Below are 54,746 nucleotides of genomic sequence, written 5' to 3'. Positions count from 1 at the left end.
CCGCAAGATTTGCCCGAGCTGATGCAAAGCTGGCGCGACGAGTTGGCCGCGCTGGATGCCGCCGCTGACCTGGAAACCTTGGAAGGCCACGCCAATGAGGCCCACCAAGCCTGGCTGACCGTGGCCAAGACCGTGTCCCAACAACGGGCCAAAGCCGCGCCCGCATTGGCCCAAGCCGTGACCTTGGCCATGCAGGACCTGGGCATGTCGGGTGGCCGTTTCGAAGTGGCCTTGCCCCAGCAGGGCGAGCCCCAGGCGTTTGGCCTGGAATCGGTCGAATTCCTGGTGGCCGGCCATGCCGGCAGCACGCCACGCCCTTTGGGCAAGGTGGCCTCGGGCGGCGAGCTGTCGCGCCTGGCCCTGGCCATCGCGGTGACCACCTCGCAGCGCGCCGACGATGCCTCGCAGTCGGGCACCCTGATCTTCGACGAAATCGACTCGGGCGTCGGTGGCGCGGTGGCCGATACCGTGGGCCAGCTCATGCAACGCCTGGGCGCCAGCCAACAAGTGCTGGCCGTGACCCACCTGGCCCAGGTCGCGGCCTGCGCTCACCAACACCTGGTCGTGTCCAAGGCCCTGAGCCAAGGCACCACCACCAGCGACATCCGCGAAGTGAGCGGTGAAGACCGCGTGCGCGAAGTCGCCCGCATGCTGGGCGGCACCGTCACCGACACCAGCCGGGCCCACGCCCAAGTCATGGTGGACACCGCCCACGCGGCAACCGATCAAACCAGCATTACCAAGCGCCGCCGCAAGGAGGCCGCATGAGCCTGGACGTCGTCTTCCTGACCGGCATCTCAGGCTCGGGCAAGTCCGTGGCCATCAATGCTTTGGAAGACGCCGGCTACTTTTGCGTGGACAACCTGCCGCCTGAATTGCTGCGCGGTTTGATCACCCTGGAGCTGGCTAGAGCCGAGCCGCAACGCCGCCGCGTGGCCGTGGCGGTGGATGTGCGCAGCGCTCAATCCCTGCCCAGCCTGATGCCCATCCTGGCCGAACTGAAGGCCGAGGGCGTGCGCGTGAAGTCGGTGTTTCTGGATGCCAGCACCGATGCCCTGGTGCGGCGTTTCTCAGAAACACGCCGCCCTCACCCGCTGCTGCAGACCAAGCAACCCACCCGATCCTTCGTCGGCCTGCCCCCCATGCCCGATCAAATGGACGAGCAGCTGGCCTATCAGGACCAGGCCTTGATCGACACCATCAACCTGGAGCGCGAACTGCTGGAGCCGCTGCGCGAAGTGTCGGCCGTGATCGACACCTCACTGCTGCGGCCCGCGCAATTGCGCTCGTGGATCCGCAACGTGGTGCAAGCCGAGCCGTCGCGCCTGACCCTGGTGTTCGAGTCCTTCGCCTACAAGCAGGGCGTGCCCATGGACGCCGACTTCGTGTTCGATGTGCGCATGCTGCCCAACCCCTATTACCTGAAAGAACTGCGCCCCTTGACGGGCCGCGACCAGCCGGTGATCGATTACCTGCGCCAGCAGCCCGAAGCGGCCGAGATGATCGGGCAAATCGAGACTTTCCTGCTGCGCTGGCTGCCCACCCTGGAAGGTGATCAACGCAGCTACGTGACCGTGGCCATCGGCTGCACGGGCGGGCAACACCGCTCGGTGTATTGCGTCGAGCAACTGGTGGCACGCTTCGTGAAGCGGGGCGTGGCACTGGCACGCCACCGCGAGCAGGACGCTCGCTAGCCACAACGCGTCCTGCGGGGCTGGCGTCAGCCGCCCATGACTTCGCGCAGAGACTTCCGCAAGCTTTCGCCCAACTCCGGCTTGCCCGCGAAGGGATCCGTCGGATTGCGCGCCTGCACCACGTCCTCGAGCCGCGTCTGCACCATGCCAAGCGCTTGCGGGTGGCTGTAGACGTAGAACTGGTTCTGCTCGACCGCGTTGAACACCAGTTGCGCCACGTCATTGGCCGACACGCGGCCTGACGTGACCGCCTTGGTGCTCATGGCCTGCGCGATGATCTGGCTGGGCGTGGGCTTGCCTTCGGTGCGCAGTTCGGCCGGGCGATTGCGGTGCGACTGGTGGATGCCGGTGGGCACGAAGTACGGGCACAGCACCGACGCATGCACTTGCTCGGTGACCAAGGCCAGGTCCTGGAACAAAGTCTCGGTCAGGCTGACCACCGCGTGCTTGCTGACGTTGTAGGCGCCCATGTTGGGCGAATTCAGCAAGCCGGCCATCGAGGCCACGTTCACGATGTGACCTTGCCATTGGGGATCCTTGCGAGCCGCCTCCAGCATCAGGGGGGTGAACACGCGCACGCCATGGATCACGCCCCACAGGTTCACACCCAGCACCCATTCCCAGTCGCTGGTGGTGTGCTCCCAGATCAGGCCACCGTGGGCCACACCGGCGTTGTTGATCACCAGGTTCGGCACGCCAAATTGCTCCAGGCAAAAGACGGCCAAAGCCTCGATGTCGGCTGCCTGCGAAACATCGCTGCGCAACGCCGCCACCTTGGCCCCCAGTCCCGTCAACTCGGCCTTGGCCGCGTCCAGCGCATCTTGCTGCACATCCGCGATGACCAGGTTCAGACCCTTGGCCGCGCCCAAGCGCGCCAACTCCAGACCAAAGCCGCTGCCAGCTCCCGTGATGACGGCCGTCTGCCCAGCCTTTAAATTCATGATCGACATGGTGTTGTCCTTCAAAGTGTTCAGACCAGCTTGACCAGCTGTTTGCCAAAGTTCTTGCCCTTGAGCAAGCCCAGGAAGGCCTCGGGCGCGCTGGCAATGCCTTGCGCGATCGACTCGCGGAATTTCATCTTGCCAGTGGCGACCATGGTGCCCAGCTCCTTCATGGCGTCGGGCCACACCTCAGGGTGCTCGCTCACGATGAAGCCTTCGATCTTCAGGCGCGACACGAGGATCATGGCGGGGTTGGCCAAGGGCATGGGCTGGCCATCGTAGCCAGCGATCATGCCGCACATGGCAATGCGGCCAAAGGCATTCATGCGGGCCATCACGGCATCCAAAATGGCACCGCCCACGTTCTCGAAGTAGCCATCGATGCCATCGGGCGTCGCCTCCTTCAAGGCCTTGTACAGGCTGCGCGAATCAGGTTGTGCCTTGTAGTCGATACAGGCATCGAAGCCCAACTCATCGACCACATACTTGCACTTGTCGGAGCCCCCCGCAAAGCCCACCACACGGCAACCGCGCGCCTTGGCCAATTGCCCCACCACGCTGCCCACCGCGCCGCTGGCCGCGCTGACCACCACGGTCTCGCCCGCCTTGGGGTCGATGATCTTGACGAGGCCGTACCAGCCCGTGACCCCCGGCATGCCGACCGAACCCAGGTAAGCCGACAGCGGGATGTGCGTGGTGTCGACCTTGTGGATGGCGCCGCGCACATTGGCATCAACGACCGCGTATTCCTGCCAGCCGCCCATGCCCGCCACCTGGTCGCCCACGGCAAACTTGGGGTGCTTGCTGGCCACCACTTCGCCCACAGTGCCGCCGATCATCACGGTGTTCAGCGGTTGGGGTTCGGCGTAGCTCTTGCTGTCGTTCATTCGGCCGCGCATGTAGGGATCGAGCGACAGGTAGTGGTGCTTGATCACCACCTGGCCATCGCTCAATTCGGCCTGCGAAGGCACAGGCGTTTCGACCAGCTGGAAGTTGTCGGTGGTGGCCTCGCCTTGGGGGCGAGAAGCCAACTGGATCTGGTGGTTCATGGTGCTCATGGTCTGGTTCCTCAGGTTTTGTCGGTGGGAGTCATCAGCGATCGAGATCAGCCGCCAATCAAGGCGCTGACCCCGCCATCAACCGGCAAGATCTGCCCGGTGATGTGCTTGCCAGCGTCACTGGCAAAGAGCAGCGTGACGCCTTTCAGGTCTTCGTCATCGCCAATGCGCAGCAAGGGCGCGCCCTTGGCGATGTTGTCCTCGCCTGCCATGCTCAACAGGCCTGCCGTCATCTTGCTGGGGAAGAAGCCCGGCGCGATGGCATTGACCCGGATGCCCAGGTGCCCCCATTCGCAGGCCAGCGCGCGCGTGAAGTTCACCACCGCGCCCTTGCTGGTGTTGTAGGCGATGGTCTGCATGAAAGGCGGGTTGCCGCCCAGGCCGGCAATGGACGCCACATTGATGATGCGGCCCTGCTTGCGCGGGATCATGCTGGCCTTGGCCACCGCTTGCGACAGCAAAAAATAGCCGCGCACGTTCAGGTTCATGACCTTGTCCCAGGCTTCCAGCGGGTGCTCCTGCGCGGGCGCCCCCCAGCTGGCACCCGCGTTGTTGACCAGGATGTCGATGTGACCCAAGCGGGCCAGCGCCTCGTCGGCGAGCCGTTGGATGTCTTGCGGCTTGCCAGCATCCGCCGCGATGAAGCTGGCATCGATGCCCGCCGCTTGAAGTGAGGCCACCGCCTCTTCCAGGTCGGCCGCCTTGCGCGAGCTGATCAAGACCTTGGCGCCTGCTTCGCCCAGGGCATGGGCCATCTGCAGGCCCAGGCCACGCGAGCCTCCGGTGATGAGTGCCGTGCGGCCGGTCAGGTCAAAGAGTTGTTGAACTTTGCGGGGAGTGGTCATCTTGAATCCTTGCGTTGGCGTTGAAGCGGCGTTCAGCAAAAGTAATCGAGCACGTGGCGCGAGGCCGCCATCTCGCGGATCTGCGCCACCACGCCCTGGTGGTGCGGGTGCGGCTGGTAGGCAGCCAGCGCGGCCGCGTCTTCAAAGGTCGAGATCAACACCACATCGGCATTGGCCTCCAGGCCTTCGGTCTTGATGCCGACGTCGAACTCGTGCATGCCGGGCACCAGGCCCTTGCAGCTGTCGAGCAAGGCCTGGACCTTGGGGGCGTCTTCCGGGCCTTTGAGCGTGAAGATCACGATGTGACGAATCATGTTGTTCTTCCTTGAATCAATGGGGATGTTTTCAGAACCAGTCGGCCTGGACCTGCGCGCAGGTCATGTCGCGGCGCGCGACCACGCCCAGCCAGGCGTCGATCTTGGGCAGTTCGAAGTTGAAGAAGTAATCGCAAGCGGCCAACTTGCCGTGCAGGAAGCCTTCACCCAGCGGGCTGTGACCAGACGACAGCGCAGCCTTGGCCGCGATGGCCAACTCCAGCCAGATCCACGCCAGCACCGTGTGGCCAAAGCCTTGCAGGTAAGGCGTGGCATTGGCCAGGGCCTCTTCAGGCAGGCCCGTGGACCAGGCGGCCTTGGTGGTGGCCCCCACCTTCTGCAGCGCCTGCGCCAGCGCATTGCTGTGCACCGCCAAGCCGTCGATCTGCCCCGCCTTCTGGATGGTCTGGCTGATGCGCTCGGCCAGCACGCTCAAGGCCTTGCCGCCATTCATCACCACCTTGCGGCCCAGCAGGTCCAGGCCCTGGATGCCGTGCGTGCCTTCGTGGATCATGTTCAAGCGGTTGTCACGCCAATACTGCTCAACCGGGAAGTCGCGCGTGTAGCCATAGCCGCCCAGGATCTGGATGGCCAGGCTGTTGGCCTCTTGCGCCCATTCGCTGGGCCAGCTCTTGGCGATCGGGGTCAGCAGCTCCAGCAGCAGGCCGGCGTGCTCTGCCTCGGCCGCGGTGCCGGTGTATTCCTCATCCACCAGGCGCGCGCACAACAGGCCCAGGGCCAGGCCGCCTTCGGCAATCGCCTTTTGCTGCAGCAGCATGCGCTTGACGTCGGTGTGCTCGATGATCGAGATCTGCGGCGCGCTGTGGTCCTTGCCACCCGCGCCCATGCGCCGGCCTTGAGGGCGCTGCAAAGCATATGCAAGCGAGGCCTCGTAGCCTGCGTAGCCCAGCATCGTCGCGCCCAAGCCCACGCTGATGCGGGCCTCGTTCATCAAGGTGAACATGCACTTCAGGCCTTCGCCGTGCTTGCCGATCAGGTAGCCCACGGCACCCGCCTGCCCGTTCACCAGGAACTTGCCTTCGCCAAAGTTCAGCAAGGTGTTGACCGTGCCGCGGTAACCCAGCTTGTGGTTCAGGCCCGCCAGCGCCACGTCGTTGCGTTGATCGGTGATGGCACCATCCTGCTTCACCAGTTTGCGCGGAACGATGAACAGGGAGATGCCTTTCACGCCGGGGATGGTCTTGCCATCTTCACCCGGGATCTTGGCCAGCACCAAGTGCACGATGTTCTCGCCCATCTCGTGCTCGCCGCCCGAGATCCACATCTTGTTGCCGGTCAGGCGGTGGCGTGGGCCCAAGGCATCCTGCGCCCAATCGATGCCGCTGCCATCGCCGCGCACATCGGGCACGGCCTTGGTGGCGATGTCCGACAGGCTTGATCCTGCCTGCGGCTCGCTCAGGCACATGGTGCCAAAGGTGCGGCCTTCAAAACCGCCTTTGGCAAACACGTCGATCTGCAAAGGGGTGCCATGCGCCAGGATGGTGTTGGCGTTGCCGCGCGTCAGCATCGGGTAGGCCGCAAGCGACACGCTGGCCTTGTAGAAGAAGCTCATCGAGGCCATCTCGACCACGGTGGGCAACTGCATGCCGCCCAGCTCGGGGTCCTTGCTGGCGCCCATCAAGCCCGCGTCGTTGAAGGCCTGCAAGGCCACCGGTGTTTCCTTGGGCAGGTGCACCTTCACACCATCGAACTCGGGCTCCTGCACATCGGTCAGACGGTTGTGCGGCGCAAACTGTTCGCTGGCGATCTTCTCGCTCAGGTCCAGCACCGCGTCGTAAGTCTCGCGGTTGTGGTCGGTGTGGCGTTCGCGCTGGTTCAGGTCTTCGGCGTGAAGCCAGTCGTGCAGCAGGAAGTCAAGGGTGGCGCGGTGGGTCATGGTCGTCTCTTGAATACTTGAGTTCGTGCGGCCGGTCAGCGGCCTGTGAACACCGCATCGCGGCGCTCGATGAAAGAACGGATGCCTTCGGCCGCGTCCTCGCTTTGCATCACGGGCAGCAGGTCTTTGAACAGGTGCTTCGCGGCCTCGGCCTCGCCTTCGTTCCAGGCCATGCGGGTCGACTTCAGCACGTTCTGCACGCCCAGCGGCGCGGCCTTGGCGATTTGCTCGGCGATCTCGCGCGCCTTGGCCAATTGCTGCCCGGCGGGCACCACTTCCTGCACCAGGCCCAGGCGGTGCGACTCGGGCGCGTACCAGTAGTCGCCCGTCAGCAGGTAGCGCTGCGCATTGGCCCAGCCCATCTGCTGCGGCAGGCGCAAGGTGGCACCACCACACGGGAAGATGCCGCGCTTGACTTCGAGCATGGCAAAGCGCGTGTCTTCGGCCGCCACGCGCACCTCGGTGTTGAGCATGATCTCGACCCCCCAGGTGAAGCAGTTGCCCTGCACCGCCATCACGACCGGCTTGCTGTGGCGGGGGCCTAGCAGCCCAAACGGATCGATCTCGCCTTCGCCAATCTCGAAGCCCTTGCCGTTGCCGAAGATGGGCGCGAACTTGTCCAACTCGACGCCCGAGGAGAAGTGCTTGCCTTCGCCGTAGAGCAGCGCCACGCGCAGGGCCGGGTTTCGGCTCAGCTCGCCATAGGCCTTGGCGATGTCGCTGTACATCTCGGGCGACAAGGCGTTGTGCTTCTCCGGCCGGTTGACGCGGATCTCAAGGATGTGCCCGTTCTGCGTGGTTTCAATGAAAGACATGTTGGCCTCAAATGAAAATGGATGGGCGGCCGAAAAAAAGGCCCACAGACTGGATCAGTGCTGTGGACCTTCTTGTTCAGTCAACCGTGGTGGTCGATTGGCCGATCAGGCCTGGCCGTTGAAGTCCTTGCCCTCGGCGGCCAGCTTGGCCAGCAGAGGTGCGGGCTCCCAGAAGGCCGCGTCATCGTGCGGGTTCTTCTGGAACTCTTTCATCTTCTCGATGACCTTGGGCAGGCCGATCATGTCCGCGTACAGCATCGCGCCACCACGGTAGATGGGGAAGCCATAACCGGTCAGGTAGACCATGTCCAGGTCGGAAGCGCGGTTGGCAATGCCCTCTTCCAGGATCTTGGCGCCTTCGTTGGTCAGCGACAGCACCAGGCGGCTCACGATCTCTTCATCGCTGATCTCGCGCGGGGTGATGTGGTTGTCTTGGCGGAACTTGTCGAGGATGGCCAGCACTTCCGTCGATGGCACGGGTTCGCGCTTGCCGACTTCGTAGTCGTACCAGCCCTTGCCCGCTTTTTGGCCAAAACGACCCACCTCGCAGATCAGGTCGGCCACCTTGCTGTAACGCATGTTGGGCTTCTCCAGATACCGGCGTTTGCGGATCGCCCAGCCAATGTCGTTGCCAGCCAGGTCACCCACGCGGAAGGGGCCCATGGCCATGCCGAATTTCTCGGCGGCCTTGTCAACTTGCTCGGGCGTGGCGCCCTCTTCGATCAGGAAGCCGGCCTGGCGGGTGTACTGCTCGAACATGCGGTTGCCGATGAAGCCATCGCACACGCCCGACACCACCGCCACTTTCTTGATCTTCTTGGCCACGGCCATCACGGTGGCCATCACATCCTTGGCGGTGTGCTTGCTGCGCACCACTTCCAGCAGGCGCATCACGTTGGCGGGGCTGAAGAAGTGCAAGCCCACCACATCGCTCGGGCGCTTGGTCACTTCGGCGATCTTGTCCACGTCCAACGTCGAGGTGTTGGAGGCCAGGATCGCGCCCGGCTTCATCACCTCGTCCAGCTTGGCGAAGACCTGCGACTTCACGCCCAGGTCTTCGAACACGGCCTCAATGACCATGTCGGCCTGCGCGATGTCGTTGTAGCTCAGCGTGGTGCTGAGCAGGCTCATGCGTTGCTCGTACTTGGCCTGGGCCAGCTTGCCCTTGGACACTTGCGCTTCGTAGTTCTTGCGGATGATGCCCAGACCACGGTCGATGGCCTCTTGCTTCATCTCCAGCATGACCACGGGCACGCCCGCGTTCAGGAAACACATGGCGATGCCACCACCCATGGTGCCCGCGCCAATGATGGCAACCTGCTTGATGTCGCGCAGAGGCGTGTCAGCGGGCACATCGGGGATCTTGCTGGCGGCACGTTCGCCGAAGAAGGCGTGGCGCAGAGCGCGGGCCTGTTCGCTGGTCAGCAGGCGCTCGAACACATCGCGCTCGAACTTGATGCCGGCATCCAGGTCAGTCAGGCTGACCGAGGCTTCCACGCAGTCCACGCAGCGTTGCGGCGCTTCCAAGTTGCGGCGAGTCTTGGCCAGGGCCGCGCGGGTCTTGGTGAAGAGTTCGGGATCGGCCGGGGCGGCCACCTTGTGATCGCGCACCGAAGGCAGCGGACGCGCCGCGGCAACCTGCTTGGCAAAAATCTTGGCACCTGCGAGCAAGTCGCCATCGACCAGTTGGCTGAACAGCTTCTGGCCAGGCGCCACGATCAGCTTCTCGCTGGGCACCGACACCCCGGTGGTGATCATCTCCAGCGCGGTTTCCACACCCAGCACGCGCGGCAAACGTTGCGTGCCACCGGCACCGGGCACCAGGCCGATGTTCACTTCAGGCAAGGCCACTTGCGTGCCGGGCGCGGCCACGCGATAGTGGCAGCCCAGGGCCAACTCCAAACCCCCACCCATCACCACGCCATGGATCGCGGCCACGACGGGCTTGGCCGAATTTTCGACCGTGGCGATGGTGACATGCAGGTCGGGGGCGGCCGACGCCTTGGGCGATCCAAACTCGCGGATGTCGGCGCCACCGCAGAACACTTTGCCCGAGCCCGTGATGACCACGGCCAGCACAGACGCATCGGCCTGCGCCTGGTTGATGCCATCGACGATGCCAGCGCGCGTGCTCTGGCCCAGGCCGTTGACGGGGGGATTTTCCAGGGTGATGACGGCGATGCCGTCGGCGACTTGGTAGGAGGTGCTCATGCCAATCTCACTCGTGTGGGGAATCTGAAAAGAACCATTGTAAGAATAGCTGCATTAACCCCTGCAGCAACACTGCAATGTTTGCGAAAACGCAAGGGTAAACGCTGAATCTCAGACTTCCAACCACTCACGGCGAACATTGGAATCGGCTTTCAGCTCTTCAGGTGTGCCCTGAAAAACGACCTCGCCATGGCCCATCACATAGCAGCGCTGGGAAATGTCCAGCGCGATGGTGAGCTTTTGCTCCACCAGCAGCACGGCCAGGCCGCGCCGCTTGAGTTCTTTCAAATACTCCCCCACCAATTCGACGATCTTGGGCGCCAGGCCTTCGGTCGGCTCATCGATCATGATCAGGTCGGGGTCACCCATCAAGGTGCGGCACAAGGTCAGCATTTGCTGCTCACCGCCCGACAACACGCCCGCCTCGGTGTGTTGTCGCTCTTTCAGGCGCGGGAACATTTGGTACATGTCGTCCAGCGACCAGCGTCCATTCTTCTTGCCGCCTCGCCCAGGCTGCTGGCCCAGCAAGAGGTTCTGCTCCACCGTCAGTTTGGGGAACACATCGCGGCTTTCGGGCACATAGCCCAGGCCACGGCGGGCGATGTCGTAGGTTTTGTGGCCCAGGATGTCGGTGTTGTTCCAGGTCACCTTGCCCTGGCCATGCACCAAGCCCATCACGGCCTTGATAGTGGTCGAGCGGCCCGAGCCATTTCGGCCCAGCAAGGCCACGATCTCGCCTGGGTTCACCTCCAGGTCAACGCCATGGAGGATGTGGCTCTTGCCGTAGAAAGCGTGCAGTTTCTGGATGGACAGCATGGTCAGACTCCGGCCTCAAGGGTTTGCTGGTCGGCCAGGGCCGACCCCAGGTAGGCTTCGCGCACACGCTCGTTGCCGCGGACATTTTCAGGGGTGTCAAAAGCGATCACCTCCCCGTACACCAGCACCGCGATGCGGTCGGCCAGGCCGAACACCACGCCCATGTCGTGCTCCACGGTCACCAAGGTCTTGCCCACGGTGACCTCGCGGATCAGGTTCACGAAGTTGGCGGTTTCCGACTTGCTCATGCCCGCCGTGGGCTCGTCCAGCAAGATCACCTTGCCACCACCCGCGATGGTCACGCCAATCTCCAACGCACGCTGCTCGGCATAGGTCAACGACGACACCATGACATTGCGCTTGCGCTGCAGGCGGATCATGCCCAGCACCTCTTCGGCACGCGCATTGGCCGCGTCCAGCTTGGACAGGAAGCGCCAGAAGGCATAGCCCTCGCCCATGGACCAGAGTACCGCGCAGCGCAGGTTCTCGAACACGCTCAGACGCGGAAACAGGTTGGACACCTGGAAGCTGCGAGCCAGACCGCGGCGGTTGACCTCGTAGGGCTTGCGCCCATCGATGCGCTCTCCGTTCAGCAGGATCTCGCCACTGGAGGGCGCCATGCGGCCGCTGATCAGGTTGAACAGGGTGGATTTGCCCGCGCCGTTGGGCCCGATCAGCGCCACGCGCTCGCCTTCCTTCACCTGCAGTTGGGCGCCGCGGATGATCTCGGTCTTGCCAAAAGATTTGCGCACATCGCGCAACTCGAGGGCAAAGCCACCCGATGAAGCGCTGCTGGATTGATTGGGATTACTCATCGCTTGGACTTCAGGTTCGTGGGTTCACAGCGCATTGCGTCGACGCAATTCGGCCTCGATGTCGTCCTGCACCGCGCTCCACCGGACGACGAACCGGCGGCGAGCCACCTCAAACAGACCAATCCCGACCAGTGCGAGCAGGCCCGCGCCCATCCAGGCCCCCGTGCTGTCGGTGTTGATCTCTGCCCGCCAGTAGGTCATGGTTGGGCCGAGCGCCTCGTTGAGCTTGCGGTGGTAAATCATCTCGACCATCACCGAGATGCCCACCAGCGCCGTGAAGCCCGCGCCGAACAAGGCCAGGTACACCGCCCAAAGGCGACGCATCATGCCGAACGCCGCCACGCGCACGTTCATCATCAACAGCGCGGCAAAACCACCCGGGGCATACATCACCATCGCCAAAAAGCCCACGCCCAGGTAGAGCAGCCAGGCCTTGGTCATCTCATGCAACAACACCTCGGCCAGCACCATCAGCACGGCGCCGATGATGGGACCGAAGAAGAACAACGCCCCGCCGATGAAGGTGAACAGCAGGTAGGCCCCCGAGCGCTCGGCGCTCATCACCTCGGCCGTCACGATCTCGTTGTTCAGCGCCACCAGGCCGCCCGCGATGCCTGCAAAGAAGCCCGCCACCATGAAGGAGATGTAGCGCACGCGCTGGGTGTCATAGCCAATGAACTCAACCCGCTCGGGGTTGTCGCGCACGGCATTGAGCATGCGGCCCAGCGGCGTCTGCGTGAAAGCGAACATCAAGGCGGTGGACACGAAGCAGTACAGCGCGATCAGGTAATACACCTGGATCTGCGGGCCGAAGGTGATGCCCATCACCGACTCGCCAATGACCCGGTTGCTGGAGATGCCGCCTTCGCCGCCAAAGAACTCGGGCAGCATCAAGGACATCGAGAACACCAGCGCCCCGATGCCCATGGTGATCATGGCGAAGGTGGTGCCTGACTTCTTGGTCGTGACCGCCCCCAGAAGCGCCGCCACGATCAAGCCCGACGCGCCGCCCACGATGGGCACCAGGCTGACCGGGATGGGCAGGCTGCCCGCCGAGGCAAAGTTCAGCGCATGGATGGCCCCGAAGGCCCCCAGTCCGGAGTACACCGCGTGCCCGAAGCTGAGCATGCCGCCCTGCCCCAGCAGCATGTTGTACGACAGGCAGACGATGATGCCGATGCCCATCTGCGAAAGCATGGTCATCGACAGGCTGCTGGTCCACAGCAGCGGTGCCACCATCAGCACCAGTGCGAACAGCGTCCACACAATCCAGCGGCCAAGGTTGTAGGGTTTGAAGCGGTAAACGGTATGGGATGACATGGCGGTTTACTCCTCGCGTGTGCCCAGCAAGCCCTTGGGCCTGAAGATCAGGATGAGCACCAGCAGGAGGTACGGGAGGATTGGCGCCATCTGCGACACCGAAATCTTGAGGAACGGATAAGCCCAATGATCAAAGCTCACCGGGCTGCCCATGCTTTGCATCACCGAGGCGATGGACACGTCCACCACCACCGCGAAGGTCTGCATCAGGCCGATCAGGATGGACGCCAGGAAAGCCCCCGCCAACGAGCCCATGCCGCCCACCACCACCACCACGAAGATGATGGCACCCAAGGAGGCGGCCATATTGGGCTCAGTCACGAAAGCGTTGCCGCCGATCACGCCGGCCAGGCCGGCCAGCGCACAGCCACCACCGAACACGCCCATCATCACGCGGGGCACGTTGTGACCCAGCGATTGCGCCATGTCCGGGTGCGTGAGCGCCGCCTGGATGATGAGGCCCACACGGGTGCGGGTGAGCAGCAACCACAGCGAGCACAACATGAACAGGGCGACGATGGCCATGAAGCCGCGGTACAGCGGGAACTGCGTGCAGGAGTTGCCTGAATCCGGCGCGCAAATCGCGGCATCGCCCGCTCCCCACAACCAGGCCAGGCCCTGCCCCTGCACATTGGCCACGGTGAACAGCGGACCGCTCAGTAGTTCGGGCACGCGGTAATCCACATTGGAGGGGCCGAAGTAAAGCCGTACCACCTCGACGATCACGTACGACAGGCCGAAGGTGATCAGCAGCTCGGGCACATGGCCATAGGCGTGCACCTTGCGCAGGCTGTAGCGCTCGAAGGCCGCGCCCAGTGCCCCCACCAGGATAGGCGACAGGATCAGCGCGGGAAAAAATCCGACATAGCCGGTGATCTCATACGCAAAATAAGCACCCAACATGTAGAAGCTGGCGTGGGCGAAGTTCAGAACGCCCATCATGCTGAAAATGAGTGTCAGCCCGGAGCTGAGCATGAAGAGCAGCAGCCCGTAGCTGATGCCACTCAAGAAGAAGACGACGAAAGTTTCCATGAGAGAGCGACCGTGGCGCTGAAGTCAGTCAACCGTGAGGCTGACGAGAGGCCCCTGCCGCGGTGACCGCAGACAGGGGGGCGCTCAATGGCGTTGATCGGATCACCACGCCAAGCGATCCGGCCGTACTGCTGACTGCAAGGTGCGGCGGCGCCTGATGTCAGGCGCCGCCTGGCATCACGAAGGACGCTTCATCTGGCACGAAGTAGGCGTGCTCGACACGTAGGCGTCGTAAGACTTGACCGCGGTGAAGGTCATGCCCGTCTTCTCGACGTCGTAGGCGTTCTTGGCATCGACCTTCTGCCACTTGGTGATGAACAGCGGTTGTTGGAGCTGGTGGTCGGCCTTGCGCATTTCCACCGGGCCATTGAAGCTGGTGAACTTCAAGCCCTCCATCGCGGCGGCCACCTTGACCGGATCGGTCGACTTGGCTTTGGCGATGCCATCGGCCAGCAGAGCCATGGCTGAGTAGCTGCCTGCCGAGTAGAAGTCGTCGTTGAAACGCTTCTTGAATTCGGCCAGCATCTTGCCGTACTCGCCGCCCAGGTTGTAGTGGCTGTAGCCCACCTGGAAGACACGGCCTTCGGCGGCGGCGCCCAGCGCGGTGGGCGTGCCTCCGAAGTTGGCGTAGTAGGTGTAGAACTTGGCGTTCAGGCCGGCGTCATTGGCTGCCTTGACCAGCAGCGCCAGGTCAGAGCCCCAGTTGCCGGTGATCACCGTATCAGCGCCAGAGGCCTTGATCTTGGCCACGTAGGGCGAGAAATCACGCACCTGTGCCAGCGGATGCAGGTCGTCACCCACCACCTGGATGTCGGGACGCTTGCGGGCCAGGTTGGCCTTGGCGAACTTGGACACTTGCTGGCCGTGGGCATAGTTCTGGTTGATCAGGTAAACCTTCTTGATGTCCGTCTGATCCTTCATGAAAGTGGTCAACGCCTCCATCTTCATGGAGGTGTCGGCATCGAAACGGAAGTGCCAGTAGCTGCACTTGCTGTTCGTCATGTCTGGGTCCACCGCAGCGTAGTTCAGGTAGATCACTTCCTTGCCGGGGTTGCGCTCGTTGTGCTTGTTCACGGCGTCCATCAGGGCCAGGCCGGCGCCCGAACCCAGGCCTTGCACCACATAGCGCACGCCTTGGTCAACGGCCGACTTCAGGGCGTTGAGCGTTTCAGCGGGGCTGAGCTTGTTGTCGATGCTGATGATCTCGAACTTCACGCCAGCGGCGTTCTTGGCATTGAGCCTCTCAGCGATGTACTGGTAGGTCTTGAGCTGGTTCTGACCGATGTTGGCCATCAGGCCCGACAAGGGATCGATCCATGCGACCTTGACTGTTTCACCCTTTTGGGCCATGGCGGCACCAGCGCTCAGCGAGGCGGCCACGAAAATACTCAATGCTCGGCGTTGCAGATTCATGCTTTTCCTCTGTGGGGTATCGACCAGACACCGAGATTACCCCCCCAAACCCGGGGGTTCATTCAGGGATGACCCGAATCCTGAACAAAACTGAAATTTATCTGCCATTGACTCTGCAATCACTGCCGCGAGTTGTTGCATCGGCCACAAAAAAGCGCCTCGAAAGGCGCTTTTGCATTCAAACCATTAAACCGTGGGCAACTTGTGGTCTTTGAACTGCTCGCGCAATTTCAACTTGTAGATCTTGCCCGTGGCGGTGTGCGGGATCTCGTCGGTGAAGACCACGTCGTCGGGCAACTGCCATTTGGGGATCTTGCCGTCGTAAAACGCCAGAATCTCTTCGGGGGTCACTTCGGCGCCCGGTTTCTTGACCACGACCAGCAGCGGGCGCTCGTCCCACTTGGGGTGGAAAGCGGCGATGGCCGCGGCCTCGTGCACAGCGGGGTGGCCCATGGCCACGTTTTCCAGGTCGATGGAGCTGATCCATTCGCCGCCCGACTTGATCACGTCCTTGGAGCGGTCAGTGATCTGCATGTAGCCGTCGGCATCAATGGTGGCCACGTCACCGGTGGGGAACCAGCCATCGTGCAAGGGCGACTTGTCGACCTTGAAATAGCTGCTGATGACCCAGTGGCCACGCACCTCCAGGTCGCCCGACGTTTTGCCATCCCAAGGCAGCACTTTGCCTTCGGCATCGACGATGCGCATGTCCACACCGTAGATCACCTTGCCCTGCTTTTCCAGCAGACGATGCTGGGCCTCGACCGGCAGGTCGGCGTGCTTGGCCTTCAGGCGACCCAAGGTGCCCAGCGGAGACATCTCGGTCATGCCCCAGGCATGGATCACCTGCACACCAAACTCGTCTTCCAGCGTGCGGATCATGGCGGGCGGGCAGGCAGCCCCACCCACCACCGTGCGCTTGAAGGTACTGAACTTCAAGTTGTTCTGCTTGACGTGGTTGATCAGGCCCAGCCAGATGGTGGGCACACCGGCACTGAAGGTGACCTTCTCTTTTTCGAACAGGTCGTACAGCGAAGCGCCATCCAGGTGGTGACCAGGCAGCACCAGCTTGCAGCCGATCAAAGCGCCCGAGTAAGGCAAGCCCCAGGCGTTGACGTGGAACATGGGAACCACGGGCAACACCGTGTCCACAGAGGCCACCGACATCGCATCGGGCAAGGCCGAGGCGTAGGCATGCAGCACCGTTGAGCGGTTGGAGTACGCGGCGCCCTTGGGGTTGCCGGTCGTGCCCGAGGTGTAGCAGATGCTGGCGGCGGTGTTCTCATCGAACTGTGGCCAGGTGAAGTTGCCGTCTTCGGCGTCGATCAGCTCTTCGTAGCAGAGCAAGTTGGGAATGGCGGTTTCGGCCGGCATGTGCGAGCGGGCCACCATCACCACCACGGCCTTGACCGTGGGCAGGCTGGGGAGCAGCTTCTCGATCAAGGGCAGGATGTTCAGGTCAACGAACAGCACCTTGTCTTCGGCATCGTTGATGATCCAGGCCACTTGCTGGGGGAACAGGCGCGGGTTGATGGTGTGGCAGACCAGCTCGGAGCCCGACACGCCGTAATAGATCTCCAGGTGGCGATAGCCATTCCAAGCCAAGGTGCCCACGCGTTCACCTGGCTTCAAGCCCAATCGGGCCAAAGCCTGGGCCAGCTTGCGCGAACGCAACTCAACCTCTGACCACGTCGTGCGGTGCATGTCGCCCTCGACGCGCTTGGAAACAATCTCGACGTCACCGTTGTGCCTGGCCGCGTGCGTCAGCAGCGACGAGATCAACAAGGGCATGTGCATCATTTGGCCCATCAGGCTCATTGGCGGCTCCAGAAATGTGAGGACAGGAAATTCAGACAATGATCATAGTCAAATTTTGGCTTGTCACCAACAGGGTGTTTTCGCTTGAGTGGGTGATCAACCTGCCGCCACTTGCAGCTTCTGAACCGCCAACGCGAAGTCGGCGGGCAAGCTGGTGGGGCGGCGGTTAGCGCGGTCGACATAGACGTGGACAAAATGCCCGCTGGCCGCCGACAAAGGCTGGCCTTCATCAAACAGGCCGATCTCGTAGCGCACGCTGCTGCTGCCGATCTTGCTCACGCGGATGCCGACATCGACATTGCGCGGAAAAGCCAGAGGGGCGAAATAGTTGCAATGGGTCTCGACCACCAGCCCAATCACGCCACCGTCGTGGATGTCCAGGACACCGGCCTCGATCAGGTAGCGGTTCACCGCAGAATCAAAATAGCTGTAATAAGTGACGTTGTTGACATGCCCGTAGATGTCGTTGTCCATCCAGCGGGTCGAGATGGTGTCAAAGTGCGCGTAGGCGCTGCGGGCTTGGGGTTGTGCACGTTCCATGCAAATGATTATTAACGCTACATTACTGACCAGTCGGTCAGTTACTCCTATCAGCCCTTGCCTGCCATCAAATCACCCTTCCCTGTGACCTCGCTGATCCAATCGGTTGGGTCGGGTCGACAGCGCCGCAAGGCGGCCCGGCCTCAAGAGTTGCTGGAGGCCGCCTTGACGCTGTTCGTCGAGAAAGGCTTTGCCGCCACGCGCACCGAAGAAGTGGCTCGGCTGGCCGGGGTGTCCAAAGGCACCTTGTACCTTTATTACCCCAGCAAGGAAGAGCTGTTCAAGGCCGTGGTGCGCACCCACCTGGTCGAAGTCATCGCCGAGGGCAGCGGCATCGTCGAGCAGTTCGCAGGCCCCACGTCCGAGCTGCTGCACCTGCTGGCCCACACCTGGTGGTCTCGCGTGGGCGCGTCCAAGGCTTCGGGGATCATGCTGGTCATCATCACCGAGGCCAACAACTTCCCGGACCTGATCCAGTTTTACATGGACGAGGTGGTCGCCCCTGCGCACGCCATGCTGACCAAGGCCGTGCAGCGCGGCATGGACCGGGGCGAGTTCCGCGACATGGACGTGAGCGCCGTGGTCCATGCCCTGATCGCTCCCGTGCACTTCCTTGTGCTTTACCGGCATTGCTCGGCGGCCTGCTCGGTCAACCCGGTTCCGCTGGATCCACCCCAGTTCATTGCCACGCAAATCGAGCTATTGCTGCGTGGGTTGGTGAAATGACTAAAAATGCGCACCGTTTTCCGTTGTCCGGGCACTGCAGTTCTTAAAATCCCTGCTTTTTCCCAATATTTAACTTCTCCGACTGCCCCTAGGATGTCCTCATGAACGTCGAACAAGCCCGCTTCAACATGATCGAGCAGCAGATCCGCCCCTGGGATGTGCTGGACAGCTCCATCCTGTCCCTGTTGTCCGTCGTGCGCCGCGAAGACTTCGTGCCTGAAGCGCATCGGTCGCTGGCCTTCATGGACCTGGAAGTGCCCTTGTCGGGCGGACGCGCCATGCTGGCTCCCAAGCTGGAAGCCCGCCTGGTGCAGGACCTGAACCTGAGCAAGCGCGACACCGTGCTGCACATCGGCGCCGGCACCGGCTACGTCACCGCCTTGCTGGCCCACAAGGCCCAACGCGTCATCGGCCTGGAAGCCCAGACCGAGCTGGTTCAGCTTGCCCGCGCCAACTTGCGCTTGGCGGGTATCAACAATGCCGAGATCGTGCAATCTGATGGCGCTGAAGGCCTCCTTGCCCAAGCCCCCTTTGACGCCATCTTGCTGACAGGCTCTGTCGCCAAGGTGCCGCAAGCCTTGTTGGATCAACTCAAGGAAGGTGGCCGCCTGCTGGCCATCGTGGGCGATGAGCCCATCATGCGTGCCCGTCTGTTCACGCGACTGGGCAACGGCCAATTCAGCAGCGAAGACCTGTTCGACACCACCGCTCCTCGCCTGGCTGGCTTTGTCATTCCCAGCCGCTTCCACTTCTGACAGGATTCAAAAGATGTCCCCGAACTCGAAACGCCCCACTCTGCGCCCCGTGGTTTGCGCGGCGGCCATTGTGCTGATGAGCATGTCCAGTTGGGCCAGCGCTCAAACCCAGCAGGCGCGAGCCCAGTCATTGGTGGAACTGTTTCAAGCGGCCAAAAGCTATGACGCCGCCTACCTGTCGGCCAAATCGGAGGCGGACTCCGCCCAATACAAAGCCGCCCAGGCCGATGCCTTGCGCCTGCCCACCGTGGGCATGCGAGGCACGATCGACCGCACGAAGCTCGACTCCAGCGCCACTGGCCAGCAAGGGGTACTGGCCAGTGGCTATGGCACAAATAAAAGTCTGGGTATCTCGGCCAAGCAACCGCTGTTCAACCGCGCCAACGATGCCGATGTGGGCAAGGGCCAGCAAGCCCTGGTCGCCGCACAAGCCAGCTTGAAGTCGGCCGAGGACGATCTGGTCGTGCGGCTCACGCAGGCCTACTTCGACGTGCTCGCCGCGCAAGACATCCTGAACACTTCTCAGACCAACAAGAAGGCGCTGTCCGAGCAACTGGCCGCGGCCAAGCGCAACTTTGAAGTGGGCAATGCCACCATCACGGACACCCGCGAAGCCCAGGCTCGCTTTGACCTGGCAGGCGCCCAGGAAATCGCGGCCACCAATGACCTGCGCGTCAAGGGGTTGGCCCTGGACCAATTGGTGGGCCAGATCGATGTCAAACCCCGCCCCTTGATGACGCCGGTGAACCTGCCCGTGCTGATGCCCTCGTCGGTGGATGAATGGACCTCGCAAACTGCCCTCTCGCCCACGGTCCGCAAGGCAGAAGTGGCACTGGCACTGGCCAAGCTGGACACCGCCAAGGCCAGAGCTGGCCACATGCCCACGCTGGACGCCACCGCCTCCATCTTGCGCAATGAGGTTGACAGCAACGCCCCAGGTGCCACAGCCGCCCAACTCAACGCCAAAGCGGGCACCACCACCGCCGTCGGATTGGAGCTGAATGTGCCCATCTTTGCCGGCTTCGCGGTGCAAAACCGCATCAAGGAAACACTGGTCGGCGAAGAGAAAGCCACGCACGACCTGGACAACGCCAAGCGCACCATCAACTTGGGTACGCGTCAGGCCTTCCTGGTGGTTCAGTCTGGCATGGTGCAGGTCAAGGCCTATGAAGCCGCTGAAAGCTCGGCCAAGCTGGCACTCGAAGCCACGCAGCTGGGCTACCGCGTTGGCGTGCGCATCAACAAGGATGTGCTGGACGCACAAAACCTGGTGTCCAACACGCAGAAGGACCTCTACAAGGCCCGGTACGACGTGCTGGTGGCCAGCATGCGGCTGCGCCAAGCCAGCGGCACCCTCAAGCCCGAGGACCTGGACACCTTCAACAAGCTGCTGGCACCTCAGTGAACCAGCAAGGCAGTTAGCCAGTCAACAAGCCCGCCTCGTGCGGGCTTTTTCTTGACCCCTAGTTTGCTGAGGGCCTGCCCCCTAGCCCTAGGGACCGGAGCGAAGTTAGGGGTATGGCGCCACCTGGAAGGCGCAGACATTGCGGCCATCCGATCAACAACTGATCGGTGTCTCACAGTCCTCTGTCAAGTCATCCAAGGAGCATCCATGAAACATGCCTACCAACGCCTCGCCGCAGGCGCCATCTTCAGCCTGGCGGCCATCATCAACGCCATGGCGGCGGACGGTGTCGAAATCTTCACCAGCGGCAGCAGCTTCTTCAAACGCGTGGTCACCAACACCAACCCGCAGACCACGAGCACGACCGTCTTCCAGGACCTGACCTCGGCAGGAACCACGATCTTCGTGCCACCTCAGACGGCTGTGCTCGTGAGTGCCCGGTTTGACGCCGAAGTTCGCTGCAGCAACATCGGCAGCACCGCGCAAGACTGGTGCGAAGCGCAGATCCTGATCGGTGGGATCGAAGGTAGTCCGCAAGCCAGCACCTTTGGACCGGACACCTACGCGGTCAAGAGCACGAACGCCGGAGGCGAAACCACCGCCTCTTGGGCGGCCCAAAGCTTCAGCCGCCATCGCTGCATCCGCAACACCTCCACCGCCCCCATGGCTGTGAACGTCAAAGTGCAGTGGAAGGTGACCAACTTTGGCGGCGCGGCAGCCGTTCCCGACTTCTGGGTTGACGATTCCGCGCTGGCCATCGACATGTCGCGCGACTGCACCGTCTCGTCACCCACCACCCCCAACACCTTCGGCGCAGCCGCCGCCAAAGGCACCGCCTCCGACGCTCAATCCAACGCCAGGTAAGCCATCATGAAACAGCACACCACACACCTCCAACGCCTGGCCGCCGCTTCGCTGCTGGCCATCGCCGCCACAAGCGGCGCCCACGCCGCCAACGTCACCCTCTTCGGGGACCGCACGGCCTTCCTGACGGCCATTGGCGCAGCGCCGGTGGTCACGCAAGACTTCGAGTCCTTCGCGGACGGCACGAACATGGCGGGCGTGGACATCCTGCCGGGCGTCACGGTCTCGACCAACCTGGCCAACCTGAAGGTCTTCCAGGGCTCGGGCGACAAGGAACTGTTCGCCACCACGCGTGATTTTCCCGAGGCCGAGTACCACATCCATGTGGGTGGCCTCTACAAATCGATTGGCTTTGACATCGACGCCTTCAACCCTGCCACACCTGGCCCAGGTTTCCTGGATTTCTACTTTGCCGATGGCGACACTACGTACCAAGGCATCCCCGTGCTGCCCTTGAACGCGACTGAAAACGACCCCTTGTTCCAAGGGGTCATCAGTGACACCGTCATCACCAAGATCATCTGGCGCGAAGGCCCGGAAATTGGTGGCATCAACTGCTGCGAAGAAACCACGTTGGACAACTTTGTGGCGGTGCAGGCCGTGCCGGAACCCAGCACGACCTTGATGCTTCTGGCTGGCCTGGGCATGGTGGCCCTGCCGACGGTGCGTCGCAGGATGGGCCTGAAGCGCTGAGTGCGCCATGCCATGAAAAAAGCCTGCGTGGTCATTGCTGACCACACAGGCTTTCTGTTTTGGTGCCGCTTGTCGGATTCGAACTGACGACCTACCGCTTACAAGGCGGTTGCTCTACCAACTGAGCTAAAGCGGCGAATAAGTACCAAGCGCAGCATTGTACTGCGCGCCAGGCTTCAATTTCACTTCACGCGACGCAAAGCCGGACGGCCAGCCCCCGAAGGCGGCGGAGAGTCCGGAGGAGGCTCATCACCGTCGGAGCTGACGATGCTGACCGGCGACAAGGCCTTGGTGGGGCTTTTGTCTTCCGCCTTGGCGGAGGATGCCTTGGTGCTGACACGCTCCTTTTCTTTTGCAGGCGCAGGCCGAGGTGTTCTCGCCAAGCGCAAGGGCGACGCTGAACGGTCTGCACCATCGGCGGGCGGATCGCCACCTGTCACATCGTCGATGGACTGGTGGCCATCCACACCATCCGATACGGTTGGAACCGGGAAGGCCATGCCTTGCCCATTTTCGCGCGCATAGATGGCGATCACGTGGTCCACCGGCACTGAGATCTCACGGGCAACACCACCGAAACGCGCCTTGAACTCCACGAACTCATTGCCCAGCTGAAGCTGGGTGGTTGCCTCGAAACTGACGTTGAGGACGATCTCGTTGTTCTTGACGTATTCCTGCGGCACCTGCACCGAACGATCCACATACACAGCCAAGTAGGGCGTGAAGCCATTGTCGGTGCACCAGTCGTGCAAGGCCCGAATGAGGTAAGGCCTGGTGGACGTGCCCTGGCTGTCTGAATCGATCGGCGTCGTGGTCATAGGATCCGGTGGCAAGTGATGATCACTTGCGCATGACTTTCTCGGACGGGGTGAGCGCCTCGATGTAAGCCGGGCGCGAGAAGATGCGTTCGGCATACTTTAACAAGGGCAAGGCGTTCTTCGACAACTCGATGCCGTAGTAATCCAAGCGCCACAGCAGCGGTGCAATGGCCACATCGAGCATCGAGAAATCGTCGCCCAGCATGTACTTGTTCTTCAAGAAGATGGGGGCCAACTGGGTCAGGCGATCACGAATTTGCGAACGGGCCTTTTCCAGTTGCTTGTCGTTGCCCTTGATGCCCCGGCCTTCCAGCACATTGACGTGGGCAAACAACTCCTTCTCGAAGTTCAGCAGGAACAGGCGAACACGCGCGCGTGCCACCGGATCACCGGGCATCAGTTGGGGATGCGGGAAACGCTCATCAATGTACTCATTGATGATGTGCGATTCGTACAGGATCAGATCGCGCTCAACGAGGATGGGCACCTCGTTGTAGGGGTTCATCAGCGCGATGTCTTCCGGTTTGGCGAAAATATCAACATCCCGGATCTCGAAATCCATGCCCTTCTCGAACAGCACAAAGCGGCAGCGGTGCGAGTAGGGGCAGGTCGTTCCGGAGTAAAGCACCATCATGGCGGAGGACTCCTCAGTGACAAAAAACAAGGGGGTGCAAGCACCGAAAAAATGAGCAAGCGCAGTGGTCGCCGATCAGGACAACCACTGCGCCCAAGGGCAGATCAAGCTTTACTTCACGTCTTTCCAGAAAGACGCGTTCAGGCGCCAGGCAATGACGAAGAAGATGCTCAGAAAAATCAACACGCCCACACCGATGCGCACGCGCTGACCCTGGATGGGCTCGCCCATCCATTGCAGGTAGGCCACCAAGTCGGCCATCTGGCTGTCAAATTCCTGGGGCTTGAGCTGGCCATCGGTCAACTGCTCGAAGCCTGCGAACTTGTGGATTTTCTTGGCAGGATCGTGCGCATCTTGCTCTTCGACGAACTTGGCTGCACGCTGGCCCTGCAATTCCCACAGGACATGAGGCATGCCCACGTTGGGAAACACGATGTTGTTCCAGCCGGTGGGGCGGGCATCGTCGCGATAAAAGCTGCGCAAGTAGGTGTAGAGGTAGTCAGCGCCCGAACCGGCATGGCTGGCTCGCGAACGCGCCACCAAGGTCAGATCAGGTGGCGTGGCGCCAAACCAGGTCTTAGCGTCCTTGGCATCCATCGACACCTTCATGGTTTCACCCACTTTGTCGGTCGCGAACAGCAAGTTCTCTTTGATCTGCTTTTCAGTCAGGCCAATGTCGCGCAGGCGGTTGTAACGCATGAACGCAGCGGCGTGGCAGTTCAGGCAGTAGTTGACGAAAAGGCGGGCGCCATTTTGCAAAGCCGCCAGATCAGTCACCCGTTCTTGAGGAAACCGGTCTAGCACCAGCTCGGTGTTGGCGCGCGCGCCGCTCATCAGGGCGAACACGGCCAGCAAGGAAGCAAGGATTTTCTTCATGTTGTGTCTCTCCTGCAGGCGCTCAGTGGGACTCGAAGGTCACGCGGTCAGGCACCTTCTTGAAGGTACCCAGCTGACTCCACCACGGCATCAGCAGGAAGAAACCGAAGTAGAAGATGGTGCCAATCTGGGCCACGGCGGTACCAATCACCGATGGCGGCTGAATGCCCAAGTAACCCAGCACCGCGAAAAAAATCACGAACAAGCCGTAGAGGTATTTGACAAAGCCAGGGCGGTAACGAATGGACTTGACCGGGCTGTGGTCCAACCAGGGCAGAAACACCAGGATCACCACCGCGCCACCCATCACCACCACGCCCCAAAACTTGGCATCGAAGGTTTTGAGCAGGAAGATGCCGATCACCGCGGCCCCCAAGGCCAAGACCTTCGCCGGCATGGTGCCCTTGCCTTTGACAAGATTCAGCACCGCAGCCAGCCCAACGATGACGCACAACACGTTGACGAGGTCGTCGGTGGTGGCGCGCAACATGGAATAAAAGGGTGTGAAGTACCAGACTGGCGCAATGTGCAATGGCGTCTGGAACTGGTCGGCTGGGATGAAGTTGTTGTACTCCAGGAAATAGCCGCCCGCCTCAGGCGCGAAGAAGATCACCGCGGTGAAAATGATCAGGAAGCCTGCGACCCCCATGATGTCGTGCACGGTGTAGTAAGGGTGGAAAGGAATTCCGTCGAGCGGGCGCCCCTTGGCATCCTTCTTGGCCTTGATTTCAACACCGTCTGGGTTGTTGGAGCCCACTTCGTGCAGCGCGATCAAGTGTGCCACCACCAGGCCGAGCAGCACCAGCGGCACGGCAATCACGTGCAACGCGAAGAAGCGGTTCAGGGTGGCATCACCCACGACGTAGTCGCCGCGGATCAAAATCGCCAAGTCAGGCCCAATGAACGGGATCGCGGCGAACAAGTTGATGATCACCTGGGCGCCCCAGTAGGACATCTGGCCCCACGGCAGCAAGTAGCCCATGAAGGCTTCGGCCATCAGGCAGAGGAAGATCAGGCAGCCGAACACCCAGACCAGTTCACGCGGCGTGCGGTACGAACCGTAGATCAAACCACGGTACATGTGCAGATAGACCACCACGAAGAACGCCGACGCACCAGTTGAGTGCATGTAGCGCACCAACCACCCCCAGGGCACATCGCGCATGATGTACTCGACCGAGGCAAAGGCCATGGCCGCGTCCGGCTTGTAGTTCATGACCAGGAAAATGCCGGTCACGATCTGAATCACCAGCACCAGCAGGGCCAGCGAGCCGAAGAAATACCAGAAATTGAAATTCTTGGGGGCGTAGTACTCGGCCGCGTGCTCGTTCCACATCTTGGTGGCCGGGAAACGGTTGTCTACCCAGTTCATCAGCTTGGTGCCAGCACTGGCACCAGCAGGAGCTTCTTTGAATTCAGCCATGTTGACCTCTCCTGTCAGGCTTTTTTGTCTTCACCAATGAGAATCTTGGTGTCTGACAGGTACATGTGTTGCGGCACTTCGAGGTTGTCTGGCGCGGGCTTGTTCTTGTAAACGCGGCCAGCCAAGTCGAAGGTAGAACCGTGGCAAGGGCACAAGAAGCCGCCAGGCCAGTTGTCAGGCAAGGACGCTTGAGGTCCCGACTGGAACTTGGAAGTGGGTGAGCAACCGAGGTGCGTGCAGATGCCCACCGCGACGAACACGTCGTTCTTGATGGAACGGTGCACATTGCGGGCGTACTCGGGGGTGAGTTCGCTGGGCTTGCGTTCGGAATTGGGATCGGCCAGTTCGCCAGCCAGCTTGTCGAGCGCAGCGACCTGCTCGGCCGTGCGGCGAACAATCCAGACCGGCTTGCCCCGCCATTCCGCCGTCATCATGTCACCGGGCTTGAGGCCGCTGATGTCGACTTCAACCGATGAACCCGCCGCAAGCGCACGCTCGGACGGCTGGAAGGTGAGGGCAAAAGGCACGGCAGCGGCCACGCCGCCTGCTCCACCTGCGACACAGGCGATGGTCACCCACGTCCGGCGGCTTTGATCCACTGGCTGATTGCTCATGGTTTGGATGGCTTGAGTTTGGGGGTCAACCTCGCATTCTAGCGGACGCCGCAGCACTCACGTTGACAAGGCGCAGTTTGCGTCAATACTCCTGGCCTGTTCAGCAACACATCCCGCGCAAGGGAAGGGGAATATCGATGGGTTTCATGAGTGAATTCAAGGAGTTTGCCGTCAAGGGCAATGTGGTAGACCTCGCGGTGGGTGTCATCATCGGCGGCGCCTTCGGCAAGATCGTTGACTCCATCGTCAACGACTTGATCATGCCTTTGATCGGAAAAGTGGTCGGCGGCCTGGATTTTTCCAACTACTACATCGCACTGGCGGGCCAGGCAGAAGGGTTGCCACTGGTCGAGGCCAAGAAAGTAGGCGCGGTGTTTGCTTACGGGAATTTCATGACAGTGGCGCTGAACTTCATGATTCTGGCTTTCATCATTTTTCTGATGATCAAGCAGATCAACCGCCTCAAGAAGGAGTCGGAGCCTGCGCCCGCAGCACTCGTTGCCACGCCGGAAGACATCATCCTGCTTCGCGAAATTCGTGACAGTTTGAAACAATAGCGAAAGAAGGGGCCGGAGCGGTCGATATCCAGAGATCAAAAGAAGTCCCTTTCTGGGACAGTGGTGGTGAGCAAAGCTGACCATTGATTGAACTGACTGGACCCGCCCCGTGACCGACCCCCGTCTTGAACCCGTTTTGCAGGCATCGCTCAGCCGCATCCAGGTGGCGATGGCGGAGGCCGTGGACAAAGCCAGCAGCCAGATGGGGCTGCTGGCGACCACCTCCACCAGCAATGCGCACCGTCAGTTGCTGATGACGGCCGAGTTCGACCTGCAACGCAAGACCTCGGCGCTCAACATGGCCTTCATGGTCGAATTGCGCAAACGCGTCAACAAGGATTCCCGACGCAAAACTGTGACCGGCACGGCCTATGCGGAAACCGACTGGGACGCCCTCAGCCTGGTCGACAATGCCGAAGTTGAGCGCAATGTCGTGGCCGAACGGCTCGCGCAAAGCCTGAGCCAGGAGTGCGAGACCGAGTTCAAGGCCGTTCACGACCACCTCAGCCCACTCCTTGATGACGCTCTGGCCGAACATAACCCGCTGCGCCCACAGACGGTCAGTGGCGCCTTGCTGGAAGCCTTGACCGAGGTCAGTGTTGACCCGGAAGTGAGCACCCTGCTGGCCCAGCAGATTGGCCGACACCTGGCGGGCGGGCTCAAGAACAGTTATGAGATGACGGTGACAGAACTGCGCTCGCAAGGCGTGCGCCCGGTGAACCCGGTCAGTGCCAGCAAGTTCCGCTCGTCCACCCAGGGCGGCCGAACCACAAGCCCTGGAAGCTTGGCAGGGACCTTGCCTACCCAACCAGGCGCGTTTAACGACACGGCGCTCGGCCACAGCGGCACCACGCCATTGCAGGCACACCAGCGCGCGGCCAAAGCCTTGAGTGAGATGTTTGGCGTGTCGATGCCCGCTTCGGCCTTCAACACCCCCATGTCAGGCGCGCACTCTGGCATGGGCGGCATGGGGGGGGCGCACCCGGCAGGACAAAACGCCGCCGGCGAATTCAACTCCCTGATCCGCCGACTCAACAGCGTGCCCTACCTGCAAGGCTGGGGCGGCGTGGACGCGGGCTCGGTCGCCTCGGCCGCCGACTTTGCAGGCACCTTCCCTGGCGTGCCGATCGATGGCGTCGTCCAAGGCGGATTTGCCGGCCCGATGATGGCCGTGAACATGATCCGCGCTCACCGCGATGAACTGGTTCGCGCCAGCGGCGGCGCGGCGCTGGACCAGATGGTCATCGACATCGTGGCGGCCTTGTTCGACCAGGTTTTGTCGGACCCTAAGGTATCGCCGCAAATGGCCCGCCAGATTGCCCGCCTGCAATTGCCCGTGCTGCGCGTGGCCTTGCAGGACATGGGATTTTTCAGCTCGCGGAAACACCCGGTGCGGCGTTTCGTGAACCGCATCGCCAGTCTCTCGGCCACGTTTGACGACCATGAACAAGGCGTGGGGCAGGCCTATCTGGCCCGGATCACTGCCCTGGTGGACGATGTGGTTGAAGGCGACTTCGACCGGATGGAGCTGTACGAGGCCAAGCTGACGGAGCTGGAAGCCTTCATCGACGAACAAAGCCGCCAGGAAGGTGCTGAGAACGCCGCCGTGGCCGCCCTGCTCAGCGGCAAGGAAGCCGACCTGCGCGTGCAGCAGCGCTACATGCAGGTGCTCAAGAAGGAACTGGCGTCGGTCGAGATGCCAGAGTTCGTCCGCGACTTCCTGACCCAGATTTGGAGCCAAGTGCAGGTGATGGCCAGCGCCCGGGACGGCGCCCAGTCAGTGATGGCGCAACGGGTCAAGAAAGCCGGGCACGACCTGGCCTTGAGCGTGCAGCCCAAGGGCAGCCCGCAGTTGCGCAAAGAGTTTCTGATGAAACTGCCGCAACTGATGAAGGACCTCAACGAAGGCCTGGCGATGATCCAATGGTCAGAAGAGGCTAAGCAGGATTTCTTCTCCAAACTGCTGCCCTCGCACGCGGAATCGCTCAAGGCCCAGCCGCAACACGACCTGACGGTGCGCATGCTTGAGGCGCAGCTGACCAAGGTCGAAAAGATCACCATCCCCAGCCGGGAAGAGGCTGCCAACGATCCCTTGCCCGCGTCGCTGGACAACATTGCAGAGATCCCCACGCTGACCGTGGTGACGGCCCTGAGCGCCGCCGAAATCAAACAGGCGGGCTTCATGCCCGAGGCCGCATTGGCCAACGAGCCTCTGGACATCGACCTGGACGCCGCGGGCCCCAGCGATCCCAGCCTGCTGGACATCGACATCAACCTGGACGCACCGCCGGTGCCCTCGGCCGGTGCGCAGCTGGTCCACCACATCAACAAAGGCACGGCCTACCAGATGCTGATGCAGGGCGAGTGGAAGCGGGTGCGCCTGACCTGGATCAGCGATGGCCGCAGCTTCTTCATCTTCACGCAAGGCCACCAGTACAAACAGACCATCTCGCTCACCTCGCGCACTCTGGCCAAGATGTGCGACTCGGGCCGCTTCAAGGCGTTCGAGCAATCAGAGTTGATTGAGCGCGCCACGATGCGCGCCCGGCGCCAGCTGGCCGCCCTGGCCGGTAACAGATCAGCTGCTTAAGCGGCACCCCGCCCGTTCACCAGTTGGCGCGCCATGCGCCAGGCCTGCAGCAGGCTGGAAGGATCGGCGCGGCCTGTTCCCGCCAGATCAAACGCGGTGCCATGGTCCGGGCTGGTTCTCACGAAGGGCAGGCCGAGCGTGACATTCACGCCATGGTCCAAGCCGAGGTACTTCACCGGGATCAGGCCCTGATCGTGGTACATCGCGATCACCATGTCGAACTCGCCGGGATGGTCCACCGCGTGGCGGGCACGCATGAAGACGGTGTCGGGCGCGAGGGGCCCAATCGCGTTGATGCCCAGGGCCCGTGCCGCCTGGATGGCCGGGCCAATGGTGTGGATCTCTTCGTGGCCAAACAAGCCGCCCTCCCCCGCATGTGGATTCAAGCCGGCCACGGCAATGCGAGGACGCTCAACGCCCCACAGTTTGGCGCTGTCGTGGGCAATGCGGATGGTTTCCAGTACCGCCCCAAAAGTGACCGCGTCGATCGCCTGGCGCAGGGCCATGTGGATGGTAACCAGCACGGTCTTGAGCTGGTCGTTGGCCAGCATCATGCGCACGGGCGCGGGCGGTTGGCCTGCTGGTGCACCTTCAGCCTGCAAAAGCTCGGTGTGGCCCGGATAAGGCTCGCCAGCGAGCGCCAGCGCCTCTTTGTGCAGCGGCGCGGTGACGATGCCGGCGACCACGCCGCCCTGAGCCAGTTGCACGGCCGCACGGATGCAGGCGGCGGCGGCACGCCCAGCACGCACATCCACCGCCCCCACAGAGGCGTCCATCAGGTCTTGCGGCAAACCCGGTGGCGCCCAGACGGGCATCGCGCCGACCGGCACATCGGCCCAATTTTTTGCATCCTGAACTTCCACCACGGCCGGTGCATGCCCCCCCCGGGCGTGGGCCACCCAAGCCGCCGCCCGGCGCATGACCTCTGGAGAACCCAGCACCAAGGCCTGCGGCATGGCCGAATCCAGCCAAAGGCGCGCGATGATCTCGGGGCCGATGCCACAGGCGTCGCCCATGGTCAGGGCGAGCGCAGGCCCTGGAAAGAGGTGAGAAGTCTGCATGGCGACATTGTCCCAGCAACGAGCTGGCATTGCGATTGCTACACTAGCATCCATGAATTGGTTGGATGACATTCGCTGGGATGACCAGGGCCTGGTGCCCGTGATCGCGCAAGAAGCCAGCACAGGTGATGTGCTGATGTTTGCATGGATGAACCGTGAGGCCTTGGCACGAACCGCCGAAATCGGCGAAGCGGTGTACTGGAGCCGCTCGCGCCAGCGTTTGTGGCACAAGGGCGAAGAATCAGGGCACACCCAAAAAGTACAGGCCATCCGCCTCGACTGTGACAACGATGTGGTGCTGCTGCGCGTTGAGCAACTGGGGCACACGCCCGGCATCGCCTGCCACACGGGCCGCCACAGCTGCTTTTTCCAGAAGTACGAACAAGGCCAATGGGTGAGCGTGGATCCCGTCCTCAAAGACCCTGAGCACATTTACAAGTGACTGCCCTCTTCCCCAATGCCCCATGAGTGAACCTTTGGCCACCACCACCGACGTCCTGCTGCGCCTGGCCGCCGTCATTGAATCCCGCAAAGGCGGCGATCCGGACAAGAGCTATGTGGCGCGCCTGTTCCACAAAGGGACGGACGCCATCCTGAAAAAAGTGGGCGAAGAGGCCACCGAAACGGTCATGGCGGCCAAGGACGCCGCCGCTCACCCCAGCCCCGAACACAGCAAGGCCTTGGTGGGCGAATTCGCCGATCTGTGGTTTCATGCCATGGTGGCGATGGCGCACTTCGGGCTCAGCCCTGCTGATGTGGTGTCCGAATTGGCCCGCCGCGAAGGCTTGTCCGGGCTGGAAGAATTTGCCCTGCGCACGGCGCCCCCCCGCCCAAACGCCGAAGGCGACAACATGTAGTCATCAATCACAGGCAAGATGGCCTGGATTGTTTTTTTGTTTTTGGTCGAAAGACCGGTTTAGGAGAGCGACATGGGTTCATTCAGCATTTGGCACTGGTTGATCGTGCTGGTGATCGTGATGATGGTTTTTGGCACCAAGAAGCTCAAGAACATTGGCGGCGACCTGGGTTCCGCCGTGAAGGGCTTCAAGGACGGCATGAAGGATGGCGGCACCACCGACGCGTCCGCCGCCCCTGGATCACCCGCTTCGCAGCAGGTCACCAACCACGCCAAGACCGACGCCAACACCGTCGATGTCGAAGCCAAGACCAAGTCGTGAGGCCTGCGTCCGGTGAGGACCATTGAGCCATGATCGACTTTGGCATTGACAAACTCGCGCTGATCGGCGCTGTGGCCCTGATCGTGATCGGGCCCGAAAAACTGCCGCGCGTGGCCCGAACGGTGGGCTTGCTCGTCGGCAAGGCACAGCGCTATGTGTCGCAAGTGCAATCCGAAGTCAACCGCTCCATCGAACTTGAAGAACTCAAGAAGGTGAAAAGCGGGTTTGAAGACGCGGCTCGCCATGTGGGGCAATCGGTCTCGGATGGCATCAGCCACACTGAGGGCGAGATCAACTCCGCCCTGGGCAGCGGCCAATCGGACAGCTACTACAACGACCTGCATCAGACGTCGTACAACAGCTTCGTGCCCCAGCCCGTTCGCAAGAACTGGCGGCTCAAGCGCGCGGCCATGCCGATTTGGTACAAACAGCAAAATGGCGTGCGCCGCCATGTGCAATCGGGCGCGGCCCGGGTGGCGCGGTTCCGCCCACCGGCCGCCCGTGCCCGCCACCAACCTTGATGTGACCCCTTTGTGAGCGACAACGATCCCAAGCCTGGACTGGAGGGCGCCGAGCAGCCCTTCGTTGCCCACCTGATTGAACTGCGCGACCGACTGATCCGCGCCGCGCTGGCCATCGGCCTGGCCTTTGCCATCCTGGCCATCTACCCCGGACCGGCTAATCTGTACGACCTGTTGGCCGCCCCGCTGGTGGCCCACCTGCCCAAAGGCGCCACCTTGATCGCCACCAACGTGATCTCGCCTTTCATGGTGCCCATCAAGATCACCATGATGGCGGCCTTTTTGCTGGCCTTGCCGGTGGTGCTGTACCAGGTCTGGTCCTTCGTGGCGCCAGGGCTGTACACCCATGAGAAAAAGCTGGTGATGCCGCTGATCGTCTCCAGCACCCTGCTGTTCTTCATGGGCGTGGCGTTTTGCTATTTCTTTGTGTTCGGGCAGGTCTTTGCCTTCATCCAGAGTTTTGCGCCCAAGAGCATCACGGCCGCACCTGACATCGAGTCCTACCTGAGCTTTGTGCTCAACATGTTCCTGGCTTTTGGAGCGGCTTTCGAGGTGCCGGTGGTGCTGGTCATCCTGGCTCACATGGGCATCGTGACCGTGCAAAAGCTCAAGGACTTTCGCCGTTACTTCATCGTGATCGCCTTTGTGATCGCGGCCGTGGTCACGCCACCCGACGTGGTGTCCCAGTTGGCCCTGGCCATCCCGATGTGCATCCTCTATGAAATCGGCATCTGGGCGGCCCAACTGTCGGGCAAGCCCAAGGAAGAGGCTGGCGCTGACGCGGCCTCCACCGATCACTCTTCCTGAGGCGCTTCCTGGCGGGCGATCTCGTTGCGTGACGCCTTGGGTCGCTGCGCGGCCACCACGTCAAGCGCCAGCATCTTGCCAGCCCGCTGAACGGTGATCTTGGCGGGCTCACCCGGCTTCAGGCTGGCCACCGCGTTGAGCAACTGCGAGGTATTGGCCACCGGGGTCTGTGCGATCTGAACGACCACGTCACCCGGGTGCACCCCGCCTTGGGCAGCCGGCCCGTTTTGCAGCACCCCGGTGATCAGCACACCATCCTTGAGCGGCAGGTTGAAGGTCTCGGCAATCTCCGCTGTCAGATCACGCGGTTCAACGCCGATCCAGCCACGCGTGACCTGACCATCGCGGATCAGGCTTTCCAGCACATGCTGAGCCGTGGACACGGGGATGGCAAAGCCAATCCCCAGACTGCCCCCTGAGCGCGAATAGATGGCGCTGTTGATGCCCATCAGACTGCCGCTGGCGTCTACCAACGCACCGCCTGAATTTCCGGGGTTGATGGCGGCGTCAGTTTGGATGAAATTTTCGAAGGTGTTGATGCCCAGCTGGTTGCGGCCCAGGGCGCTGACGATGCCCGCCGTGACGGTCTGGCCCACGCCAAAGGGGTTGCCAATGGCCAGCACGGCGTCGCCCACCTGCAGGGTATCTGAGTTGCCAAAGGTGATGGCGGGCAGGCGATCCAGTTCGATCTTGAGCACGGCCAAATCGGTCTCGGGGTCGCTGCCAATGACCTTGGCGCGCGCCTTGCGTCCATCGGTCAGCATGACTTCGATGTCGTCCATGCGCTCGACCACGTGGTTGTTGGTCAGGACATAGCCGTTGGACGAGACGATCACGCCTGAGCCAATGCCCGATTGCGGCTGACTGCCCTGCTCGCCAAAGAAGTACCTGAACCAAGGGTCGTTTTGCCGCGAGCCTGGGCGCGAGGCGGCCGCCTTGCTGGACGTCATCACACTGACCACCGCGGGCGCCGCGCGTTTGGCGGCATCGCTGAAACTGAGCATGGGCGTGCCCGACAAACCACCCGTGGGCGTGGTGGCCACTGGCGCCGTGATGACCGTGGCAGGCTGGTGGGCCTGCCAAGGCATAGACTGTATCCACTGCGGCTTGAGCGTGGTCACCACGAACAACGCCGCCACGAGCACCGTGACGGCTTGCGAGAAAATCATCCAAAGTTTGCGCATTGAACCCACAGACTCCAAAAGGGCCCGCCGTGATTGACCGAGATACTTTGCACCGCCACCTCAACACCGTGCTGGAGGCGGCCCGCTTCAAGGATTATGGGCCGAATGGTTTGCAAGTTGAGGGTCGGGGCCAAGTGGGCAAGGTCGTCACCGGGGTCACGGCCAGCAAGGCCCTGATTGAGGCGGCCATTGAGGCACAGGCCGATGCCATCCTGGTCCACCACGGCTTGTTCTGGCGGGGGCACGACGGGCGCGTGACGGGGTGGATGAAGCAGCGGCTGTCCTTGTTGCTGGGACACAACATCAGTTTGCTGGCCTACCACCTGCCGTTGGACGCCCACCCCACTTTGGGCAACAACGCCCAATGGGGCGAGCGCCTGGGGCTGGTCGCGGACGGGCGATTTGGCGATCAGGACCTGGGCTTCATGGGCCCGGCACCCAACGGCTTGACGCTGAGCGGTTTGACCGGCCAGGTGGCATCAGCGCTGGCCAGAACCCCGACCGTGCTGAACGGCGATGGCCGACCTCTGAAGCGCGTGGCCTGGTGCAGCGGTGGTGCGCAAGGTTTCTTCGAAGAAGCCATCGCGGCTGGCGCCGACGTGTTCCTGACGGGCGAAATCTCGGAACCACAGGCCCACTACGCCCGTGAAACCGGCGTGGCCTTCATGGCCTGCGGGCACCATGCCAGCGAACGCTACGGCGTCCAGGCGCTGGGCGAGGCTGTGGCACGCGAGTTCGGCTTGACCCACCAGTTCATCGACATCGACAACCCGGCCTGACGGGCCTGTGCCGTCAGCGTCAACGCACCAGCGCGGCTTCCAGTTCTGCAAAGCTGCGCGAATGCAGGTCGCTGCCAATGGACGTGCCCAGGGCCTGTTCCAGACGGGTGGCGGAGAACAAACCGCGCAAGGTGGTCTGCCCATCCTTGAGCTGAGTGACCAGCAGGTAGCGCAAACCATGTTCGTGCATGGTGGCCACGATGTCACCCAGGCGGGCCGTTCGCACCTGGGAGAGGTCCAGCACTTCCCAGTGGTTGATGGGGATCATCAAATCGGCCACGGTCAACTCTTTGTGCGCCACCTGGTGGTTGGACGCGCGAAGCACCGGCCGCTCACCTTGCAGCAGTTCAGCCGTGACGACTCCCACCAGGTGACCGTCGGCACCCGACACGAACACCATGCGCACGCCCGCCCTCATCATCACGTGAAGGGTGCTTTCCAGGCTGTCGCGGTGGCTGGCCACCACGCAGGCGCTGTGGGTCAGGTCGGTGAGCAGGGCCAGCGCAGGGTCTTCAGGGTGGGCTTGCCGGTGCGTTTGCGGCAAGCCGGGCGCCGTGTTCAAGGAAGACAACTCAAGGGGCTTGAATCTGGGGGCTAAGGCCATGTTCGTTCCTCGCAGTGACGATGGTTCAAGCCTACGCCTTTCCCCCTGGGCACCCGCGTGCTGATTTCATGGCCATCCGTGGAATGTTGCCTCACCCTGGCCACCGTCAGGGCAGAGGTTCATAATCGTTGGCCGGTCAAAGACGAACGGGGATGCCGCGCTGGTGCATGAGCGCCTTGGCCTGGCCTACGGTGTATTCACCATAGTGAAAGATGCTGGCGGCCAGCACGGCATCGGCGCCGCCCTGTTGCACGCCATCGGCGAGGTGGTCGAGGTTGCCCACGCCGCCCGAGGCGATCACCGGCACGCTGACCGCGTCGCTGACCGCTCGGGTCAATTCCAGGTCGAAGCCCGACTTGGTGCCGTCGCGGTCCATGCTGGTCAGCAGGATCTCACCGGCGCCGAACTCGGCCATCTGTGTGGCCCAAGCCACGGCGTCCAGGCCCAGGTTTTTGCGCCCGCCGTGGCTGTAGACGTCCCAGCCAGGACCGCGCGCAGCCAGGTCGTCGCCTGCGCGCTTTTTGGCATCGATGGCCACCACGATGCACTGTGAACCGTAACGGTCAGACGCCGCGCGGATGATGGGCGGGTTGGCCAGCGCGGCCGAATTGAAGCTGACCTTGTCAGCGCCCGCGTTGAGCAGGCGACGAACGTCTTCGACCGTGCGCACGCCACCACCCACCGTCAGAGGGATAAAGACCTGCGAAGCCACGGCTTCGATGATGTGCAGGATCAGGTCGCGGCCATCGCTGGTCGCGGTGATGTCGAGGAAGGTGAGTTCGTCGGCGCCCTGTTCGTTGTAGCGCGCGGCGATTTCCACCGGGTCACCGGCGTCGCGCAGTTCGACGAAGTTGACGCCCTTGACGACGCGACCACCGGTCACGTCCAGACAGGGAATGATGCGTTTGGCCAGCACGTATTGCCTTGCCTCAGCGAGCGCCGTTGAGCTCGTCAGCGCGGCTTTGGCCTGCTGCAAAGTCAAGGTCGCCGCTGTAGATGGCACGGCCGCAGATCACGCCCTGCACGCCTTCGCTTTCGACGGCGCACAGGCGGTCGATGTCGGCCAGGTTGGACAGGCCGCCTGAGGCGATCACGGGGATGGTCAGCGCCTGGGCCAGTTTGACGGTGGCCTCGATGTTGATGCCCGAGAGCATGCCGTCGCGGCCGATGTCGGTGTAGATGACGCCTTCGACGCCATAGTCCTGGAACTTCTGGGCCAGGTCGATGACCTCATGGCCGGACAGCTTGCTCCAGCCATCGGTGGCGACCTTGCCGTCCTTGGCGTCCAGGCCGACGATGATGTGGCCGCCAAAAGCGGTGCAGGCATCCCGCAGGAAGCCGGGGTTCTTGACCGCGGCCGTGCCGATGATGACGTAGCTGATGCCGTCATCGAGGTAGCGCTCGATGGTGTCGAGGTCGCGGATGCCGCCGCCCAATTGCACCGGGATTTCGTCGCCGACTTCCTTGAGGATGGCCTTGATGGCCGCCTCGTTGATGGGCTTGCCCGCAAAGGCCCCGTTCAGGTCCACCAGGTGCAGACGGCGAGCACCGGCGTCAAGCCAGCGCCGGGCCATCGCGGCCGGGTCTTCCCCGAAGGTGGTGGAGTCGTTCATGTCGCCTTGTTTGAGGCGCACACATTGGCCGTCTTTCAGGTCAATCGCAGGGATCAGCAACATGGCTGTGACAGGTGGTGGTGAAAGAGATTTCAGGGATTCCAGCGCAGAAAATTGCGGTACAGGGCCAGGCCGTGCTGCGCGCTTTTTTCTGGGTGGAACTGGGTCGCAAAAATATTATCCCGGGCCACGGCGCAGGTAAAGCGCGCGCCGTAATCGGTTTCACCCGCAGTATGTTGCGGATTTTCGACCTGGGCGTAGTAGCTGTGGACGAAATAGTAATAGCTGCCGTCGGGGATGCCTTCCCAGACCGGGTGGGGTTGGCCACCCCGGACATCGGGGTGCATGCTTTGGAAAACGCGGTTCCAGCCCATCTGGGGCACCTTGTAGCGGCTGCCATCGGGTTGGCGCTGGTTTTCCAGCCGAAAACGAATCACCTGCCCGGGGATGAAGCCCAGGCCGGGGGTGTCTTGTTCTTCGCTGTGGTCCAACAGCATTTGCATGCCCACGCACACCCCCATCAAGGGCTTGTTGTTGGCTGCATGACGCACGGCGCCCAGCAGATCGCCACCATGGGCGTCGCGCAGCTCTTGCATGCAGTCGCGCATGGCGCCCTGCCCTGGCAGGACCACGCGGTCGGCGGCATGCACCACTTCGGGGTCATTGGTGACGACCACGTTCAGGTTCAGGCCCTGGGCAGCGTGTTGCACCGCCTGCGACACCGATCGCAGGTTGCCCATGCCGTAATCAATGACGGCCACAGTCGAGGTTGAACTCATGGCATCAGATCAGAGCGAGCCTTTGGTGGACGGGATGACCCCGGCCATGCGGGGATCGCGCTCCAGCGCCATGCGCAAGGCCCGCGCGAAGGCCTTGAAGACCGTCTCGCACTGGTGGTGGGCATTGACGCCCTTGAGGTTGTCGATGTGCAGCGTGACGCCAGCGTGGTTGACGAAGCCCTGGAAGAACTCGTAGGTCAACTGGGTGTCGAAGCCACCGATGCTGCCCGCCGTGAAGGGGATGTGCATCTCCAGGCCGGGGCGGCCGGAGAAATCGATCACGACGCGCGACAGGGCTTCGTCCAGCGGGACGTAGGCGTGGCCGTAGCGGCGGATGCCCTTCTTGTCGCCCACGGCCTTGGCGAAGGCTTGGCCGATGGTGATTCCGACGTCTTCGACCGTGTGGTGGCCGTCGATGTGCAGGTCACCCACTGCGTGGATGTCCAGATCGATCAGGCCGTGGCGGGCGATCTGGTCGAGCATGTGGTCGAAAAAGCCGATGCCGGTGTGCAGCTTGGCGGCACCTGTGCCATCCAGGTTGATGCGAGCGGTGATCTGCGTCTCGGCCGTGTGGCGGGTGACTTCGGCCACGCGGGCATCAAGCGAGGTGTCGGCGGATTGCGGCGCCGTCTCAAAAGCATTCATGTTGGGATCGAGTTCAAAGTGGACTGCAATGCGGCAATCATGGCGTCATTCTCAAGGGGAAGGCCCACGGTTAAGCGGACACAGTTTGCCAGCAAACCATGCATGCCCGCCACATTTTTGATCAGGATGCCACGTTCCTTCAGCCCCGTGAAGACGGCGGCCGCGTCGGGAACGCGCACCAGGATCATGTTGGCCTGGCTTGGGTAGGACTTCACGCCCGGCATGGTGGCCAATGCGGCTTGCAGGCGCTCGCGCTCAGCCTTGATGACCTGGGCCTGGCGTGTGAATTCGGCCTCGTGTTCTAAGGCGAAAAGCGCGGCCTCGGCGTTGAGCACGCTGACGTTGTAGGGTGGGCGGGCCTTGTCGACCTCGGCCACGATGGCTTCCGGGCCAATCAGGTAGCCCAGGCGGACGCCTGCCAAGCCGAATTTACTGAGGGTGCGCATCAGCAGAACGTGGGGGTGCTTTTGCAGCCTGCCAAGGTAGCTGTGGCTGGCGAAGGGCTGGTAGGCCTCGTCCATGACGACGAAACCACAGCCTTCTTGTGCCACGGCATCGACGATGGCCTGGATCGCGTCCGCGTCCCACAGATTGGCTGTGGGGTTGTTGGGGTAGGCAATGTAGGTGATGGCCGGGCGGTGCTGGCGCACGGCGGCCACCATGGCGACTGTGTCGAGCTCGAAATCAGCGGTCAATGGCACGCCGACGAAGTTCAGGCCTTGCAGCTTGGCCGACATCTCGTACATGACGAAGCCGGGCAACGGTGCCAGCACGGTGGCGCCGGCTTGGGCACAGGCCAGGGACAACAGCGAGATCAGCTCGTCGGAGCCATTGCCCAGCACGATGCCGTAGCCTTGGGGCACTTGGGCGTGGTGGCGCAGCGCTTCGTGCAGGTCGTTGATGCGCGTGCCGGGGTAGCGGTTCAAGGCCACCGCGCCCAGGCGTTGGCCGAGTTCAGCCTGCAGCGCGGGCGGCAAGGTGAAGGGGTTCTCCATCGCATCGAGCTTGATGAAGCCCGCGGCGTCTTGCACGTGGTAGGCGTGCATGGCCCGCACGTCGGGGCGGATCACGTCTGAAAGGCTCATGATTTGGCGTGGGACTTGAGTCGGAATTCGGCGGCCTGGGCGTGGGCTTGCAGGCCCTCTCCATGGGCCAGCACGGAGGCGATCTGGCCCAAAGTCTGAGCCCCGGCTTCGCTGACCTCGATCAGGCTGCTGCGCTTTTGAAAGTCATAGACCCCCAGCGGCGACGAGAAGCGCGCGGTGCCCGAGGTGGGGAGCACATGGTTGGGGCCCGCGCAGTAGTCGCCCAGCGATTCACTGGTGTAGGCGCCCAGGAAGATGGCGCCCGCGTGCTTGAGCAGCGGCTCCCAGCGGTGCGGATCGTTGCTGGAGACTTCCAGGTGCTCGGGTGCGATGCGGTTGCTGATGGCGCAGGCCTCGTCCATGCTGCGCGTGTGGATCAGCGCGCCGCGCCCTTCCAGCGAGGCGCGGATGATGTTGGCGCGCGGCATGGTCGGCAAGAGGCGATCGATCTCGGCCTGCACCTTGGCGATGTAGGCGGCATCAGGACACAGCAGGATGCTTTGTGCCAGCTCGTCGTGCTCGGCCTGGCTGAACAGGTCCATGGCGACCCAGTCGGGCGGCGTGCTGCCATCGGCCAGCACCAGGATCTCGCTGGGGCCCGCAATCATGTCGATGCCGACTTGGCCGAACACGTGCTTCTTGGCGCTGGCCACGTAGGCATTGCCAGGGCCGGTGATCTTGTCGACCTTGGGGATGGTGGCGGTGCCATAGGCCAAGGCGGCCACGGCTTGCGCGCCGCCCACGGTGAAGGCACGCGTGACACCTGCGACGTGAGCCGCCGCCAGCACCAGCGGGTTCTTTTCACCACGCGGCGTGGGCACCACCATGATGATTTCGGCCACACCGGCCACGTGGGCGGGGATGGCATTCATCAGCACGGACGAGGGGTACGCCGCCTTGCCGCCCGGCACATAAATGCCCACGCGGTCGATGGGCGTGACCTTCTGGCCCAGCAAGGTGCCATCTTCGTCACGGTATTGCCAGCTCAGGCCGCAAGCTTGTTTTTGACGCTCGTGGTAATCGCGTACCCGGCGGGCCGCAGCTTGCAATGCTTCGGCTTGGGCGGCGGGCAGGCCGTCAAACGCGGCCTTCAGCTCGGCCGCGCCCAGCTCCAGCGCGGTGATGCTGTCGGCTTGAAGGTGGTCAAAACGCGCGGTGTATTCCAGCACGGCGTCATCCCCACGCAAACGCACATCGGCCAGGATGGCGCCAACGCGGTTCTCGATCTCGACATCCGTGTCCGCCGACCAATGCAGCACCTGGTGAAAGGCGGCTTCAAAGTCAGGCTGGGCGGTATCGAGGTGGCGGATGTTGACGGTCATGGTGTCGTGCGCGGACTCAGGCAGGAATGGCCGATTCAAAAGCTTGGATGACTTGGCGGATGGCTTCGCGCTTGAGCTTGAGCGACGCCTGGTTGACCACCAGCCGCGACGAGATCTGCATGATCTCTTCGACCTCGACCAAGTGGTTGGCCTTGAGCGTGTTGCCGGTCGAGACCAGGTCGACGATGGCATCGGCCACGCCGATCAGCGGGGCCAGCTCCATCGAGCCATACAGCTTGATCAGGTCCACGTGCACGCCCTTGTTGGCGAAGTGCTCGCTGGCGATGGTGGTGTACTTGGTGGCGACGCGGATGCGCGAGCCTTGCTTGACCGCCGCGCCGTAGTCGAAGTCAGCGCGCACCGCCACGCTCATGCGGCATTTGGCGATGTTCAAATCCAGCGGCTGATAAAGGCCGTCGCAGCCGTGTTCGATCAAGGTGTCCTTGCCCGCCACGCCGATGTCGGCGCCGCCGTGCTGCACATAGGTGGGCACGTCGGTGGCGCGCACCAGCACCACGCGCACGTCGGGGCGGTTGGTGGACAGGATCAGCTTGCGGGATTTTTCAGGATCTTCGGTGACCTCAATGCCGGCAGCGGCCAGCAGCGGCAAGGTCTCTTCGAAGATGCGGCCTTTGGACAAGGCCAGGGTGATCATGCCTGAGGTGCTCATGCGGGCGCCTTGACTCGTTCGATGTCGGCACCGATGGCGCGCAGCTTGGCTTCCATGCGGTCGTAGCCCCGGTCGAGGTGGTAGATGCGGTCGATCAGGGTCTCGCCATCGGCCACCAGACCTGCGATGACCAGGCCGGCAGAAGCGCGCAAATCGGTGGCCATGACAATGGCGCCCGACAGTTGCGGCACGCCCGTCACCACCGCGGTGTGCCCGTCGATGTCGATCCGGGCGCCCAGGCGCACCAGCTCGTTGACGTGCATGAACCGGTTCTCAAAGATGGTTTCGTGGATCACGGCTGTGCCCTCAGCCACGCAGTTGAGCGCCATGAACTGCGCCTGCATGTCGGTCGGGAAAGCGGGGTACTCGCGGGTGCGGAAACCCACGGCTTTGGCGCGGCCGCTGGCTTGCACGCGGATCCAGTCCTCCCCCGCTTCGATCGATACACCGGCTTCGCGCAGCTTTTCAATGACCGCCTCGAGGTGGTCGGCGTTGGCTCGGCGCAAGGTGACGTCGCCACCCGTGGCGGCCACGGCGCACAGGAAGGTGCCGGTTTCGATGCGATCAGGAATGATCTGGTGCGGGGCGCTGCTGCTCAAACCGTGCAGCTTGTCCACGCCCTGGATGCGCAGGCGGTGGGTGCCACGGCCTTCGATCTTGGCGCCCATGGCGATCAACATGTCGACCAGGTCGGTGATCTCGGGCTCTTGCGCGGCGTTCTCTAAGATGGTTTCGCCTTCGGCCAGGCTGGCGGCCATCAACAGGTTCTCGGTGCCGGTGACGGTGACCATGTCGGTGGTGATGCGCGCGCCTTTCAGGCGCTGAGGCTGGCCATCGGCGCCCAAGGCGGTGCGCGCTTCGATGTAGCCGTGCTCCACCGTGATCTGCGCACCCATGGCCTGCAGGCCCTTGATGTGCTGATCGACGGGGCGCGAACCGATGGCGCAACCGCCGGGCAACGACACGCGCGCGCGGCCAAAGCGGGCCAGCAGCGGGCCCAGCACCAGGATCGAGGCGCGCATGGTCTTGACGAGCTCGTAGGGTGCCTCGGGGTTGTTCACCCGCCCAGCGTCGAGCGTGACGTGGTCGTCCTGGTCGGCATGGCGCTCGCACACCACGCCCATGTTGCTCAACAGCTTGAACGTGGTGACCACGTCCTTGAGCAAGGGCACGTTGGCCAGGGTCACGGGCTCGGCGCTGAGCAGCGCGGCGCACAGTTCGGGCAGCGCGGCATTTTTGGCGCCGGCAATGGTCACTTCGCCTTGAAGACGGCGACCGCCACGGATCAGGAGTTTGTCCATGAAAAGCACAAAGGGCGCGAGGTCAGCAGAGGTCTAAGTCCGCAGTTCGCGCCGGGGTGAATCGGTGAATGTGAAAAAACTGAAACCAGATCAGGCTTTTTCGGCCCATTCCGCCGGGGTCAAGGTCTTCATCGACAGGGCGTGGATCTGAGCCCGCATTCTATCGCCCAGGGCCTGGTAAACACGCTGGTGTCGGGCAACGCGGTTCTTACCCTCGAACTCGGTAGAGACGATGGTGGCGAAAAAATGCTGGCCGTCGCCCTCCACTTCCAGGTGGGCGCAGGGCAAGCCCTCGGCAATGAATTGCTGAACTTCAGCGGCAGTGGGGTCGGCCATGGTGGGTGCTCTCGGCAAAATCAAACGAATAAGGTCAGTGCCGGATTTTGTACCCGGTCTTGAGAAGGTGCAGGGCGATCAGCGAAACCCCGAGTGTGGCGCTGCCCACCACGCCCAGGCTGAGCCAGGGGCTCACGTCGCTGACGCCAAAAAAACCGCGACGAAAACCGTCGATCAGGTAGAAAAACGGGTTCAGGTGCGACAGGCCCAGCCAGAACGGCGGCAGCGAATGCACCGAATAGAACACGCCCGACAAAAACGTCATGGGCATGATGATGAAGTTCTGGAACACCGCCATGTGGTCGAATTTTTCGGCCCACAGGCCCGCGATCAAGCCGAGCGCGCCCAGCAGCGAGCCGCCCAGCACCGCGAAAATGATCGCCCACCAGGGTTCAGCCAGGCCGGGCGGTGCGAACCAACCCGTGACCAGGAACACGCCCAGGCCCACGGCCAAGCCTCGGACCAGTGACGCACCCACGTAGGCCACGAACCAAGCGCGGTGCGACAGCGGCGTCAGCAGCAAAAACACCAGGTTGCCGGTGATCTTGCTTTGCACCAGCGACGAGGAACTGTTGGCAAAGGCGTTTTGCAGCAGGCTCATCATCACCAGGCCGGGGATCAAAAAGCGGGTGTAGCCCACGCCGTTGAACACCTCGACCTTGCCCTGCAGCACGTGGCCAAAGATCAGCAGGTACAAAACGGCGGTCAGCACGGGTGCCGCCACGGTCTGGAAGGCCACCTTCCAGAAGCGCAGCACTTCCTTGATGAACAGCGGCCAGGCGCCCGACAGGCCCAGGGCATTGTTCAGGCCGCTCATGCGTGCACGCCCTGCATGATGCTGAGGAACACATCTTCCAGGTCGGCCCGGCCGATTTCCAGGTCTTCAATGCGGCATTGGCTTTGCCGCAAGGTGGCCAGGATCTGCTCGATCTCGGCCGCGTCATGGGCCGGCAATTGCACGATGCGGCCGGTGATGCGGGCTTGCTCGGCCAGCGCGGCCGGCAAGGGGTCATCGGTCTTGAAGCGCAGCATGGTGTGCGCCATGCCGGCCAGCAGGGCCGAGGTGCGCTCCAAGGCCACCAGCTTGCCCTGCTTGAGCATGCCGATGCGGTGGCACAAGGCCTCCGCCTCTTCCAAGTAATGCGTGGTCAGGAGGACCGTGTGGCCCTCCTTGTTGAGCCGCGCGATGAACTGCCAAAGCGTCTGGCGCAACTCCACATCAACCCCAGCCGTGGGCTCGTCCAGCACGATCACCGGCGGCTTGTGCACCAGGGCCTGCGCCACCAACACGCGCCGCTTCATGCCGCCTGACAACTGCCGCATGTTGGCATCGGCCTTGTCGCTCAGGCCCAGGTTGTGCAGCAGCTCGTCGACCCAGGCGCCGTTCTTGTTCAGCCCGAAATAGGCGCTCTGGATCATCAGGGCTTCGCGCACCGAGAAGAACGGATCAAAGACCAACTCTTGCGGCACCACGCCCAATTGACGGCGCGCAAAGGCATAGTCCGTGACGACATCTTGGCCCCGCACCGTCACCTTGCCGGTGGTGGCGCGGCTCAAGCCCGCCAGGATGCTGATGAGGGTGGTCTTGCCCGCCCCGTTGGGCCCCAGCAGACCGAAGAATTCGCCATCTTTGATGTCAAAGCTGACGCCCTGCAAGGCCGCGACGGTTCGCCCGGCCGAAACATAGGATTTGGTGACTTGCTGGAATGAAACGGCACTCATGAGGTGCCGCATTGTAGGGAGCGCGTCAAAAGCTTGCCGTCGGCCGGGGAGCATCCACCGTATTCAAGGGGCTGATGGCCGAAAGACTCAGCAGTAAGATTGGCAGCCCAATAAGGAGACAGACATGACCGACCTGACCGCTCAATTCGAAGCCGCCGTGGCCAATTCCAAGCTGCTGCCCGCCAAGCCGGACAACGACACCCTGCTGAAGCTCTACTCGCTCTTCAAGCAAGCCACCACTGGCGACGTGCAAGGCGACCGCCCCGGCATGATGGATTTCGTGGCGCGCGCCAAGTACGACGCCTGGGCCGCCCTCAAGGGCAAGACCTCCGACCAGGCCAAACAAACCTACATCGACCTGATCGAATCGCTGAAAAAGTGAAGTGAACGCTATTCGGTGAAGAGCTTCAGCACACCCTTGGCCGTCAACAGGTGGCCGGGGTTGCTGGTTTCATCGAGCAAGCCGCTGATGCGCTGGCGAATCTTGGCGCTGCGCTGAGCACGCCAGACCACCACGTCGGCCAACCAAGGCTGACGATTGACCCAGTTGGCGCGCTGGTACATTTTGAAGCGCGGCTTGAGGTCGTTCAGTTGCCCCTCAAAGTTGGAGCGCACCTGGGCATCGCCCCAGCCCTGCTGCTGTCCATTGATCACGGCCCGCGCGGCCAGCATGCCGGTGTGCAATGCCTTGCCGATGCCCTCGCCCGTGAACGAATAGGTGCTGCCTGCCGCTTCGCCACAGACCAGCAAGCCCGGCCTTGAAAAGCGCGCGCCCTCCAGGTTGAAACGCAAAGGCGCCCCCTTGATCTCACCGATGGGCACGCCGCCTTGCACCAGTTCGCGCGCGGGGGCATGCACCCGGGTGAAGCAGTCGTAGATCTGGCGCAGGTTGGGCTGACCGCCCGCGCGCGACTGACGAATCTCCGAGATGCCCACGCCGATGTTGAACACGCCATCCCCACACGGGAAGATCCAACCGTAGCCGGGGCGCAGTGCTCGGTGCCAGACGATTTCAAGGCAATCAATGCGACCCACCATGGCGTCATTCTTGATGTAGCCGCGCAATGCCACGCCGCTGGGCGTGTGCCGCTCGGCCATGCCAGCCGCCAACAAGGCCTGGGGCACCGCACCCGTGGCCAGCACCACCCACCGCGCCCGGATCTCGTGCTGCCGATCGCCTTGCTGCAGCCGCGCGCCCACCACCACGCCGCCCTCTTCAAGTGGCGCGGCAAACCGCACCGGCGCATGCATGCGGGCACCGGCCGACACCGCCGCGCGGCACAGGATGTCGTCGAGCACTTTGCGCGGCAGCACCGCCAGTTCACCCGGCACATCCACCCGCCCGCCACGGGGCGCGATGCAGGCCACATGGCCCACCGCCTGGGCATGGCGCATCACCTCGTCCAGCACACCCAACTCGCGCAGCGCCTGGTGCGCATCAGGGATGAGACCATCACCACACACCTTGTCGCGCGGAAAAGCCTGCTGCTCCACCAGCACCACGGCCATGCCGGCACGCGCCAGGGTCAAGGCCGCGGCACTGCCAGCCGGCCCCGCCCCCACGACCAGAACGTCGCAGGCATCGGGCAGTGCGTCAAACCCCAGATTCATGGCGCAGGTCCGGCCGCATCAGGCCGTGCCGCCTTCGGCCTTGGCCTTGGCCAGGATGTTGGCCAGGTTCCGGTCGATCTCGGCCTCGATCAGCGGTTTGAACGCCGACATCATCATGCCCAGCTTGGTGTCCAGCTCGAACGCATCGGCGCGCACTTTCATCTGCCCCGTGACGCCCATGCGCTCGAAGCTGATGGTGTCTTCGCCTTCGCCCTGTACCAGGTTGCAGGTCAGGCCCAGTTGTTTGGCGGCATCGCTCATCCAGTCCTGGGCCAGGGCACGGGCTTTGTCCATGCCCAGGGCATGGGAACGTTGAATCTTGATGTCGGCCATGGCGGCCCTCCTCATTGATGGATAGATGGGGCATCAGTTTAGCGGTCAGCGGCTGGTGGCTGGCCTTGTCCCAAGGCCGCAGGTAAGATCAGGCTTCCTCCTCATCAGGCTTACCTCGCCATGTCCGCCGACATTTCCGACCTGTCGTCATTGGTGCTGCCCTCCTTGCTGGATCAGGCTGAATCGATCCAGGTTCTGCGCCGCGACATTCACGCACACCCCGAGTTGTGCTTTGAAGAGGTTCGCACGTCGGACCTGATCGCCAGGACGCTGGAGGGCTGGGGCATCGAGGTGCACCGAGGGCTGGGCAAGACAGGGCTGGTCGGCGTGATCCAGGGCCGCCCGGGGCCCAACGCGGTGGGCCTGCGCGCCGACATTGATGCCCTGCCAATCACCGAGCGCAATCAGTTCGCGCACGCCAGCCGCCACGCCGGGCGCATGCACGCTTGCGGCCACGATGGCCACACGGCCATGCTGCTGGCAGCGGCGCAGCACCTGGCACACCACCGCGACTTTGAAGGCACGGTGTACCTGGTGTTCCAGCCCGCTGAAGAAGGCGGTGGCGGTGCCGCAGCGATGATGCGCGATGGCCTGTTCACGCGCTTTCCGATGCAGGCGATTTTTGGCGTGCACAACTGGCCGGGCATGGCCGTGGGCCAGTTCGCCATCAAGCCCGGCCCCTGTTTTGCCTCCAGCAACGAGTTCCACATCACCGTGCGCGGCAAGGGCTCGCACGCGGCCATGCCGCACCTGGGCATCGACCCGGTGCCGGTGGCCTGCCAAATGGTGCAAGGATTTCAAACCATCCTCACGCGCAATGTGCGGCCCATCGACACTGGCGTCATTTCAGTGACCATGATCCAGGCGGGCGAAGCGACCAACGTCGTGCCCGATTTCGTCACTGTGCAAGGCACCGTGCGCACCTTCACCACGGAAGTCCTGGACCTGATCGAAGAGCGCATGCGGGCGGTGGCCCAGCACACGTGCGCGGCCTTCGGCGCCGAATGCGACTTCGAGTTCAACCGCAATTACCCCCCCACCATCAACCACGCGGCCGAGACCGATTTCGTCCGGCAGGTGATGGTTGATCTGGTGGGCGCAGACAACGTGCTGGAGTTCGAACCCACCATGGGTGCCGAGGATTTCAGCTACTACCTGCAGGCCATTCCCGGCGCCTACTTCCTGATCGGCAATGGCGACGGCGCGCACCGCGAAGGGGGCCATGGGCTCGGCCCATGCATGCTGCACAACCCCAGTTATGACTTCAACGACCAGTTGATTCCATTGGGGGCCAACCTGTGGATCAACTTGGTTGAGCGGTGGCTGGCCAGGGCTTGAGCCGCTAAGCTTCGTCGAGGTCTTGCAGCACACTGTCCACGGCCCGTTGCATCAAGCTCAACTCCACAAAGGTGGTGGCCAGGCCCTCGATGCGCAAACGCTCCAGGGCACGTCGCGTCATCGAGTGCATGCCGCCCGCCAATGAGCTGGTGAACATGAAGAACTCGCCGTTGTCGCTGCGCCAAAGCAAGTGGGCCGTGACCCATTGCCCTTGCAGGAACAGCTTGCAGCGCACGCCCTTGGTCAGGGTCTGCAGCCAGCGTTGAGCAGCCGCCTTGACTCGGCCGTCCTCTTCAGCACCGCCCAGAGCCATGGGCACCGTGGGCAGCGCCCCCACACTGGTGTCCTGGGTCCAACTGTCGGCACCTTGCTCCTGGTCGTCGTCCAGGACTTCATCTCGCATTTGCTGGACCAGGTCTTGCGGCGTGGCGGTCTTGGCCTCGCTGCCAGCCGGGGCACCGCGCAATCGCCGGCTGTGAGCGCGCATCAAGTCGTCCAGCACGTGGTCGCGTTCGGTCTGCGGCAGGCCAATCATTTCCATGCCCATCTTCAGCCGCTCGACCAATGAGGGCAGGCGCTGGCGAACCTCGTCGCGGTCCAGCTCGCTGGCGGGGCGCTCCAGGCTCCAGAGCAATTCATCGACCGTGCCCACCAGGGCCTGCGTGTGCGGGTTGTCAGTGCCTTGAGACACCATGGTGCGCGCCAACACTTCCACCCATGGCCCTGTCAAAAAGCGCCGCAAGGTTTCACTCAACTCGGCACTCTGCAGTTGGTGCATCACCTGCTGGCGCAACAAGGGCATCAAGGTCTGGCGTTGCTCGGCCTCCGCCAATGCCTTGACTGCCGCCTGAGAATGCTGCAATTGCGTTTCATCCTCGCGGTCGATGAAAGCCTGCACATCCGACAAGGCGCCTTCGTACAAGGCCGCGCTGGGCGCCGCCTCCACAGCCAGACGCTCGATCAGAGGCTCCACGAATTCCATGAACGCCGATCCGCGCGAATCGCTGAACTGGGGGTGGTCGGAAGCATGCGCGGCGATCTGATTGATCAAGGACCAGGCCGGGTGTTCGTGAGAGCTCATCAGTGTCGGATCGGTCAAGGCCACCCGAACCACCGAGGCCTGCAAACGCCCGATCACATCCTTGACCGAAGACTGCAAACGGGGATCGGCCAGGATCTGCTCGAACAGGCGCGAGAGCAACTCCACCGTTTGTTGCTGTGGCGGCTCGTCGGTGGCGGAACGCTTGGGCAGGCGCTCACGCAAGCTCAGCAGCGCATCGGGCTGGGTCAGGTCCACCTCGGGCGTCGTGCCTGCCCGCACGATCGCGGCACTGCGAAACTCAAGCGGCTGCAGACCCCAGCTTTTGAGCCTTCGGCATGCGTCGCCGTACACATCCCGGAGCACATCGGCCATGGCAAAACCAGCCGTGCGCAAGAACATGCCCCGACTGGCCTTGGACACCCTGAGGTCATGCGCCGCGCGGCTCAAGGCCCGCGCATAGACCATGGGGCGGCAAGGATTGGCCTCCAAGCGCAGCACAGTTTCACCCAACAGCGTGGCTGTCAGGGCTTGCAACTCACGCAACTCCCATTCGGCTTTCAAGTCGATGAGCTGGATGGTGCGTGAAATCTCGATGTCTTTCTCGGCCTGATCCTCGTCCATCAAGGTCAGGTCTTCCAGGCGCAAAGGCCCGGCGGGCAGGCGTACCGCATTGACCTGCACCTGCGACGCCGACTCGATTTCCGCCTTGATGTCGCAGCCAAACGCGGTGGTCAAGGCCAACTGGTGAATCTGCAAGGCTTCCAGCACTTCAAACAAATGCTGGCGGTCCGTGGCCAAGGCCATGGTGGCGCCGGAGTCACGCAAGCGCAGAGCCGTGGCGTCAATCACCTGCTGCGCGACCAGGGGGCCGCCGGCCAGCATGGCATCGAGGTGCTTCTTCACGAGGAGGCCATCGTGCATAAAGGATATCCCTGGACACCGGCATTGGTTCACACAGTGTAGGTCGGGAGGTTCATGTCACGATGCTTGAAAAGCCCCAGAAGACGGCGGGAAAAGGACACATCGTCCGCCAGCGGCCACTTCCCTCATCAATGGGCCGTCTTGCTGGTGGCAACCGTGGCTTGCTTGCCTGCGGCGGTGGGGCCCAGCTCTTCAAGCTTGTCGGCCGTGGCCAGGGTCGAAGGGCGCGACACCGGGGTGACGAATTCGCGTGCGAAGTCCAGTTCGCCGGCCTTGAGCGCACGGACATATTCGGCCTTGACCTGTTCTCGTGTCACGGGGGCGTTGGTGTCGGCCAGTGCAGGCAAAGCCAGGGCGGCGGTCAGAACGGCCAGGAGAGTAGTGCGTGTGTTCATGATGGTTCTTTCTTCAACAGCATCAGGAAAATCCCTGATGCGTTCACTGTAGAAGTGAGCAAAGCGCGGAAAAAGCACCGCTGCGCGAATGCACTATTCCAAAAACGAGAACAATGCCGGACAGCAGCGTAGAGTTTTAGTGCCTGCCTGGGCGGTGAAAGGACAAGATGGACCGGCTTCAAAGCATGCAGATTTTCTGCCGCGTGATCGACCTCAACGGCTTCGCCGCCGCAGCGCGTGACCTGAACCTGTCACCCTCGGTTGTCACGCGCTTGATCAACGAACTCGAAGAACACCTGGGCTCGCGGCTGATCAACCGGACCACCCGCAAGCTGGTGCTGACCGAAGCAGGCGAGCGCTACCTGGAGCAGGTGCGCCGCATCCTGGCCGACGTGGCGCAGGTCGAAGCGGAAGTAGGCTCGGACACGGCCGAGCCCCGGGGCGTTCTCAAAGTGCTGGCACCGCCCGCCTTCGCGGCCCACCAACTGGCCCCCATCCTGCCGCGCTTTCGCGCGCTGTACCCGCACATTGCCATCGATTTGTCCGCCCCGGGGATGGTGGAGACCTTGGACGAGAATTTTGACGTGAGCATCATCGCGGCGCAGGGCAAACCGCTGGATGGCAGCTTCGTGGCCAGGCGGCTGGCCAGCTCAAGCGTGGTGCTGTGTGCCTCCCCCACCTACCTGAAGCAATGCGGCAGGCCCACTCATCCACAAGAGTTGTTGCGGCATGACATGCTGAGCCCGAAGCGGCCTTGCGAACTGACGTTTTACCCGGAGCCCGGTGATCCATCCGAAGGATCGCGCCTTCAGCCATTGACCTTGGTCCTGCCCTCACCCGCCTTGAGCACCGGCCATCTGGAGACCACCCACCACGCCACTGTGGCGGGCATGGGCATTGGCGGCTTTCCTTCTTACGTCATCGCGCAAGCGCTGGCACAAGGCACGCTGGAGCGGGTGTTACCGCAATGGCGCCTGTTCGAGATGGGCATCTACGCGGCCATCCCTTCTCGCAGGCACTTGCCGGCCAAGACGCGGGCGTTCTTTGACTTTCTGGTCAGCACGTTTGGGGGCGAAGACCGCGATCCGTGGCTGGGCAAGGCGGCTGATCCACCAGCGTTGACCCGGCTGCGGGTGAAGCACGCCTAGGGAACCGGGAGTATGTCAGGGCGTTGGGGGGCATCAATCAGCCTAACGTAGCCACGTTTTGGCTACGCAACCAGCACAACCTGGTCAGCGGCACGAAGCGCCATGACTGCCCCCTCACTCGCGAGCTGGGGGCCACCGCCGCGAAGTGTGAATCAGGGCCAATACCCACACGACTTCCCCATCAAGCTCATACACAAGACGGTAATTTTCGTGCGGGATCAGTTCACGCGTGCCCGGAATTTTGCCTGGGCGCCCGATCTGTGGATGGTCAACAAGCCGTGCCGTCGCATCACTGAAAAGCGCATCAATCTGGATGGCCGCCCGAGGGTTATCAGCTGCGATGTACAGCCAGATGTCCTCGCGATCTTGTTCCGCTTCGGGTGTCCAAATGACTTTCACGGAGCGCTGGCCGCAGAGGCACGCCGTGCTGCGAACGTCGCTTCGACCTCATCACTGGAGCGACCAACGCCTGCGCGCATGGACGCCCGGCCCGCTTCCACTTTGCTGGACAGAAAAGCATCGTATTCACGAGCTTGGCGCTGCCGCTCAACAAACTCGCGCATCAACTCGCGGACCACCTGGGAGGCAGGTCGATGGCTGGCCTCAGCTTCGGCCATGAACTGGTCGCGTAGTTCGGGCTCCAGCTTCATCGTGAAAACGGCTTCCTTGGACATGATCAAACCTCACGCTGATTGTACTGAAAAAGTATATACAAAATACTTTCGTTCAGCAAGACTGCCTGACTGGCATCACCGCAGGTCCACCAAAAACTCTGAAGCTGGCTCGGCGCTGGTCACCAAAAGCCGGTCACGTGCCCGCGTACAAGCCACGTACAACAGGTTGCGCTCTGTGTTGTAGACCTCTTCGATATCGGCGTCATCCGCGACTGCTTCGACGCGCTCCTGCAGAGGGATGACCTCGTCGTCGCAGGCCATCACCACTACCGCACGAAACTCCAGCCCCTTCGCCAAATGCATCGTGCAGACGCAAGCCATGCCGTTGTTGGTGTCAACGTGCTCGTCCAACACGCTGTGTGGGATGCCAGCACCAGTGACCGCTGAGACTGCTCGCGCGACCTGCGCGTCGGACCTGACGAACACCCCAAGCTCATGCGGCGCCAAGCCGTCCTTGATGCGATCGATAAGCCAAGCCAGTCCGTGACCGCCTTGCTTTCCGCTGCTTCAGACTTGAACGAGTGAATCTCGGGGGCTGGGCCATTGAACACGGACACCGTACCGCGCCGGTCTTCGGTGTTGCCGTCCACGTCAGAAAAATCAGGCCCCAGCAACTGATCGGCCTGTGCTCTGATCTGATGCGACGTGCGGTAGTTGATGTGCAGCGTCCGCGACCGCCCACGAATATCGACGCCCAGCGATTTCCATGAGAACGGCTGCTGGAAGATTCGCTGCCCCAAGTCACCTGCGAAAAACAGGCTGTTTGGCCGAACCTGACCATCGTTGGTACTGATGGCAGCCAGGAACTTGAGCTGCGCGATGCTCACATCTTGGGCCTCATCAATCACCACGAAATCAAAGGGTGGATGCTTGAGCGTGCTGACCTTCTCTGCCAGCCGAGTAAACATCTCTGCATGGGTGATCAGACCGCTTTGCTTCAAAGCCTCTTGCGCCCGCGCGAACACTGCCCATAAGGCAATGCGCTGAGCTTCCGACAGTCTGGTCTTGCGTCCCAATCGCTTCACATCTCTGTAGGCTTCCCACGTCTTCAGCTGCCAAGCATCGACGAGATCGATCCATTCACCGAGCAAGAAGCGTTGGCCAAATTTCAGACTGGCGTCCACCTTGGCTGCCTCAGTCAAAATTTGGCTCAGTTGAGGCTGCGTCACAAGCTTGGGCTTTGCCCAATAGGCACCGTACAAGCGCTTCCCGATCGCCGCCATGGACTGAATTTCGAGCCTTTCAGCCAGCCTTGGCTGATTGCTGATCAGGTTTTGCAGCTTTGTCGCCAAGGCACTGGCCAAGGTCTCAGTGTTGACGCCGACCGAAAACTGAGCCGTGGCTCAATTTTGAATCGGCGCCAACACTACAGCGCCGTTGACCGCAATCTCAACGTGACATCGCTCAGCGTGTACTCCGGTCCTGTCTCTCTGGGGGGTGTTGGCCCAAAAATGCCAATTTACCTGTGCCGTAGCTGGGCTGGGCGATCTCTGCGAACGAAGAGTGGTCGTGCTGGCTGGCTTGGGACCGGAGATGCCGTTTTGGCAAACGGGACGAAGCGCAAAGCCTTTTTCAAGCATTTCGGTGCGCTGTTGGAACAGGTGCACACCTTCGTGCTTCCACACCATGGCTCAGAGCACAATTTCCATGAGGAACTTCTGGAGGTCATTCGCCCCAACTTATGCGTCGCGGCAGCCGACCAGTACTCTAATTGGCGACATCCTGGAACCGCCGTGGTGCAACAAGTTGCGTCGGTAGGAATTCCACTGGCCGTGGTGACTTCAGGCGAACCATCTGGCATCGTCGAGAGGGTGAAATTGGTACCTTAGTCGTTGTCTTCCAGCCCGAATGCACGCCGAGGAGGTCATCACCAACTCATCACCAACGTTGGCTCTCGACGATCTGGGTGGATGTGACCTGTCACGCGACGCTGAAGCAGTCAGTCAAGCAGGTCCGAAGGCGCACCGTAGTCGAGCGGCCTGTAGCAGCGGGGCTGCCGGCCATGCCTACGCCGCTCAGCGGACGGTGCTGCGGATAGCTGTCGCGCCTCCGCCAAGCCTCGAACGACTAAGAACAGCCTTTGGCCGACATAACTCCGCCGGACGGAAGGCGTGCAGCGGTTGTGGTCATTCGGCTTGCTAAGTGTCAAGTCCCGGCTGGTTATAAACGCGCTTCTTGAATAATTCAGGTTTT

General features: G+C 62.5%; 59 protein-coding genes and 1 tRNA gene (1 of these 60 running past the window's edge). 18 read left to right on the top strand and 42 right to left on the bottom strand.

What is annotated here, in order from left to right:
* Both recN and rapZ read left to right on the top strand, forming a co-directional pair.
* Nucleotides 1-768, top strand: the 3' portion of a protein-coding gene (gene recN, locus PSV38_RS15335) for a DNA repair protein RecN (protein ID WP_300548892.1). It extends 960 nt beyond the left edge of the window; the window shows 768 of its 1,728 coding nt (coding positions 961-1,728); its start codon lies off the left edge, out of view; the stop codon is at nt 766-768.
* Complete coding sequence (gene rapZ, locus PSV38_RS15330) at nt 765-1,694, top strand: RNase adapter RapZ (protein WP_300548890.1); 930 nt, start codon at nt 765-767, stop codon at nt 1,692-1,694. Before recN ends, rapZ begins: the two co-directional genes overlap by 4 nt.
* A gap of 26 nt (nt 1,695-1,720) precedes the next feature.
* Here rapZ and PSV38_RS15325 read toward each other — a convergent pair whose 3' ends face one another.
* From PSV38_RS15325 to PSV38_RS15260, 14 genes are all read right to left on the bottom strand, one after another.
* Nucleotides 1,721-2,644, bottom strand: a complete 924-nt coding sequence (locus PSV38_RS15325; protein WP_300548888.1) for an SDR family oxidoreductase — start codon at nt 2,642-2,644, stop codon at nt 1,721-1,723.
* A 20-nt stretch (nt 2,645-2,664) separates the two neighbouring features.
* Entirely contained in the window at nt 2,665-3,693 is a 1,029-nt protein-coding gene (locus PSV38_RS15320) for an NADP-dependent oxidoreductase (RefSeq protein WP_300548886.1), read from the bottom strand.
* A gap of 47 nt (nt 3,694-3,740) precedes the next feature.
* Nucleotides 3,741-4,538: an SDR family oxidoreductase gene (locus tag PSV38_RS15315; RefSeq protein ID WP_300548885.1), complete on the bottom strand. Its 798-nt coding sequence runs from the start codon at nt 4,536-4,538 to the stop codon at nt 3,741-3,743.
* 32 nt (nt 4,539-4,570) lie between these two features.
* Nucleotides 4,571-4,852, bottom strand: a complete 282-nt coding sequence (locus PSV38_RS15310) for a Dabb family protein (protein WP_300548883.1) — start codon at nt 4,850-4,852, stop codon at nt 4,571-4,573.
* Nucleotides 4,853-4,883: 31 nt separating this feature from the next.
* On the bottom strand, nt 4,884-6,749 hold the full coding sequence (locus tag PSV38_RS15305) for an acyl-CoA dehydrogenase (RefSeq protein ID WP_300548881.1): 1,866 nt from the start codon (nt 6,747-6,749) through the stop codon (nt 4,884-4,886).
* Between the two features lie 35 nt (nt 6,750-6,784).
* On the bottom strand, nt 6,785-7,564 hold the full coding sequence (locus PSV38_RS15300; protein ID WP_300548878.1) for a crotonase/enoyl-CoA hydratase family protein: 780 nt from the start codon (nt 7,562-7,564) through the stop codon (nt 6,785-6,787).
* Between the two features lie 105 nt (nt 7,565-7,669).
* Nucleotides 7,670-9,775 carry a 3-hydroxyacyl-CoA dehydrogenase NAD-binding domain-containing protein gene (locus PSV38_RS15295; RefSeq protein ID WP_300548876.1) on the bottom strand — a complete coding sequence of 702 codons (2,106 nt, stop codon included), beginning with the start codon at nt 9,773-9,775 and terminating at the stop codon, nt 7,670-7,672.
* A 111-nt stretch (nt 9,776-9,886) separates the two neighbouring features.
* Nucleotides 9,887-10,591, bottom strand: a complete 705-nt coding sequence (locus tag PSV38_RS15290) for an ABC transporter ATP-binding protein (protein WP_300548874.1) — start codon at nt 10,589-10,591, stop codon at nt 9,887-9,889.
* A gap of 2 nt (nt 10,592-10,593) precedes the next feature.
* The gene (locus PSV38_RS15285; RefSeq protein ID WP_300548872.1) at nt 10,594-11,406 is read right to left on the bottom strand and encodes an ABC transporter ATP-binding protein; all 813 of its coding nucleotides are present in this window, start codon (nt 11,404-11,406) and stop codon (nt 10,594-10,596) included.
* A 24-nt stretch (nt 11,407-11,430) separates the two neighbouring features.
* Nucleotides 11,431-12,726, bottom strand: coding sequence for a branched-chain amino acid ABC transporter permease (locus PSV38_RS15280; protein ID WP_300548871.1), 1,296 nt, complete (start codon nt 12,724-12,726; stop codon nt 11,431-11,433).
* 6 nt (nt 12,727-12,732) lie between these two features.
* The gene (locus PSV38_RS15275) at nt 12,733-13,758 is read right to left on the bottom strand and encodes a branched-chain amino acid ABC transporter permease (protein WP_300548869.1); all 1,026 of its coding nucleotides are present in this window, start codon (nt 13,756-13,758) and stop codon (nt 12,733-12,735) included.
* Between the two features lie 177 nt (nt 13,759-13,935).
* Nucleotides 13,936-15,171, bottom strand: a complete 1,236-nt coding sequence (locus tag PSV38_RS15270; protein ID WP_300548868.1) for a branched-chain amino acid ABC transporter substrate-binding protein — start codon at nt 15,169-15,171, stop codon at nt 13,936-13,938.
* A gap of 186 nt (nt 15,172-15,357) precedes the next feature.
* A complete protein-coding gene (locus tag PSV38_RS15265; RefSeq protein ID WP_300548866.1) occupies nt 15,358-16,989 on the bottom strand; it encodes a 3-(methylthio)propionyl-CoA ligase in 1,632 nt (543 codons plus the stop codon).
* Between the two features lie 96 nt (nt 16,990-17,085).
* Nucleotides 17,086-17,529, bottom strand: coding sequence for a thioesterase family protein (locus tag PSV38_RS15260; RefSeq protein WP_300548865.1), 444 nt, complete (start codon nt 17,527-17,529; stop codon nt 17,086-17,088).
* Nucleotides 17,530-17,586: 57 nt separating this feature from the next.
* Between PSV38_RS15260 and PSV38_RS15255 the strand changes: the two genes are divergently transcribed.
* The 5 genes from PSV38_RS15255 (at nt 17,587) to PSV38_RS15235 (ending at nt 21,972) form a co-directional block, all read left to right on the top strand.
* A complete protein-coding gene (locus PSV38_RS15255) occupies nt 17,587-18,255 on the top strand; it encodes a TetR/AcrR family transcriptional regulator (protein ID WP_300548863.1) in 669 nt (222 codons plus the stop codon).
* 101 nt (nt 18,256-18,356) lie between these two features.
* Complete coding sequence (locus PSV38_RS15250) at nt 18,357-19,010, top strand: protein-L-isoaspartate O-methyltransferase (protein WP_300548861.1); 654 nt, start codon at nt 18,357-18,359, stop codon at nt 19,008-19,010.
* Nucleotides 19,011-19,023: 13 nt separating this feature from the next.
* A complete protein-coding gene (locus tag PSV38_RS15245) occupies nt 19,024-20,415 on the top strand; it encodes a TolC family outer membrane protein (RefSeq protein WP_300548859.1) in 1,392 nt (463 codons plus the stop codon).
* Between the two features lie 207 nt (nt 20,416-20,622).
* A complete protein-coding gene (locus PSV38_RS15240; RefSeq protein ID WP_300548857.1) occupies nt 20,623-21,279 on the top strand; it encodes a hypothetical protein in 657 nt (218 codons plus the stop codon).
* A gap of 6 nt (nt 21,280-21,285) precedes the next feature.
* Entirely contained in the window at nt 21,286-21,972 is a 687-nt protein-coding gene (locus PSV38_RS15235) for a PEP-CTERM sorting domain-containing protein (RefSeq protein ID WP_300548855.1), read from the top strand.
* 60 nt (nt 21,973-22,032) lie between these two features.
* Here PSV38_RS15235 and PSV38_RS15230 read toward each other — a convergent pair.
* From PSV38_RS15230 to petA, 6 genes are all read right to left on the bottom strand, one after another.
* Nucleotides 22,033-22,108, bottom strand: a tRNA-Thr gene (locus PSV38_RS15230).
* A gap of 46 nt (nt 22,109-22,154) precedes the next feature.
* Nucleotides 22,155-22,790, bottom strand: coding sequence for a ClpXP protease specificity-enhancing factor (locus PSV38_RS15225; protein ID WP_300548853.1), 636 nt, complete (start codon nt 22,788-22,790; stop codon nt 22,155-22,157).
* A 22-nt stretch (nt 22,791-22,812) separates the two neighbouring features.
* Complete coding sequence (locus PSV38_RS15220) at nt 22,813-23,424, bottom strand: glutathione S-transferase N-terminal domain-containing protein (protein ID WP_230179166.1); 612 nt, start codon at nt 23,422-23,424, stop codon at nt 22,813-22,815.
* Nucleotides 23,425-23,535: 111 nt separating this feature from the next.
* Nucleotides 23,536-24,300 carry a cytochrome c1 gene (locus PSV38_RS15215; RefSeq protein ID WP_300548851.1) on the bottom strand — a complete coding sequence of 255 codons (765 nt, stop codon included), beginning with the start codon at nt 24,298-24,300 and terminating at the stop codon, nt 23,536-23,538.
* Between the two features lie 22 nt (nt 24,301-24,322).
* Complete coding sequence (locus PSV38_RS15210) at nt 24,323-25,723, bottom strand: cytochrome bc complex cytochrome b subunit (RefSeq protein ID WP_300548849.1); 1,401 nt, start codon at nt 25,721-25,723, stop codon at nt 24,323-24,325.
* 14 nt (nt 25,724-25,737) lie between these two features.
* Nucleotides 25,738-26,337 (bottom strand): ubiquinol-cytochrome c reductase iron-sulfur subunit, encoded by a 600-nt coding sequence (petA, locus tag PSV38_RS15205; protein ID WP_300548847.1) that lies wholly within the window; start codon nt 26,335-26,337, stop codon nt 25,738-25,740.
* A gap of 137 nt (nt 26,338-26,474) precedes the next feature.
* Between petA and mscL the strand changes: the two genes are divergently transcribed.
* Both mscL and PSV38_RS15195 read left to right on the top strand, forming a co-directional pair.
* On the top strand, nt 26,475-26,894 hold the full coding sequence (gene mscL / locus PSV38_RS15200) for a large conductance mechanosensitive channel protein MscL (RefSeq protein ID WP_300548845.1): 420 nt from the start codon (nt 26,475-26,477) through the stop codon (nt 26,892-26,894).
* A 109-nt stretch (nt 26,895-27,003) separates the two neighbouring features.
* Complete coding sequence (locus PSV38_RS15195) at nt 27,004-29,484, top strand: DUF1631 family protein (RefSeq protein ID WP_300548843.1); 2,481 nt, start codon at nt 27,004-27,006, stop codon at nt 29,482-29,484.
* On the opposite strand, the gene pdxA is transcribed toward PSV38_RS15195, so the two are convergent.
* Nucleotides 29,481-30,545, bottom strand: a complete 1,065-nt coding sequence (pdxA, locus tag PSV38_RS15190) for a 4-hydroxythreonine-4-phosphate dehydrogenase PdxA (RefSeq protein ID WP_300548841.1) — start codon at nt 30,543-30,545, stop codon at nt 29,481-29,483. The genes PSV38_RS15195 and pdxA overlap by 4 nt on opposite strands.
* Before the next feature lie 52 nt (nt 30,546-30,597).
* Between pdxA and hisI the strand changes: the two genes are divergently transcribed.
* The 5 genes from hisI (at nt 30,598) to tatC (ending at nt 33,051) form a co-directional block, all read left to right on the top strand.
* The gene (gene hisI / locus PSV38_RS15185) at nt 30,598-30,987 is read left to right on the top strand and encodes a phosphoribosyl-AMP cyclohydrolase (RefSeq protein WP_300548839.1); all 390 of its coding nucleotides are present in this window, start codon (nt 30,598-30,600) and stop codon (nt 30,985-30,987) included.
* Nucleotides 30,988-31,009: 22 nt separating this feature from the next.
* Nucleotides 31,010-31,402: a phosphoribosyl-ATP diphosphatase gene (locus tag PSV38_RS15180; protein ID WP_300548837.1), complete on the top strand. Its 393-nt coding sequence runs from the start codon at nt 31,010-31,012 to the stop codon at nt 31,400-31,402.
* Nucleotides 31,403-31,474: 72 nt separating this feature from the next.
* Nucleotides 31,475-31,723 carry a Sec-independent protein translocase subunit TatA gene (gene tatA / locus PSV38_RS15175; RefSeq protein WP_300548834.1) on the top strand — a complete coding sequence of 83 codons (249 nt, stop codon included), beginning with the start codon at nt 31,475-31,477 and terminating at the stop codon, nt 31,721-31,723.
* Nucleotides 31,724-31,752: 29 nt separating this feature from the next.
* On the top strand, nt 31,753-32,244 hold the full coding sequence (locus PSV38_RS15170; RefSeq protein WP_300548832.1) for a twin-arginine translocase TatA/TatE family subunit: 492 nt from the start codon (nt 31,753-31,755) through the stop codon (nt 32,242-32,244).
* Between the two features lie 12 nt (nt 32,245-32,256).
* Nucleotides 32,257-33,051: a twin-arginine translocase subunit TatC gene (gene tatC, locus PSV38_RS15165; protein WP_300548829.1), complete on the top strand. Its 795-nt coding sequence runs from the start codon at nt 32,257-32,259 to the stop codon at nt 33,049-33,051.
* On the opposite strand, the gene PSV38_RS15160 is transcribed toward tatC, so the two are convergent.
* The gene (locus PSV38_RS15160; RefSeq protein WP_300548827.1) at nt 33,039-34,235 is read right to left on the bottom strand and encodes a trypsin-like peptidase domain-containing protein; all 1,197 of its coding nucleotides are present in this window, start codon (nt 34,233-34,235) and stop codon (nt 33,039-33,041) included. The two genes, tatC and PSV38_RS15160, sit on opposite strands and share 13 nt — an antisense overlap.
* A 29-nt stretch (nt 34,236-34,264) precedes the next feature.
* Here PSV38_RS15160 and PSV38_RS15155 point away from each other — a divergent pair, with 29 nt between their 5' ends.
* Nucleotides 34,265-35,014: a Nif3-like dinuclear metal center hexameric protein gene (locus PSV38_RS15155; RefSeq protein WP_300548825.1), complete on the top strand. Its 750-nt coding sequence runs from the start codon at nt 34,265-34,267 to the stop codon at nt 35,012-35,014.
* A gap of 19 nt (nt 35,015-35,033) precedes the next feature.
* On the opposite strand, the gene PSV38_RS15150 is transcribed toward PSV38_RS15155, so the two are convergent.
* The 12 genes from PSV38_RS15150 to PSV38_RS15095 all read right to left on the bottom strand — a co-directional run bounded on the left by PSV38_RS15150 (nt 35,034) and on the right by PSV38_RS15095 (nt 45,091).
* Nucleotides 35,034-35,618, bottom strand: a complete 585-nt coding sequence (locus PSV38_RS15150; protein ID WP_300548823.1) for a CBS domain-containing protein — start codon at nt 35,616-35,618, stop codon at nt 35,034-35,036.
* A 136-nt stretch (nt 35,619-35,754) separates the two neighbouring features.
* Nucleotides 35,755-36,534 carry an imidazole glycerol phosphate synthase subunit HisF gene (gene hisF / locus PSV38_RS15145; RefSeq protein ID WP_300549067.1) on the bottom strand — a complete coding sequence of 260 codons (780 nt, stop codon included), beginning with the start codon at nt 36,532-36,534 and terminating at the stop codon, nt 35,755-35,757.
* Between the two features lie 13 nt (nt 36,535-36,547).
* Entirely contained in the window at nt 36,548-37,294 is a 747-nt protein-coding gene (gene hisA / locus PSV38_RS15140; protein WP_300548822.1) for a 1-(5-phosphoribosyl)-5-[(5-phosphoribosylamino)methylideneamino]imidazole-4-carboxamide isomerase, read from the bottom strand.
* 29 nt (nt 37,295-37,323) lie between these two features.
* Nucleotides 37,324-38,010: an imidazole glycerol phosphate synthase subunit HisH gene (gene hisH, locus PSV38_RS15135; protein ID WP_300548821.1), complete on the bottom strand. Its 687-nt coding sequence runs from the start codon at nt 38,008-38,010 to the stop codon at nt 37,324-37,326.
* Between the two features lie 9 nt (nt 38,011-38,019).
* Nucleotides 38,020-38,655 carry an imidazoleglycerol-phosphate dehydratase HisB gene (gene hisB, locus PSV38_RS15130; RefSeq protein WP_300548819.1) on the bottom strand — a complete coding sequence of 212 codons (636 nt, stop codon included), beginning with the start codon at nt 38,653-38,655 and terminating at the stop codon, nt 38,020-38,022.
* The gene (hisC, locus tag PSV38_RS15125; protein ID WP_300548817.1) at nt 38,652-39,740 is read right to left on the bottom strand and encodes a histidinol-phosphate transaminase; all 1,089 of its coding nucleotides are present in this window, start codon (nt 39,738-39,740) and stop codon (nt 38,652-38,654) included. The genes hisB and hisC overlap by 4 nt, the downstream gene beginning before the upstream one ends.
* On the bottom strand, nt 39,737-41,062 hold the full coding sequence (gene hisD, locus PSV38_RS15120; protein WP_300548815.1) for a histidinol dehydrogenase: 1,326 nt from the start codon (nt 41,060-41,062) through the stop codon (nt 39,737-39,739). Before hisD ends, hisC begins: the two co-directional genes overlap by 4 nt.
* Nucleotides 41,063-41,078: 16 nt before the next feature.
* Nucleotides 41,079-41,717 (bottom strand): ATP phosphoribosyltransferase, encoded by a 639-nt coding sequence (hisG, locus tag PSV38_RS15115; protein ID WP_300549065.1) that lies wholly within the window; start codon nt 41,715-41,717, stop codon nt 41,079-41,081.
* Nucleotides 41,718-41,728: 11 nt separating this feature from the next.
* The gene (gene murA, locus PSV38_RS15110; RefSeq protein WP_300548813.1) at nt 41,729-43,033 is read right to left on the bottom strand and encodes a UDP-N-acetylglucosamine 1-carboxyvinyltransferase; all 1,305 of its coding nucleotides are present in this window, start codon (nt 43,031-43,033) and stop codon (nt 41,729-41,731) included.
* Nucleotides 43,034-43,123: 90 nt separating this feature from the next.
* On the bottom strand, nt 43,124-43,369 hold the full coding sequence (locus PSV38_RS15105) for a BolA family protein (RefSeq protein ID WP_300548811.1): 246 nt from the start codon (nt 43,367-43,369) through the stop codon (nt 43,124-43,126).
* A 34-nt stretch (nt 43,370-43,403) separates the two neighbouring features.
* On the bottom strand, nt 43,404-44,186 hold the full coding sequence (locus PSV38_RS15100) for an ABC transporter permease (RefSeq protein WP_300548809.1): 783 nt from the start codon (nt 44,184-44,186) through the stop codon (nt 43,404-43,406).
* Entirely contained in the window at nt 44,183-45,091 is a 909-nt protein-coding gene (locus tag PSV38_RS15095) for an ABC transporter ATP-binding protein (RefSeq protein WP_300548808.1), read from the bottom strand. The genes PSV38_RS15100 and PSV38_RS15095 overlap by 4 nt, the downstream gene beginning before the upstream one ends.
* Before the next feature lie 124 nt (nt 45,092-45,215).
* On the opposite strand from PSV38_RS15095, the gene PSV38_RS15090 reads away from it, so the two are divergent.
* Nucleotides 45,216-45,473 (top strand): acyl-CoA-binding protein, encoded by a 258-nt coding sequence (locus PSV38_RS15090; protein WP_300548806.1) that lies wholly within the window; start codon nt 45,216-45,218, stop codon nt 45,471-45,473.
* An 8-nt stretch (nt 45,474-45,481) separates the two neighbouring features.
* On the opposite strand, the gene PSV38_RS15085 is transcribed toward PSV38_RS15090, so the two are convergent.
* The gene (locus PSV38_RS15085) at nt 45,482-46,702 is read right to left on the bottom strand and encodes a geranylgeranyl reductase family protein (RefSeq protein WP_300548804.1); all 1,221 of its coding nucleotides are present in this window, start codon (nt 46,700-46,702) and stop codon (nt 45,482-45,484) included.
* 18 nt (nt 46,703-46,720) lie between these two features.
* Nucleotides 46,721-47,035, bottom strand: coding sequence for a polyhydroxyalkanoic acid system family protein (locus PSV38_RS15080; RefSeq protein ID WP_300548802.1), 315 nt, complete (start codon nt 47,033-47,035; stop codon nt 46,721-46,723).
* Between the two features lie 120 nt (nt 47,036-47,155).
* On the opposite strand from PSV38_RS15080, the gene PSV38_RS15075 reads away from it, so the two are divergent.
* Complete coding sequence (locus PSV38_RS15075; protein ID WP_300548800.1) at nt 47,156-48,373, top strand: M20 aminoacylase family protein; 1,218 nt, start codon at nt 47,156-47,158, stop codon at nt 48,371-48,373.
* 4 nt (nt 48,374-48,377) lie between these two features.
* Here the strand turns inward: PSV38_RS15075 and PSV38_RS15070 are convergent, their stop codons facing one another.
* Both PSV38_RS15070 and PSV38_RS15065 read right to left on the bottom strand, forming a co-directional pair.
* Complete coding sequence (locus PSV38_RS15070; RefSeq protein WP_300548798.1) at nt 48,378-50,318, bottom strand: DUF1631 family protein; 1,941 nt, start codon at nt 50,316-50,318, stop codon at nt 48,378-48,380.
* A 146-nt stretch (nt 50,319-50,464) separates the two neighbouring features.
* The gene (locus PSV38_RS15065; RefSeq protein ID WP_300548796.1) at nt 50,465-50,731 is read right to left on the bottom strand and encodes a DUF4148 domain-containing protein; all 267 of its coding nucleotides are present in this window, start codon (nt 50,729-50,731) and stop codon (nt 50,465-50,467) included.
* 185 nt (nt 50,732-50,916) lie between these two features.
* Between PSV38_RS15065 and PSV38_RS15060 the strand changes: the two genes are divergently transcribed.
* Nucleotides 50,917-51,879 (top strand): LysR family transcriptional regulator, encoded by a 963-nt coding sequence (locus PSV38_RS15060; RefSeq protein WP_300548794.1) that lies wholly within the window; start codon nt 50,917-50,919, stop codon nt 51,877-51,879.
* Nucleotides 51,880-51,993: 114 nt separating this feature from the next.
* Here PSV38_RS15060 and PSV38_RS15055 read toward each other — a convergent pair whose 3' ends face one another.
* From PSV38_RS15055 to PSV38_RS15040, 4 genes are all read right to left on the bottom strand, one after another.
* Nucleotides 51,994-52,278 (bottom strand): type II toxin-antitoxin system RelE/ParE family toxin, encoded by a 285-nt coding sequence (locus tag PSV38_RS15055; protein WP_300548792.1) that lies wholly within the window; start codon nt 52,276-52,278, stop codon nt 51,994-51,996.
* Nucleotides 52,275-52,553, bottom strand: coding sequence for an antitoxin of toxin-antitoxin stability system (locus PSV38_RS15050; protein WP_300548790.1), 279 nt, complete (start codon nt 52,551-52,553; stop codon nt 52,275-52,277). The genes PSV38_RS15055 and PSV38_RS15050 overlap by 4 nt, the downstream gene beginning before the upstream one ends.
* Nucleotides 52,554-52,628: 75 nt before the next feature.
* On the bottom strand, nt 52,629-52,856 hold the full coding sequence (locus tag PSV38_RS15045) for a 3'-5' exonuclease (RefSeq protein ID WP_366526664.1): 228 nt from the start codon (nt 52,854-52,856) through the stop codon (nt 52,629-52,631).
* Complete coding sequence (locus tag PSV38_RS15040) at nt 52,820-53,857, bottom strand: UvrD-helicase domain-containing protein (RefSeq protein ID WP_300548787.1); 1,038 nt, start codon at nt 53,855-53,857, stop codon at nt 52,820-52,822. The genes PSV38_RS15045 and PSV38_RS15040 overlap by 37 nt, the downstream gene beginning before the upstream one ends.
* Nucleotides 53,858-54,746 lie beyond the last annotated feature (889 nt).

The sequence above is a fragment of the Aquabacterium sp. genome (genome assembly GCF_029946005.1).
Classification (GTDB): domain Bacteria; phylum Pseudomonadota; class Gammaproteobacteria; order Burkholderiales; family Burkholderiaceae_C; genus Aquabacterium.
This window is presented reverse-complemented; position numbering and strand designations above follow the sequence as displayed.

What these genes read in the sequence shown, in the direction of transcription:
- rapZ (WP_300548890.1), top strand. Translation starts at nt 765, where the DNA reads ATGAGCCTGGACGTCGTCTTCCTGACCGGCATCTCAGGCTCGGGCAAG.
- PSV38_RS15325 (WP_300548888.1), bottom strand. Translation starts at nt 2,644, where the DNA reads ATGTCGATCATGAATTTAAAGGCTGGGCAGACGGCCGTCATCACGGGA.
- PSV38_RS15320 (WP_300548886.1), bottom strand. Translation starts at nt 3,693, where the DNA reads ATGAGCACCATGAACCACCAGATCCAGTTGGCTTCTCGCCCCCAAGGC.
- PSV38_RS15315 (WP_300548885.1), bottom strand. Translation starts at nt 4,538, where the DNA reads ATGACCACTCCCCGCAAAGTTCAACAACTCTTTGACCTGACCGGCCGC.
- PSV38_RS15310 (WP_300548883.1), bottom strand. Translation starts at nt 4,852, where the DNA reads ATGATTCGTCACATCGTGATCTTCACGCTCAAAGGCCCGGAAGACGCC.
- PSV38_RS15305 (WP_300548881.1), bottom strand. Translation starts at nt 6,749, where the DNA reads ATGACCCACCGCGCCACCCTTGACTTCCTGCTGCACGACTGGCTTCAC.
- PSV38_RS15300 (WP_300548878.1), bottom strand. Translation starts at nt 7,564, where the DNA reads ATGTCTTTCATTGAAACCACGCAGAACGGGCACATCCTTGAGATCCGC.
- PSV38_RS15295 (WP_300548876.1), bottom strand. Translation starts at nt 9,775, where the DNA reads ATGAGCACCTCCTACCAAGTCGCCGACGGCATCGCCGTCATCACCCTG.
- PSV38_RS15290 (WP_300548874.1), bottom strand. Translation starts at nt 10,591, where the DNA reads ATGCTGTCCATCCAGAAACTGCACGCTTTCTACGGCAAGAGCCACATC.
- PSV38_RS15285 (WP_300548872.1), bottom strand. Translation starts at nt 11,406, where the DNA reads ATGAGTAATCCCAATCAATCCAGCAGCGCTTCATCGGGTGGCTTTGCC.
- PSV38_RS15280 (WP_300548871.1), bottom strand. Translation starts at nt 12,726, where the DNA reads ATGTCATCCCATACCGTTTACCGCTTCAAACCCTACAACCTTGGCCGC.
- PSV38_RS15275 (WP_300548869.1), bottom strand. Translation starts at nt 13,758, where the DNA reads ATGGAAACTTTCGTCGTCTTCTTCTTGAGTGGCATCAGCTACGGGCTG.
- PSV38_RS15270 (WP_300548868.1), bottom strand. Translation starts at nt 15,171, where the DNA reads ATGAATCTGCAACGCCGAGCATTGAGTATTTTCGTGGCCGCCTCGCTG.
- PSV38_RS15265 (WP_300548866.1), bottom strand. Translation starts at nt 16,989, where the DNA reads ATGAGCCTGATGGGCCAAATGATGCACATGCCCTTGTTGATCTCGTCG.
- PSV38_RS15260 (WP_300548865.1), bottom strand. Translation starts at nt 17,529, where the DNA reads ATGGAACGTGCACAACCCCAAGCCCGCAGCGCCTACGCGCACTTTGAC.
- PSV38_RS15250 (WP_300548861.1), top strand. Translation starts at nt 18,357, where the DNA reads ATGAACGTCGAACAAGCCCGCTTCAACATGATCGAGCAGCAGATCCGC.
- PSV38_RS15245 (WP_300548859.1), top strand. Translation starts at nt 19,024, where the DNA reads ATGTCCCCGAACTCGAAACGCCCCACTCTGCGCCCCGTGGTTTGCGCG.
- PSV38_RS15240 (WP_300548857.1), top strand. Translation starts at nt 20,623, where the DNA reads ATGAAACATGCCTACCAACGCCTCGCCGCAGGCGCCATCTTCAGCCTG.
- PSV38_RS15235 (WP_300548855.1), top strand. Translation starts at nt 21,286, where the DNA reads ATGAAACAGCACACCACACACCTCCAACGCCTGGCCGCCGCTTCGCTG.
- PSV38_RS15225 (WP_300548853.1), bottom strand. Translation starts at nt 22,790, where the DNA reads ATGACCACGACGCCGATCGATTCAGACAGCCAGGGCACGTCCACCAGG.
- PSV38_RS15220 (WP_230179166.1), bottom strand. Translation starts at nt 23,424, where the DNA reads ATGATGGTGCTTTACTCCGGAACGACCTGCCCCTACTCGCACCGCTGC.
- PSV38_RS15215 (WP_300548851.1), bottom strand. Translation starts at nt 24,300, where the DNA reads ATGAAGAAAATCCTTGCTTCCTTGCTGGCCGTGTTCGCCCTGATGAGC.
- PSV38_RS15210 (WP_300548849.1), bottom strand. Translation starts at nt 25,723, where the DNA reads ATGGCTGAATTCAAAGAAGCTCCTGCTGGTGCCAGTGCTGGCACCAAG.
- petA (WP_300548847.1), bottom strand. Translation starts at nt 26,337, where the DNA reads ATGAGCAATCAGCCAGTGGATCAAAGCCGCCGGACGTGGGTGACCATC.
- mscL (WP_300548845.1), top strand. Translation starts at nt 26,475, where the DNA reads ATGGGTTTCATGAGTGAATTCAAGGAGTTTGCCGTCAAGGGCAATGTG.
- pdxA (WP_300548841.1), bottom strand. Translation starts at nt 30,545, where the DNA reads ATGCAGACTTCTCACCTCTTTCCAGGGCCTGCGCTCGCCCTGACCATG.
- hisI (WP_300548839.1), top strand. Translation starts at nt 30,598, where the DNA reads ATGAATTGGTTGGATGACATTCGCTGGGATGACCAGGGCCTGGTGCCC.
- PSV38_RS15180 (WP_300548837.1), top strand. Translation starts at nt 31,010, where the DNA reads ATGAGTGAACCTTTGGCCACCACCACCGACGTCCTGCTGCGCCTGGCC.
- tatA (WP_300548834.1), top strand. Translation starts at nt 31,475, where the DNA reads ATGGGTTCATTCAGCATTTGGCACTGGTTGATCGTGCTGGTGATCGTG.
- PSV38_RS15170 (WP_300548832.1), top strand. Translation starts at nt 31,753, where the DNA reads ATGATCGACTTTGGCATTGACAAACTCGCGCTGATCGGCGCTGTGGCC.
- PSV38_RS15160 (WP_300548827.1), bottom strand. Translation starts at nt 34,235, where the DNA reads ATGCGCAAACTTTGGATGATTTTCTCGCAAGCCGTCACGGTGCTCGTG.
- PSV38_RS15150 (WP_300548823.1), bottom strand. Translation starts at nt 35,618, where the DNA reads ATGGCCTTAGCCCCCAGATTCAAGCCCCTTGAGTTGTCTTCCTTGAAC.
- hisA (WP_300548822.1), bottom strand. Translation starts at nt 37,294, where the DNA reads ATGTTGCTGATCCCTGCGATTGACCTGAAAGACGGCCAATGTGTGCGC.
- hisH (WP_300548821.1), bottom strand. Translation starts at nt 38,010, where the DNA reads ATGAGTTCAACCTCGACTGTGGCCGTCATTGATTACGGCATGGGCAAC.
- hisB (WP_300548819.1), bottom strand. Translation starts at nt 38,655, where the DNA reads ATGAATGCTTTTGAGACGGCGCCGCAATCCGCCGACACCTCGCTTGAT.
- hisC (WP_300548817.1), bottom strand. Translation starts at nt 39,740, where the DNA reads ATGAGCCTTTCAGACGTGATCCGCCCCGACGTGCGGGCCATGCACGCC.
- hisD (WP_300548815.1), bottom strand. Translation starts at nt 41,062, where the DNA reads ATGACCGTCAACATCCGCCACCTCGATACCGCCCAGCCTGACTTTGAA.
- hisG (WP_300549065.1), bottom strand. Translation starts at nt 41,717, where the DNA reads ATGATCACCCTGGCCTTGTCCAAAGGCCGCATCTTCGAAGAGACCTTG.
- murA (WP_300548813.1), bottom strand. Translation starts at nt 43,033, where the DNA reads ATGGACAAACTCCTGATCCGTGGCGGTCGCCGTCTTCAAGGCGAAGTG.
- PSV38_RS15105 (WP_300548811.1), bottom strand. Translation starts at nt 43,369, where the DNA reads ATGGCCGACCCCACTGCCGCTGAAGTTCAGCAATTCATTGCCGAGGGC.
- PSV38_RS15100 (WP_300548809.1), bottom strand. Translation starts at nt 44,186, where the DNA reads ATGAGCGGCCTGAACAATGCCCTGGGCCTGTCGGGCGCCTGGCCGCTG.
- PSV38_RS15095 (WP_300548808.1), bottom strand. Translation starts at nt 45,091, where the DNA reads ATGAGTGCCGTTTCATTCCAGCAAGTCACCAAATCCTATGTTTCGGCC.
- PSV38_RS15090 (WP_300548806.1), top strand. Translation starts at nt 45,216, where the DNA reads ATGACCGACCTGACCGCTCAATTCGAAGCCGCCGTGGCCAATTCCAAG.
- PSV38_RS15085 (WP_300548804.1), bottom strand. Translation starts at nt 46,702, where the DNA reads ATGAATCTGGGGTTTGACGCACTGCCCGATGCCTGCGACGTTCTGGTC.
- PSV38_RS15080 (WP_300548802.1), bottom strand. Translation starts at nt 47,035, where the DNA reads ATGGCCGACATCAAGATTCAACGTTCCCATGCCCTGGGCATGGACAAA.
- PSV38_RS15075 (WP_300548800.1), top strand. Translation starts at nt 47,156, where the DNA reads ATGTCCGCCGACATTTCCGACCTGTCGTCATTGGTGCTGCCCTCCTTG.
- PSV38_RS15065 (WP_300548796.1), bottom strand. Translation starts at nt 50,731, where the DNA reads ATGAACACACGCACTACTCTCCTGGCCGTTCTGACCGCCGCCCTGGCT.
- PSV38_RS15060 (WP_300548794.1), top strand. Translation starts at nt 50,917, where the DNA reads ATGCAGATTTTCTGCCGCGTGATCGACCTCAACGGCTTCGCCGCCGCA.
- PSV38_RS15050 (WP_300548790.1), bottom strand. Translation starts at nt 52,553, where the DNA reads ATGTCCAAGGAAGCCGTTTTCACGATGAAGCTGGAGCCCGAACTACGC.
- PSV38_RS15045 (WP_366526664.1), bottom strand. Translation starts at nt 52,856, where the DNA reads ATGCATTTGGCGAAGGGGCTGGAGTTTCGTGCGGTAGTGGTGATGGCC.